The following is a 44,171-nucleotide window of genomic DNA, read 5'->3' as shown; positions in this document are numbered from 1 at the left end:
CGTCCGTGTGGGCTCGGCTCGCGCATCCCTGCGCTCGACGGTCCGCTCAGCCAACGGTCCCCGCCTGGCCTCGGGCTTCGTCGTCGCTGTTAAAAACGTTCCCATGCCGAATTTTGGGCCCCATAAATATCTTCAACTAATCCTGTACCGACCAAAGGGGGAGCCATATTGCACACTGTAACCCGATGCGAGCTCTGAGCTGACGGCCCATTACATAAGCATGCCACTGAAGCAGCTTCTGAGATCGCTCAGTGCCAGAATACTAACAGGCCACTCAGCGGCCAGAAGGCGGTGTTGCGGAGCAGATAAGCCGGGTCTCTGCCGCAGGGATGCGGCAGTGAAGCCCCCAGGGATGGGTTTACGGCGCCCCGGCGTTCTGACCCGCAACATAGCCCTGTCACCGGAGCAGGTTTTGATCTGGCCGCCATCTGTAACGTTTATTGTCGTGACGGTGATGATGTGCAAAGCCCTGCGGGGGCCCTTGTTACGCACACACGCCGCAGGCATGCCCGTGTGGGCTCAGACGGATTTTAGCGTGCAGTTTCCACAGCGCTGAACGTCCGGAAGCCGGTAGCGCTGACAGCAGGTGCGGCGCTGCATCTCACCCTCGCGCGGCAGCATCGTCCGGTAGAAAGGATTATCGGAACCGTCGAGCAGACTCTTGCTGAAAAACATGGCGTGCTCCAGTTCAGTACGCAGTTTTTCGCCCAGCATCGGCGTTAACTCATCTAAACAGCGGTAAAGCGAAAAGCCGGTGTTACTCCAGATAAGCTTGCCATTAATATCACCGTGCCGCTCAATCCCTTCAACCACCGGCAGCAGGTGGCGCTGCACCAGCCTGTCCAGGCGACGGCGCGGGCTGAGGTGACGCGCATCCCGGTCTTCGTGCACGTCAAACCAAAATGTGGCCGGGCGACCGGTTTCATGGAAGGCAACGTGGCAATAGGCGGGCGAACAATCGAGGGCGCGGTCTTCAAGCAGCAGCGCCATCACCATCGGCGGCAGGATCAGCCCGAAATACCACTGCGCCCAAAGAGATTGCAGCGGCTTGTTTTCGCGCACCAGGTCGGGATGTTCGCGGTAAATAAATTCGCTGTAAATGTGATTCAGGTGGGCAAAATTGTCAGGCTCAGACCAGTGCGCAAGCGTCATGCTGGCGGCGGGCGGCGTCTCTCCCAGCTTAACCGTTTCGAGAACATAATCGCGATGCTCGCTAAACAGCGCGCGCAGCGACACCGCCAGCGGCTGGTTGCTCTGTAAAAAGATAGGCGGTAAGGAAACCCGCTCAGCTGCCTGACGAATACCAGGGGCCATGACCTGTCCTTTGAGATTTCTTGACTACGAATGATAATCGTTCTTGATTGTATCTGAGCGAAAACGCACAAACAAGCATCATTTTAATGTTGCTATGTTGCCAGCGTCGCTGGAGCAGAGAATGAGGGCTTTTTACGTGAAAAAAGGCAAATAACCGTTCCTTTAACCTTAGCAATACAAGGGTGATAAAAGACGTTAAATGAGAACTCTCCGCATATTGATGCAGAATAATGCATCGGTTTTTCTTAACTGCGTAAAGGCCATTTCACTTAAGGAGAATAACGCCGCAATTTTCGGCTGAAAAAAAGGTAGCCTGCATCCAGAATGTTTAACGAAAAAATAGAATTTTTAGGCGCGGCTTTCTTCACCCGCAGGGTTATATTTTTGTTTATTATCACAGGTGAGATAATGCAGAGAGTTGATTGAAACCTGAGGGGCGAATTAATGCTACGTTCAGGATTTAATAATGTATTGGCCCGAACGTCGGGCCATTTGCGTTATTGCAGAGCATCGGCAGGCTGCGAAAGGGTGCTTCGGCCAATATCCTCATAGGAGAGGATCGTATTGCGTCCGCTATTTTTTGCCAGATAGAGCGCGCGGTCAGCATTCGCCAGCGCGCCGTCAAAATCATTTTCAAAAAGCGGGGCGAAACCGGCGCTGAGGGTGACGTGGGTGGCGACCTGCTCGTTAAATCTATGGGGGATCTCCAGATCCAGCACGTACTGGCGGATGCGATCGGAGAGCTTCATCGCAATGGATTCGTTCACGTTAGTCAGTAACACCAGGAACTCTTCGCCACCGAAGCGGGTCACGATATCGCGTGACCGTACCGCATCACGGATTGCCACGGAAACTCGCGCCAGCGCCTGATCGCCCATGGCGTGGCCGTAGTTATCGTTGTAGGCCTTGAAATGGTCAATATCCAGCAGCAGCACGTAGTGGCTGCCCGCATGGTTCTCAAGGATCCCCTCCAGCCGGTTTTTCAGGCCCCGGCGATTATACAGGCCGGTTAGTGGGTCAAGCATACTCAGATCGCTGTAGGTCTCTTTCTCTACGTACAGCTGATGCATCAGACGACGCGTAAAACGGTCACCCCGGCGCTGCATCAGGTGGTGTAGAGTAAAACCAAGAAGCGGCAGGGCAATGGTAAACAGGATCAGCAGCGTATGCTGGCCGTGATCCAGCACCAGAATCGCCAGCGAGGCGGGGCCGGTGTGCAGACAAAATGCCAGGAGGTGATCGCCGAGCGTAATTGTGCTGATAAAAAACACCCCCACCAGGCTTATTACTAAGAAACTGCCGTCAAAATAAAACACTAATGAATACTTAAGGACAATTTGCCACGTCCAGAGCAACCCCGTAATTAATGCCGCAATATTTAATATCGGAAATTTGCCTGACGGCTTTAATATCATCCAGAGCAATATAACTGGACCGATCGCCGCGATGATAACGGTGGGTAGCGTCAGTGCCATGGGCATACTTTTCTCATTGCTGCATAAAAAAAAGAGAGAGGTTGCTGTGTTTAGAAAAAGAAATAGCATCAGCGACAGTCGATGCCTGCTGTGAAGCAATTCATCATAGCTTTGTAATTTCATTATTTTTCTACTCATGACTGCTTTGAAATAACAAACGTCGTTAACCGAAATTGACGGATTATTTCGATGCTGGAATGGTTTGTGGGCGTTACTATTTTAATTATCTTAATATTAATATCGCGTTAATTTAACATGCTGTGTGATGACTGTCACCCGTGGCGGTGAAGTTTAGCTCGCGACAGGCGTAATTCTTGCTGCAAAGTGATAAGAGTTCTTATATGATATTGGTTATCATTATCATTTATAACGGTGCGGGTTACGACCATGGTAATAGCGATGATTGCGGCATGCGGGCTTTGGGGGATGAGTTTACTGCTGGGGAAACGGCTGGATAGTGCGTGGGGCGTATTGCTTCCCTGTGCGTTGATGCCGCTGATTGCCCTGATGAATCTGACATTTTCCGGGTGGCGGGTAGTGGTGGTCATCGCGCTGCTGTCGACCGTTGTGATGCTTTTTCATGAACGCCTGCGTCACTACCTGCTGCTGCCTTCATGTCTGGCGCTGGCGGGTGGAATGGCCGCAATTTCGCTTAATTTCGGGCTGATGTAATGCAATGGGGAAGAATAAAAGGAGGGGAAAACAGATTCAACGTGGTGCGAAGAGAGGGACTTGAACCCTCACGTCCGTTAAGACACTAACACCTGAAGCTAGCGCGTCTACCAATTCCGCCACCTTCGCATNTGGTGCGAAGAGAGGGACTTGAACCCTCACGTCCGTTAAGACACTAACACCTGAAGCTAGCGCGTCTACCAATTCCGCCACCTTCGCATCTTTGTTGAACTTGTTTCTATTCATATCACCACACTGGTGCGAAGAGAGGGACTTGAACCCTCACGTCCGTTAAGACACTAACACCTGAAGCTAGCGCGTCTACCAATTCCGCCACCTTCGCGCATTGTGTGTTCAATGAATATTGTGGTTGTTGGTGCGAAGAGAGGGACTTGAACCCTCACGTCCGTTAAGACACTAACACCTGAAGCTAGCGCGTCTACCAATTCCGCCACCTTCGCATNGGTGCGAAGAGAGGGACTTGAACCCTCACGTCCGTTAAGACACTAACACCTGAAGCTAGCGCGTCTACCAATTCCGCCACCTTCGCATACTCGCAATACAACAATGCTGTATTGCAACCACGGAGGCGCATTCTAGAGATTTTCCAGGGGACGTCAACAGTTATTTGAGTCCCCTGCGGCATTTACCTGAAAAATCCCCTGCCTGCGGGCCTGTTGCGTATCAGCAACTTGCCGCTTTGCGGGCAGGGTGGGGCGCCAGTCTTCAGGCTATTAGCGTTTGGCCTTGCTGGGACGCGACAGCACGGCACGGTAGACCTTAAAGCGACCGTTCTGTACCAGCACCTCATGGCTGCCGAAAATCTCATCCAGCACTGCCGGGTAAGGCAGAAACGCATTAGCGACAATACGCAGCTCGCCGCCCATGTTGAGATGCTTTGCCGCACCGCGGATCAGCGTCTGGGCTGCATCCAGACTGGTTTGCATGCCATCATGAAACGGTGGGTTGGAGATGATCATGTCAAAACGGCCTGCGACGTCGGAGTAGACGTTACTGGCAAAGACCTCGCCTTCCAGACCGTTAGCCGCCAGCGTTGCCCGGCTGGCCTCCACGGCGGCGGCATTCACGTCGGTCAGCGTCAGGCGGACTTTCGGTGAGAAGCTGGCCAGCATGGCGGACAGTACGCCTGCCCCACAGCCAACATCCAGTACCTTACCTTTGGTGTGCGGTTTTAGCGTGGAAAGCAGCAGATTGCTTCCCGCATCCAGACCGTCGCGGCTGAACACGCCCGGCAGCGTTTTCACCGTCAGATGCCCAAGGGGATACTCTTCCCACCACGCATCGGCATCAAACGCAGGCACGGCGTCAATCCGTCCGTGATAGAGACCGCAGCGGCGGGCGCTGTCAATCTTGTTAAGCGTGACCCACTCTTCGACCATTTGCTCCGCGCTGCGCACGCCGCTGCGGTTCTCACCAACCACAAACAGCTCGCTGCCGACGGGCATCAGCGACAGTAAATTGGTCAGCTGGAACAGCGCCTCGGGCTTACTTTTTGGCCAGAAGTACACCAGCGTATCGCACTCTGCTGCCGACTCGGGCGTTGCCACCAGGCCGTAGCGGGCCTCTTCCCCCAGCACACGGCTAAGGATCTGCCAGTGATGATACTGTTGGGTATGTACCCGGCTCAGCGCGGTATCCAGTTGGGCGGGCAGGTCATCCTGCAGATCGCCAGCAAAGAGTACGCGGCGTTGAGAAAATTCATCACTGTGGCGCAGTATCACTTCACTGGCCGGGGTAAATGCAGACATCGGTGGCTCCTTACGAATCAGAGTGGCGATTATACGCAAATTTCAGGCAAGAAGGGGAGAGAGGTTTATTGGCGCAGCCCGGAGGGTTTGTTAGCATAGCGACGCAATCGGGCGACCAGACGGGAAAAATGATGTCTTCCAGACGTGACTGGTTATTACAGCAAATGGGCATAACGCAGTATACGCTGCGGCGTCCGCGCGCCCTGCATGGTGAGGTAGCCGTCTCTGTCAGACAGGAAACGCGCCTGCTGATCGTGGCCGCCGTCCCTCCGCCGCTGACCGACCCGCTGATTAGCGACGTACTCAGGGCGATGATGATGCATGAACATGAAGTGGTTGTGCTTACGCCCGACCAGAGTGCCATGCTGCCCGATGATACCCGCTGCGTTAGCTGGTCTCTTGGGCTGGATGCGCCAGCAGCCTGGGAAGGTTCACATATTGCTTCGCCCGCGCTTGCGGAGCTTTACGATAACGCCGGTGCAAAACGCGCCCTGTGGCAGCAGATCTCACACTATGAATCAGATTTCTTTACTGACCCCGACCGATCTTGAGCGGGCTTTTATTATTGAGCAGCGCGCCCATGCTTTTCCCTGGAGCGAAAAAACCTTTATCACCAATCAGGGCGAACGCTATCTGAATTTCCGGCTGGATGTGGCAGGGCAGATGGCCGCCTTTGCCATTATCCAGGTGGTGCTGGACGAGGCGACGCTGTTCAACCTGGCGGTCGATCCCGATTTTCAGCGTCGGGGCCTGGGGCGCGAATTGCTTCAGCACGCGGTCGCTGAACTGGAGTCGCGGGGAATTCAGACCCTGTGGCTGGAAGTTCGCGCATCCAATCGCCCGGCCCTTGCCCTCTATGCTTCACTGGACTTCAATGAAGTCTCGGTGCGCCGCAACTATTACCCCACCGCCGACGGCAAAGAAGATGCGATTATTATGGCGCTGACAATTTAGCGCCACTGCGTACCTGCCACATATTATCTCTTAAGGATTTATCACGATGTTGAAAGACTGGGACTGGATCTTATTTGACGCTGACGACACGCTGTTTCACTTTGATGCCCGGGCAGGATTAACGCATCTTTTTCAGCAGTATGGCGTTGCCTTTAGCGCCGACGACTACAGCGAATACCAGGCCGTCAATCAGCCGCTGTGGGTGGATTACCAGAATGGCGCCATCAGCGCGATCCAGCTTCAGCATCGGCGATTCCAGAGCTGGGCCGACAGGCTTAAGGTGCCCCCGCACGATTTAAACAGCGGGTTTCTGCGTGCGATGGCCGAAATCTGCGTACCGCTGGAGGGCGCAGTCAGCCTGCTTAACAGCCTGCGCGGCAGGGTGAAACTGGGTATTATCACCAACGGTTTTACTGCGCTACAGGAGATCAGGCTTACGCATAACGGCATGCTGAACACCTTCGATCTGCTGGTGGTATCGGAGCAGGTGGGCTATGCCAAACCCCATCCGGCCATCTTTGATTATGCGCTCAGCCAGATGGGGGACCCGGCCCGTGAGCGGGTGATGATGGTGGGAGACAATCCTGACTCCGATATTCTGGGAGGAATTAACTCGGGCCTGGCAACCTGCTGGCTGAACGCCCACCAGCGCCCCTTGCCAGCAGAAATCGTGCCGACCCTGGAGGTGAAAACGCTACGTGAGCTGGAAGTGTTTCTAAATGCTTAAGTTTACTTTTTTACCTTTTTCATACATAAAATAGGGCTTCATGCGGGATTAAGCTCTACTTAATCCGCATTTAAAGTGATATTTCGATATTTTATTCTGTAGACGCCAGTCTCATTTTTTCACCCCATCTCATTCCTCTTCTCTCATACTCCTTTTGGGGTATCCATATATACTTATTGGTAATTAAAAATAGCGAAAATTTAGATAATTCAATCTAAAAAAATTTTTCCAGACGATTTTTATTAAGAATTATCTGCCTTTTTAGGTCCAGTCTTAGGAAATTTCACTTATTTTTAACACTTAAGCATTTCTTAACTCTCCTGCCGTGAGACTTCAATGTTGAATAAATGCAAAGACGCTGTAAACTTGCCGAAAATTCCTAAATCAAATAATCCTTTAGTTAAGAGTCGCGACTGAACGCGCAGGCTCGTGCGGTAGCTATGCCAGAATTAAGTAGTAAACTTATTGATTTAACTACAATTAAGCGATTAGGTTATTTGTACGCCTGGCTGGGAATATAAGATTTTTGAAATGTGATAAGTTTCATTAAGGTTATTATCACTTAATTTTATTACGCGTTTCAGTAAGTGGATTGGGTACAACGTACGCGTTATTGTCGTTTTCTCTGGTTTTTACCCAAAAAAAGGGTAAGGAGCTGGAATGAAAGCTGTAATGCCTCCTCCGTTTTCCCGGCCGTCTGCCCCTTTATCTGTAGTTTACATTGGTAAGTATTTTTTATCGGGCTGTGAAACGTGCTTTCTCAGCTCGCCAGCGACGTGCTTCTGCGTCGCTGCCGCGTACATACCCCCTTAATTCTGTTGATGGCGAAGCGCCAGACTGGACTCCGCCTTTTATTATCTAAACTTCATGAGGATCATGGTGAAAATTCGAATCGCGTTAAGTCTGCTGTTTATTTTGACCGTTGCAGGATGTAAGGCTCCACCGCCACCCCTGACGGACGACACCCTCGTTTCAAGCACCGTTGACGGCGTAAAGCTGACCTACCGGCACGCTGTGCAGCCGCCAGCCACCTTTACCCCGGTTAACGAAGAGTACCGCGCGCTGTACAACGCCTCGGTGATGACGCGTCCGGACTTTGGCGGCAAGCTGGTGAGCTATCTCGATAACGGCAAGCCTTACACCGTGCTGGGTACGGTGGAAAACAACTGGTTTGCCCTTGCCGAACAGGGTCAGGAGCAGCTGATTGGCTATGTGCCGTTACGCGCCGTGGTAAAAAGCGATCTCTACGATAAAACCGTAAAGGCCGATTCCCGTCGCAAACGCGCTCGCGCCCCCGCTAAAAAGACCTGTGTGGCCGTCGCTGGCGACAGCAAGGCCTGCCAGAACAGCAATGGCGGAACCTGGATCATCGACTGATAACGCGCTAATGGCCGCATCATTATGAACAGAATGGTATTTTTTCGCCTGGTCCTCCAGGCGTTTTTCCTGATGGCGCTGAGCGCCATAACGGGCTGCTCCTCCTCTTCACACAGCGAACCTTCTCAATACAGCCTGCTTTTTCGGGCTAATCCGCAGATCAATGACCGCGCGCCGCTTAAAGTCCGCGTCATGCTGCTGAAATCGGACGCCGATTTTATGTCTGCCGATTTCTATTCGCTGCAAAACAATGCGCCCGCCCTGCTGGGTAATAACCTGCTTAACAGCGAGCAGTTCTTCCTGATGCCGGGACAACTCAATAAAAAAATCAGCGGGCAGAGCACGTCAGACGCGCGCTATATCGGCATTCTGGGCGAGTACCAGTCGCTGGACGGTAAAAAGTGGCGGATCTCACTACCGTTACCTACGCCCGGCAGCGGCAGCGCGTACAAATTCTGGCAGTCCTCGTCAGACGAACTGAAGGCCGACATCATTGCAGACGTAAGTGGGCTGCGCGCCGTCAGCGAATAAGCATTGACTGATAACGGAAGCCATTATGAATAAAATCGAAAAAGTGGTCTGGACCGAGGGCATGTTTCTGCGCCCGCATCATTTCCAGCAGTCAGAAAGCTATCAGCAAAGCACCCTGCGCAACTGGTCACTGACCCAGCGGCCTTATCTGTGGGGATTTCTTGATTTTGAGATCGATGAAGCCATGCTGCGTCAGGGCAAAATTGCGCTGGGCTCCGCCAGCGGGCTGCTGCCGGACGGCACCTTCTTCTCTTTTCGCGACGGACGCAACGGCCCGCCGCCGCTGGCAATCAGTGATAATCAGGGCGCAGAAAAGGTGGTGCTGGCACTGCCTGCCCGGCGCAACGGCCGTGAAGAGGTGATCTTCAGCGAAGCGGCAGACTCGCTGGCCCGCTACGTCAGCTTCGAGCAGGAGGTGGATGATTTTAACGCCCTGTCGGTAGGGTCGGCCACGGTACAGTTTGGTCAGCTTCGCCTGCGGCTGATGCTCGAAAGCGAGCTGACCGCCGAATGGACCGCCATGGCGGTGTTTCGCGTACTGGAAAAGCGCAGTGACAACCAGGTGCGGCTCGACAGCAGCTACATCCCGCCGATGCTCAACTGCATTGCCCATCAGCAGCTGTTCGACTACCTGAGCGATATGCTGGGTCTGTTAGAGCAGCGCAGCCAGCAGATAGGTCAGCGGCTGCAACAGCCTGGCCGTTTTAACACGGCTGAGATGGTCGACTTTATGCTGCTGGCGCTGGTGAATCATCATGTCGGCCACGTTAGCCACCTGAAAAACCTGCCGCTGCTGCACCCGGAACAGCTCTTTTCCACCTGGCTGGCCTTTGCCAGTGAGCTAACCACCTACACGCCGCAGCGCTCCCCGGACGCCGCCCTGCCGGTCTACAACCATGACGATCTGGCCTGGTCCTTCAGCAAGCTGATGCTGATGCTGCGCCAGGGGCTGTCGCTGGTAATGGAAGAGAACGCCATCCAGCTGCCGCTTACCGAACGTTCCCACGGCCTGAACGTGGCGACCGTACCGGATGCCGCCATGGTGCGCGATTTTGGTTTTGTGCTCGCCGTGCGCGCCAACGTGCCGGGCGAAGCGTTGCAGACCCATTTTCCGGCGCAGATGAAGGTAGCACCGGTGACCAAAATTCGCGATCTGGTGCAGCTTCAGCTGCCGGGTATGGTGCTGCGCGCTATGCCCGTCGCGCCGCCGCAAATTCCCTGGCATGCAGGCTACAGCTACTTTGAATTAGAGAAAGGCAGCGAGCTGTGGCAGGAGATGGAAAAGTCCGGCACCTTTGCGCTTCATCTGGCCGGTGATTTTCCCGGACTGGCGATGGAGTTCTGGGCCATTCGTAGTCAGTCAGCCTGACGCAGGGAGCAACAATCATGCACGAACGACAGGCTACCGCGCAGAACGATCTCTTTTCAGGCGCGAGCAGTAATAATCCGCTGGTGGCGGCGGCTAACGGGCTGCTTAACGCTATCCCACAAATACGGCACTCGGTCACGCATGCTGACCCCGCCGGGCTGCGCCAGCGGCTGATCGATGAGATGCGCCAGTTTGAAATGAACTGCCAGCGCGCCAGCTTACCCTATGAAGTGATTATCGGCGCGCGCTACTGCCTGTGCACCGCGCTGGATGAGGCCGCCGCGCTTACCCCGTGGGGAAGCCGCGGCGTGTGGCCGGGGCAGGGATTACTGGTCACGTTCCACAATGAAACCTGGGGCGGCGAGAAGTTCTTCCAGCTGCTGGCCAAGCTCTCACAAAATCCGCGCGAGCAGATTGCGCTGCTGGAGCTGATCAACTACTGCCTGCAGCTGGGCTTCGAGGGGCGCTACCGGGTGCTGGATAATGGCCGCTCGCAGCTGGAAACCATCAAGCAGCGCCTGCTCCAGATGATCCGCTCGGTACGCGGCGGCTATGCACCGCCGCTCTCACCGCACCCCGAAGACCATCCGGTTACCCGGAAGCTCTGGCGTCCGGTGGTGCCGCTCTGGGCCTGCTGTGCGCTGGTCGGCTTTCTGGCCTGCCTGTTCTACATCCTGCTGAACTGGCGGCTGGGCGATGCCACCAGCCCGGTGCTGGCGGCGGTCTATCAGACGCCGCTGCCGGAAGTCACCATTCAAAATCCGGCCCCGCCGCCGCCTGCCTCCCTGAATCTGAAGGCGTTTCTGCGTCCGGAGGTGGAGCAGGGACTGGTTGCGGTGAAGGATGAAGCCGATCGCAGTGTGGTTACCCTCAAGGGCGACGGGCTGTTCACCTCGGGCTCCACCGCCGTGCGCGGGCGCTATGAAGCGGTGCTGGATCGCATTGCTCAGGCGATGAATAACGTCAATGGCCGGATCCTGGTGGTGGGGTACAGCGATAACGTGCCTATCCGCAGCGCGCGCTTCGCCTCTAACTATGAGCTTTCTCTGACGCGGGCGCAGTCGGTGCAGACGCGACTGCAACAGCATCTGACCAAGCCGCAGCGCGTGAAGGCGGAAGGGCGTGGCGAAAGCAACCCGCTGGTGCCGAACACCAGCGCGGAGAACCGCGCGCGCAATCGCCGGGTGGACATCACGCTGTTGGTTTCACCCGATAACACCCGGGCAGAAATGAACGGTTTGCAGCAAGGAAATTAACGGATGCTGAATATTCTTTTTGCCATCATGACCAACCGGCTGATGTGGGGATTTATCGGTATCACCGCGCTCTCCTTCATCATCTGGGTGATTGGTCCGGTGTTTTCCATCGTCGACTCCAGGCCGCTGGAGCCGGAAGTTAACCGACAGATCAGTATTGCACTGCTGTATATCGCCTGGGGCCTGAGCAATCTGGTGCCGCGCCTGTACAACGCCTGGCTGAACCGCAAGCTGATGGGCAGCCTGAAAACCACCCCCGGCGACGAGAATGACCCCAACCGTCAGCGTCTGACCAGTGAGGATCGGGTGCTGGCCGAGCGCTTCTCTGAAGCCTCGGAGATGCTGAAAAAGGCGCATTTCAGCCGCAGCAGCAACCGCCGCTGGACCCAGCGCTTTAGCCGCCAGTATCTCTATCAGCTCCCCTGGTATGTGATCATTGGCGCACCCGGCGCGGGGAAAACCACCGCGCTGGTCAATTCAGGGCTGCAATTCCCGCTGGCGGATCGCTTTGGTAAAGCGGCGCTGCGCGGCATTGGCGGCACGCGTAACTGCGACTGGTGGTTTACCAACGATGCCGTGCTGCTGGATACGGCAGGCCGCTACACCACCCAGGAGAGCGAGCAGCAGCAGGACGCGGGCGAATGGAACAACTTCATCGGGCTGCTGCGTAAATACCGCGGACGTCAGCCGATCAACGGGGTGATTGTCACCGTCAGCGTTGCCGATCTGCTGACGCAGTCGGCAGAGGCGACCCGGCAGCAGGCGCTCTCTCTGCGCCAGCGGCTGACGGAGCTGCATGAACAGCTGGGGATTCGTTTCCCGGTCTATGTGATGGTCACCAAAACCGACCTGCTGAAGGGCTTTCGCGCCTATTTTGGCAACTTCGATAAGGCGCAGCGTGACCAGGTCTGGGGCTTTACCTTCCCGTGGGAGCGTTCAAAACACGCCGACTTTGACCTGGCCGGCGCCTGTACCCAGGAGTATGCCCTGCTGCAACAGCGTCTGGATGCCGGACTGCCGGACAGGCTGCTACAGGAGAGCGATGGTAAAGCCCGCGCCGAAAGCTATCTGTTCCCGCAGGAGTTTGCCGCCCTGCGCCCGCTGCTGTTTGAGTATCTGGAAACGGTATTTGCCCGCTCCAATTTTGAAACGCAGTTTTCACCGCGCGGCATCTACTTTGCCAGCGGCACCCAGGAAGGGCTGCCGTTTGACCGGGTAATGGGTGAGCTTAACCGCGCGCTCCAGCTACCGCAGGAGGACGCGGGCACCAGCGGTGCCTGGGATAACGTCAACAAAGAGTCCCCTATCCCGGCGAACAAAGGGCAGAGCTTCTTCCTGAAAGACCTGCTGCAAAACGTCATTTTCCAGGAAGCCGGGCTGGCGGGCAGCAACCGCTGGTGGGAGCTGCGTAACCGGGCAGTACTCTGGTCGGGCTATCTGCTGCTGGTGGCCGCGCTGGTGATTGCCGGTATGCTGTGGGCAACCAGCTTTAGCAACAATAAAGCCTATCTGAAAGAGGTGAACGCGAAGGTGCCGCAGGTGGTGGCGCAGAGCAAAAACCTCCAGGCCGGCGATTTGACTGACCTCTACGCGCTGCTGCCGTTCCTGAACGGCGTGCTGCACCTGCCGGACAGCGAATCCTTCGATCTGAATCATCCGCCGATCACCCGGCGAATGGGGCTGTATCGCGGCGTTGAGGTCAGCGATGCGACCCAGGCGCTCTATCAGAAATCGCTCCAGCAGCTGCTGCTACCTCAGGTCGCGCAGATGATCACCACCTGGCTGCGTAACGACAACGGCAGCGATGCCGACTACAGCTACGAGGCGCTGAAAGCCTACCAGATGCTCTACCAGCCGAAGCACTACGATGGCAAATTCCTGCATGCCTGGGTGATGCTGAATATCCAGCGTAACCAGCCGCAGAACGTCACGCGCGAGCAGATCAAACAGCTTGGCTGGCATCTGTCGCAGCTGCTGGAGACGCAGATACAGGCCTCGCCCTATGCGCGGGACGATGCGCTGGTAAAGCGCGAGCAGGCGCTGATTAATCAGATGCCGCTGTCGCAGCGCGTCTATGGACGACTCCGGCGCCTGCTGGAAAAAAGCGACGGTCTGCCATCGGTATCGCTGGCCTCGCTGGGCGGTCCGCAAAGCGAGCTGGTACTGTCGCGGAAAAGCGGTAAGGCGGTCAGCGAGGGCATACCCGGTCTGTATACGCCGGAGGGCTACTGGAACAGCTTCGATAAAAATATCGACAGCGTGACGGCGGCACTGCACGACGACGACCAGTGGGTGCTGGGTGGTCAGGTGCAGGGAGAAACCAAAGCGCAGACCGACCTCGCGGTCCGTCAGCTCTATATGGCCGACTATATGCGGCAGTGGGATGGGCTGCTACAGGATATCCAGCTGAACAACAGCGCTGACCTCTCGCAGCGCATCAACGCCGCGCGGGTGCTCTCCGGCAACAATTCGCCGCTGCGTAAGCTGGTGATCAACCTCAGCCACTACCTGATGCTGGAGAAAGCCGCCCCAGCCGATGACAAAGCCCAGGCGGGCGAGGACAAGGGCAGCACCGCCCGCAACACGCTGGATGCGCTGTTCCGTTCGCGCGAGCAATCCACAGCCGCAAGCCAGCAGCAGCAAACGCCTGAGCAGTCAGTAACTGCTCACTTCGCACCAGTTATTGAGTTGGCGCAGCCGCTGGAGAAAGGCGGTAAAACCATCGCCTTTGACGACTTCCTAAAGCAGATCGACGACCTCTATCGCTACCTGACGGCGGTGCAGGATGCGGCAAACAGCGGCATGCCGCCACCCTCTGGTGATGCCATCAGCCATCTGCAGGCCAGCGCCGGTCGCCTGCCGGGATCGCTGCAAAATATGTTCACCAGCATGGCCGTCGGCGCCAGCAGCGACACCCAGCGCCGCGACCTCGACAACGTGCGCAAGCGCATTAACGTTGAGGTGGGCAGCTTCTGCCGCCAGGCGATTGCCGGGCGCTATCCCCTGTCGCGGTCGGGGCGTTCAGAAGTGACGCCGGACGATCTGGCACGGATGTTTGCACCGGGCACCGGGCTGATGGACAGCTTCTTCCGCGATAACCTGGCGAACAAGGTCGATACCACCCAGGCGGCCTGGCGCTTCACCCCGGGCATTGATGGTAAAACGCTGCCGGGGGGCGAAGGGGTGCTGCGGCCTTTCCAGCAGGCGCAGAGCATTCGCGACGCCTTCTTTGCTAACGGCGCGACCACGCCGTCATTCCGCGTGACGGTGCGCACGGTGCGGATGGACAACGATATCCTGACCATGACGCTGGATGTCGACGGCCAGCAGCTGCGCTACAGCCACGGGCCGCAGGCGGTTCAGCTGATGAGCTGGCCGGGGCCGGGCGGCACCAGCCAGGTGAGAATGCAGCTCGGCCTGGCCGACGGCACCACCGCCACGCTGGTCACCAACGGTGCCTGGGCGCTAAACCGCTTCTTTGATCGCGCCGAGCGGTCAGGCGGCAGCAGCAGCCTCAGCAAACAGGCCGCCTTCAACGTCAATGGTCACCATATTACGCTGGAATTCACCCCCAACAGTATTCGCAACCCGTTTCAGCTACCCGGGTTCTCATGCCCCTAACCGTCAGGAAATGATGATGAGCCAGACACCTGCGATTGGCTGGTACGGGAAATTGCCCAGTGCCGGAGACTTCTTAAAACGCCGCTTCCCCGATGCCATCTGGCAACAGTGGACCAACTGGTTCCAGGTGGGACTGCTTAACTGGCAGAAAAACGAAGAGCAGCGGCCCGAGGGCGAACGTAAGTTCAGTAGCGCGCCGGTGTGGAACTTTGTCGTGCCGCCGATGCTGGGTAGCCAGCTGGTGCAGATGGGCTGCCTGCTTCCAGCCTGCGACAGCGTGGGCCGCCAGTATCCGGTCTGCGCGCTGCTAACCTTTTCGCCGCAGAGCTGGTCACCGTCACAGCTGGCGATGGCCGGCGAATGGTATCAGCAGCTGGGTCGCGCGCTGCTTCATGCGGTGCGCAATGGCTATTCGGCTGAACAGCTCGACCGCTCGCTGCTGGCCATCCCCGCGCCGCCGCTGCCGACGGAAGAGGAACAGTCCGACATTCTGGACGTGATTGGCTACGCCGAACGGCCCACCACCCTGAGCTGGCGGCAGGTATCGGATTGCTTTGATCCGCAGCAGTACACCAGCTTCTGGTGGACCAACCAGACCGATGGCTACCCGCTCTACACCCAGGTGCACAGCGGCAACTTTACCGGCCAGCTATTTTCGATGCTGTTTGACCCGGCGGCAGGTGCCCGACCGGGACGCCACGGCCTTTATCCGCCGATGTTTGAGTAATGAGCAAGGGAGCACTATGAATATCGACGCGCTACTTACCCCGGTCAGCAGCGACCAGCCCTGCGGTGAGAACCTGGAATATGACGCCGACTTTATGGCGATGGACCAGGCCAGTGCGGGCAAAGCGGAACAGCAGTTTGGCGACACCATTATTCCTGCCGAACCGGCAGACTGGAATCGGGTTGAGCGGCTGGCCAGCGACCTGCTGACCCGCAGCAAGGATCTGCGCATTATGCTGGCGCTGACCCGCGCCTGGACCCAGCTAAAAGGCCTGACCGGCTACGCCAGTGGCCTGGCGCTGATCGAAAGATCGCTGGTGGCCTGGTGGGAGCCGCTGTGGCCGGTGCTGGAGGAGGACGGCGAACGCGATCCTTTCTACCGCATCAACGCGCTGGCGGCGTTAGGAGATAAGTCAGCACTTACTAGCGCTCTGCGTCAGGCACCGCTTCTGCGCAGCGCCTCCGATGAAATCTCCCTGCGCGACGCCTGTGCGCTGCTTGACGGCAGCAAAACCGAATGTCCCGACTATCCCGGCGGTCGCGCGCGGCTGATCGACGAGCTGGCGCGGGGTGGACAACCCGGCGTGGACGCCATTATTAAGATAAGTGAGCGTTTACAATCCATTCGCGAAACCCTGGTGCAGCACCTGGGTGAAACCGGCGTTCCCGAGATGGAGCAGCTAATAAAAACGGTCTCAACCGTGGCGCAGGCCTGCGAGGTGACCGACCTCTCAACGCTTATCCCTGCCGCATCCGCGCCAGGCGAGACCCCGCCCGTATCTGGAGCACCGGAAGTGAAAGCGGTCAGCGGCCACACCGACTGGCGCAGCGCACAGCCGGGTTCACGGGCCGATGCGCAGATGATGCTGGAAAAAGTGAAGCAGTACTTTGTTCAGCACGAGCCCAGTCATCCGGCTCCGCTGATGATCGACCGCGTACAGCGGATGATCGAGATGGACTTTATGGACATCATTCGCGATCTGGCGCCCGACGGCGTCCATCAGCTGGAAAATATTTTCGGACGCCGCGACGGCTAAGTCGCCCGTTCATTTCTCTCTTTACCGCGCATACCAATGGAGAACACCATGGCAATCAGTAAATCCAGTGGGCAGAAATTCATCGCCCGTAACCGCGCGCCGCGCGTACAAATTGAGTACGACGTGGAGATCTATGGTGCGGAACGTAAAATCCAGCTGCCGTTTGTAATGGGCGTGATGGCTGACCTGGTCGGCAAGCCGGTTGAGGGCCTGCCGTCCGTGGACGAACGTAAGTTCCTTGAAATTGATATCGACAACTTCGACGAGCGGATGAAATCGCTCAAGCCGCGCGTCGCTTTCCAGGCTGATAACACCCTGACCGGTGATGGCCGCCTGAATATCGATCTCACCTTCAATAGCATGGAAGACTTTTCGCCGGATGCGGTTGCCCGCAACGTTGAGCCGCTAAACCAGCTGCTGGATGCGCGGACACAGCTCTCCAACCTGCTGACCTATATGGACGGCAAAAACGGTGCGGAAGAGCTGATCTCGAAAATTTTGCAGGATCCAACGCTGCTGAAATCGCTGAGCCACCTGCCGAAGCAGGATGAATCAGCGGATAAAGGTCAGGAGGAGTAACCGATGAGCAATCCATCCCAACAGCAGCAGTCGCAGGAGCAGCAGGCCTGGAGCCAGGACGAGTTCAGCGCGCTGCTGAATAAAGAGTTCCGGCCAAAAACCGACTCGGCCCGCTCGGCGGTAGAGAGCGCGGTAAAAACCCTGGCGCAGCAGGCGCTGGAAAACACCGTCACCGTCTCCAGCGACGCCTACCGTACCATCCAGGCGCTGATTGCCGAAATCGACGAAAAGCTGTCGCAGCAGGTCAACCAGATTATTCACCATGAAGACTTCCAGAAGCTGGAAGGCGCGTGGCGCGGTCTGAGCTACCTGGTGAACAACACCGAAACCGACGAGATGCTGAAAATCCGCTTTATGAGCATCTCCAAACAGGAGCTGGGCCGCACCCTGAAGCGCTATAAAGGCGTGGGCTGGGACCAGAGTCCGATCTTTAAGAAGATCTATGAAGAAGAGTACGGCCAGTTCGGTGGCGAGCCGTTCGGCTGCCTGGTGGGCGATTACTATTTCGACCACAGCCCGCAGGACGTTGAACTGCTGAGCGAAATGGCGCGCATCGGCGCGGCCTCCCACTGCCCGTTTATCACCGGCACCGCGCCGGGCGTGATGCAGATGGAGTCCTGGCAGGAGCTGGCGAACCCGCGCGATCTGACCAAGATTTTCCAGAACAGCGAATACGCCGCCTGGCGCAGCCTGCGCGAGTCAGAAGATGCGCGCTACCTCGGCCTGGTGATGCCACGCTTCCTGGCGCGCCTGCCTTATGGCATTCGCAGCAACCCGGTCGACGCCTTTGATTTTGAGGAAGAGACCGAAGGGGCGAACCACGCCAACTACACCTGGACCAACGCCGCCTACGCGATGGCAGCCAACATCAACCGCTCATTTAAAGAGTACGGCTGGTGTACCTCTATTCGCGGCGTGGAGTCCGGCGGTGCGGTAGAAAACCTGCCGTGCCACACCTTCCCGAGCGATGACGGCGGCGTGGACATGAAGTGTCCAACCGAAATTGCCATCAGCGACCGTCGCGAAGCCGAACTGGCGAAAAACGGCTTTATGCCGCTGGTTCACCGCAAAAACTCCGACTTTGCCGCCTTTATTGGCGCGCAGTCGCTACAGAAGCCTGCCGAATACCACGACGCTGACGCTACCGCCAATGCCCGTCTGGCCTCGCGCCTGCCGTACCTGTTCGCCTGCTGTCGCTTCGCGCACTACCTGAAATGCATCGTACGCGACAAAATCGGTTCATTCCGCGAGCGCGACGAAATGGAACGCTGGCTGAACGACTGGGTAATGAACTACGTCGACGGCGACCCGGCTAACTCCTCGCAGGAAACCAAATCCCGCAAGCCGCTGGCCTCTGCCGAGGTGCTGGTGGAAGAGATCGAGGACAACCCCGGCTACTACGCGGCTAAGTTCTTCCTGCGTCCGCACTACCAGCTGGAAGGCCTGACCGTTTCCCTGCGCCTGGTCTCCAAGCTGCCGTCGCTGAAATCTAACGACGCCTGAGGCAATTCGCGGCGGTGAAGAGGGTTGTACGGGGCGGAGATGGCCCCGTGCACCAGACTCAATCAGTAGAGGAAGCCGAGTCATGCTGAAAAAAACAGGCTTAATCTTCCTGCGACTGGCCCTGACCTGGCTTGCAATGTTTATCTTTATTTGCTGCGTAGGTTATTACGGTCTGATCTTTAACTGGCATATCTCAGGCGCAGGCATTGCTGTTAACGCCGTAATAATTATTGTCGCTATTTCTGCGTCTGTTGTCATTTATGGCGTTGCAGAAAAAATGAAGAAAGTCATCAGTCCATTTACTTAAAGTGAATGGCATTATTTCTCTGAAAATCTCATGTAGCGATATTCAGAATAGAGGCAGAGGTAAAATATGGACTGTTTTATTCAGCCCCATGCTTTCCTGTTTGCCATATCAGTGCTTTATCTAAAGCAAATTTTTAACTAAACAAGAGTAGATAATCATGGCTATTGATATGTTTATGAAGGTTGATGGTGTCACCGGCGAGTCTAAAGACTCTAACCATACCGGCTGGACCGATATTACATCTTTCTCATGGGGCGCTTCCCAGCCGGGCAATATGTCTGTTGGCGGCGGTGGCGGTGCGGGTAAGGTTAATTTTAATGACCTGCATGTTAATGCACTAATTGACAAATCAGTGACTGCATTGCTAAAAAATTGCGCCAGCGGCAAGCACCTGTCTAAAGTTGAAGTATCTATCTGTAAAGCAGGCGGTACTCAGGTTGAGTATGCACGTATTACTCTTGAAGATGTACTGGTGACTACCGTTAATTACAATGGTTCTGATAACGGTGATACCCTTGGCATGACCTATTCTTTCCAGGCTTCTAAAGTCAAACAGCAGTACTGGGAACAAAGCTCTTCCGGCGGTAAAGGCGCAGAAAGCAGCGCTGGCTGGAACGTTAAAGAAAACAAAGAAGCGTAAGTAGTTATAAAACCTCCCCTTATGGGGAGGTATATTCAAGGAGCCTCATTATGTCAGTTAACAAGCCGATGTTTTCTGCAGCATGGAATAGATTCAGTGAAGTTAATATTTCTGTCGAAAGTGTAGGAAAGCTGCTTGGGGGAAAAGTAGAAACTAATATTTCCTCTGGCATATTTGAAAATGCCTGTCCAATAAGAATGAGCTATGTGCTTAACTATACAGGTGTGCCTATTCCATCTAATAATCGATATGCTACGGTTTCAGGTAAAGACCAAAAGCGCTACATGTATCGCGTCAATGATATGATGGATTTTTTAGTAGATACGTTTGGTAAGCCTGACCTGACTACACCTTCTCCTCAACCCACCGCATTTAACGGCAAACAAGGTATCATCGTTTTTCAGGGGAATGGTTGGAGCAATGCGCGTGGGCACGTCACATTATGGAACGGGAACATCTGTTCGGATGCCTGTCACTTTCTTGGAAGTGCAGAAAATGGTAACTTCGTTCCAACGATGGCTTCACTTTGGACTTTGAAATGAAAAAATTCCTTCTGATTGCTGGCATCTTCATAACTCCCATGGTTCAGGCGGTTACTCCACCAGCACTGGACAAGCTTCCACAACCCCACATTTTTCAAAACTGGATTCTCGACCGTTGTATTGGAAAAATCACCATTGATAAAGGTTTCAGGGATGATGCGTTCAAAAGTGCTTCTGCCTGGTTGGAATATAGCAAGCTCCCTGTTGACGCTTTCAATGATGCTGACAAACTTATCGATGAGTCTTTAAAAACAAAATTAACGGGTTCTGTTGNGGAATATAGCAAGCTCCCTGTTGACGCTTTCAATGATGCTGACAAACTTATCGATGAGTCTTTAAAAACAAAATTAACGGGTTCTGTTGACGGTGATTTTAAAGTGCTTAAATGTAATTTAATCTCTCATAGTAATGAGCAGATGGATATTTTTAATAAGTACCAAAATTAATCGCTGTCTGATATTTAAGGGAGCGAAACTGATTTATAAAATTAACTAATCGTTAACCAGTATGATGAGTTTATTATGAATCTAATTTAACTCATTCTTGGTATAGGAAGGTATCATGCGTTGGAAACTTACAGCTGCGGTAGGTGTTGGGCAGCCAAATCACTCTGAAGATGTGCGCAAGGTTCAGGCGCTGTTAAATCGTGCTGCCCACGAAAGCCATGGAGCAATTTTGCATGAAGATGGAAAGTTTGGTCCGAAAACTCAGGCGAGAATCGAAGAGTTTCAGCGCACTCAGGTACACATGTCACAACCTGATGGTGTGCTTAACCGGAATGGCCCAACTGAGCGTAAGTTAAGCCACTCATCCAACCCTACTCCTCAGCGAGCAACTGCAGCGCATTCTTCCGCCGCACCCGCGACAGCACGAATAGAGCCAGACAGTGCTGCTGCTGAGCTACTACAAAAAAGGGCAGCTCAGCGTCCACCAAATCGTAAAGTCGCCTGGTTCAATCGTGCTTTGCCAGCAGCCATAAATGTCAAATCACGTTGGGGAGTTCCTGTCGCTGTAACCCTGGCTCAGGGGGCGCTGGAGTCCAGTTGGGGTACACATGCTCCCGGTAATATCTTCTTTGGCGTTAAGGGTAAGTCACCAGATGGAAAGTCGATTAACGTAACTACTCATGAAGTTTACGGTGGCTCCTCTACCGTAATTCAGGATGGTTTTCGTTCATATGATTCACTGGAACAGTCTGCCGATGATTATGGCCGCTTTCTTGCCTCAAACAATCGTTACCGCGCGGCTTTTGCTTATCGTAACGATCCAGAAAAATTTATTCATGAGGTAGCCAAGGCAGGGTATGCTACAGATCCTAATTACGAGAAGAAGATTCTGATAATTATTCGCGTCAACGGTTTGAAAGATTATGACCTGCCACAGGTTTCTACATCGGCAAGCTTCCAGAATGCTTTACATCAGTAAAGATACTATGAGGGGTAATGGATAAAAGATGAATATAATAGTAAATTCCAAATTAAAAAGCTGTCTGATTACTTTACTACTGATAATAACAGGTTGTGCTGGCGCAACAGCGGCAACGACCATGAATCCAGTGGTCAAACAAGTTAAAACAACGGTTGAGAAAGAGAAGCTGGTTAGCGACCCATCTTGCACCGACTATCTGTTCACTAAAGATGCAGAGAAGGGAATGGATCTGGTGGATGTCATGGAGAAACATGGAGGCAAATGCATCGGTGATCCGCAGGTGCAACACCGTTTATTTAGCGTATACGTCGATCAAAAGACTAAGCAGATGCTCAGTGACAGGGATGATCCCGAAGACGGTAACCTGTCGCTGCTGCAACCCGCAGGATAATCTAGCTACACGGTGCACAACTATCTTCTTTCAATCTGAATTGAATACCCACCTGATAATTTATAAAATCCCGGTGGGGCGAATATTTGATGGGGTTTGAATTTAACCTGGTGCAGGAACTATATAATAGCTTGATTTTAGGATTTTTTTATTTTCTGCGGTCCATAGGATGCATTTTATAAATATAAATATCCTGAATCTAAATATTTTTTAATGAAAATGATCGCTTATCTGTTTTGATTGTTTTCATTAATCAGTTAATCAGAGCAGGTTGAGATGATATAAAGCGCAAAAGTATTGATAGGGACAATAGCCAATGATTTTTATAGAACATCAAAATGAATGCGGTGTAATTACACGATAAGCACAAGCTAGATTATTTGAATTGTTATAACCGGTATATGAAAAAAAAAGGGCTGAAAAAGCCTATGCATCATTTATTAATAAATTCCCAGATCACACACCATGGTATGACTTAGAAATTTATTAAATATATATAGCTATTGATTTTATATATTAAGGAATTGCAGAAGAGAAACTCATGAAAACATGTGTGTATAATGATGTCGATCATCTGCTTAGTTATATCATTACCCCCTCTGAAATAAATTCGTTTAAAGGTGGGCGTGATAGAACAAGGTATTTAAGGGAAAATAAATAATGGCTCATATTAAAGAAATTAAAAATAGTGTTCTTTTAGCTGTGGTTCTTCAATTCAGTGCAGGTGCTCATGCATTACAAGATTGTTCAAAGGGAACAAGTGATGGTGAAGTAGAAGCCTGTTCGGAAAATAACAAAAACCTGGCTGAGGCTGCACTTAATAAAGAGTATTCTGAGGCGAAAAAGCGGATTTCAGACGTTTTCTCTCAAGATGAAAATGTCAGGAAAAACTATATGGAAATATTTACTGAAGCACAACGAAGTTGGTTGAAGTTCAGAGGATTTCAATGTGAAATGGAAGCTCATCCAGCGGTTAAGGGAACTAATCAATATCTGGATTACGTCAATACATGTTTAGCAAATTTAGATGTTGAAAGAAATAATACTTTGAAGAAGATCCCTTATGATTAAACTTGAAGACTATGGTTTATTTAGGATGTCATATTTATAATTCCACAGGCCGAATTGCCCGGGGAAAATCGCTAAGTTAAGGTAAATGTCGAAATGAAAATTATATTACCTGCAGCGGCAGCCTATTTATTTTTCTCTACGTTCACAGCACAAGCAGCTGAAGATTGCTCTAAGAAAATAAGTGATTCTGAAGTTTTTACCTGCGCTGAACATAATAGAAACGTAGCTGAGAAACAGCTGAACACAGAGTACTCTGCTGCAAAGAAAGAATAGATGAGACATTTTCTGGTCAGGAAAGGGAAAGGAAAGACTATCTTGGGGTATTTCTTGACTCACAACGTGGCTGGTTAAAATATCGTGATGGTCAGTGCAAATTGTTTGCACATGTAGCAGATAAAAATAGTAATCCTTATAAGGTTTTTACCAACGATTGTATCGCAAAGCTTGATGAGGCAAGGTCAAAGGAGTTAAGGGAAATTCCATACGACTAATTCATTAGAAAAGGTAACAGGCGCAGACTCAGGAGCTGTTGCTGAAAAAGGAACTGATTACCTTATGGATTTAATTTTATGAGTACAGAACATTTGTTTTTCTTCATAGTGCTGTTTCTTTTCTTAATTTCTATTTCTGCCACAATTGTTTCCTATTTTTCTTATAAAAAAAACTTAAGTAGATATGAGTTGTTTTTAGAGAATTATCAGCAGGCTGGCCTGTTTGTTGATACTGTAACCACTCTGGCGTCGAATCTTGGTTTTGTTTTCTTTTATTTTAAGATCGTCTTTTTTATTCGTCTGCTGCGCAGGAAAAAAATGTATTCTAAAAAAGGAGTGTTAGTAGATGAAAGGTGCTATCACTATATGCAGTCACTACCTAAGAATGAAATTGCATGGATGTGGGAATGGCGACGTAATTACTTCATACAAAGTTCATTTTTCATAATGGCAATGCTTATGGCTTATATTCATAGTGTTATATACCATTATTAATGATATGCAAAAATTGGAATGGAAAATTTAAGCAGGTGTGGGCTTTAATATTTACAATATCAAAATTTAAATCTCTCTTATAAATCTAATCATATTTTTAAAATTATTTATCGATTAACTCATAATAAAAATTTAGATTTAATATTTAACCTCTGGTTTTAGAGGTGTAATGCAAAAAGGTTCATTATGATAAAGTTTGTGCTGCTATTTTTTGCGTTGACTTCCTCTTTTATATGCTATCCAGCATCATCAGTTTCTACCATTATTTTTAAGAGTAGCTGGGTTGTAAGCAAAGTGGATATCAACAACCTTACGGAAAGGACCTTAAGTTATCAATCCAATGATGATCGCTTAGTTGGTCGGTATATAAGTTTTGATACGAACTCCATCACATCAAATTTACCTGAAACAATTAATTGTCAACAGCCTCAGTATAAATCAACAATAAGTTCGATTGATAGTTTAATTCATGAAGCGATGGGGGGCGCTGACTCAGCCAGTGCCAAAGCTTATGACCTGGAGGTCGATGGCAAGAAAAATATTCCGGTCTTGAATCTCAGCTGTCATGTTGGTAGCTTTGGTGGAGGCGATACCGGAAAAATTCATGGATTGGTTTCCCAGATAATAAAAAATGCTGGTTAACTGGTTCGATGGGACCATTCTGACGCTTGTGCCGGTGAGTAGTAATGCAAAACCTGAACCATCATTCTCTTGCGTAAAAGCTTATACACCAACTGAAAAAAAAATCTGTTCAGATTATAACCTTTCTTCCTTCGATAAAAGTGTCAATAAAGCATGGAAGTCTGCTCAGCATGGCGCCATTTCTGTTGGCGACCAGGCACTGGAGGAGAAAATCAAAAATTCTCAAAAAGCCTGGATAAAGACACGTAATTCTTGTGAGACAGATAAAGAATGTCTTAATAAAAGCATGGTTGAAAGGCTCAATGTTCTATCTTCAATAACAGACGGGCAGTAAAGTTAATATCATTGTGTTCTTTATTGCGTTTAAAAATTATAACCGTACTCATGGTGTTTTTAATGAAAACGATCGCCTATCTGGTTTTATCCTTTTCGTTAATCAGTTCATCAGCTCTGGCAGATACAGTTCTAAAGATTTCAGGTGCCCCGGCTGTCAGTAATGCTATAACAGTGAAAGCAGAGAGCAATGGACTTTCAAATGTTGAACTTGATTCAAAGCAGACTTTTGATGTCGTTAGTGATGGGTCTAAACTAGGGACTCTGGTGCAGGGAAGAGGCTGGATGAGAGATATTCATCCAGTTTGTTTTGTAGCCTGGTCAACCAATAATAAGGATGTTGATTTCTTTAAAACAACCATTGGAGTAGATGATTGGGAGACGGCTGACTGTGATAAGATTGACGCGGTTGGTTTAATATCTAAACCTGAAGAAAGTGATACGAAAATCGCAGTTGTCTATTCTGTTGATACCAGAGGGCAGGCATCGCATAACTATGTTATTTTCGGTTTAAGAAATAAAAATGAACTGTTTTATGACTTAAGAACAACAGCTCGCTTTGAAAACTCATACGTAAATACTATCTCTGAATTAAGGAAAAAATACCAGGTAGAATAAAGTTTCTTTCTTGGGCTTAAAGTACGGTAGCCTGCTTTTGATAGTCATCTGGGTAGGCTGCTATAGTATTTTTGAAATCGAGACGGGCTTTTTTAAAGCTCTTAAAGTAATTATGGCTAATGTGGAAATAAATCTCAGGGTACTGGTGTTACATTGAGAAGTAGGCTTTGAATAAACTGTATTAGTAATCATTCTGCATAATGAATAAAAGAACATATACTTTGCTTTAGCCAGGGTTTATTTGTATAAGGATGATTTTTATAGTGAGATTAGGGTAATGAAAAAAAAGATTATAATTACTACAGCGCTTTTAGCTTTTATATTGGGCTGGTCATCACTGTCTAGTGCTGAGAGTGCGTCAGTCTTTAATGGAAAAAAATACACTGCAAAAATCACTCAGCATTGTGCTGAAGGAAATGTTTCTTGCGAAGATGTAACATTCGATTCCAGGAGCAAAGCGACGGGTAAAGGGATCGTTCTTAAAGGTAAGACAGTAGGCGTAAATTGTCCTGATGTATGTGATTTTGCAGGTTATGAATTTCATAATGGTGCATATAAATATTATTTTGTATCTGGAAATAATAATCTTTGGGATCTTAACATTTTCAAGAATGGTAAGGTTATTTCCACTGATATTGGTACGATGGAATAATTGTCATAGAAGAATGAAAGCTTAGTAAGTGAAATTAGTTCCAAGTCCGAAGTGGTTATAGTGATTATCTATGCTTTAGAAATGGAGTTATTTTAATGACTTTATATTATAAAAGTTCAATTTGATAATTTGAAGCCTACCAATTTCCTGTAAGTTCAGAAAATGGTAGCTTCATTCCAACGATGGCTTCACATTGGACTTCGAAATGAAAAAATTCCTTCTGATTACTTGCATCTTTATCAATCCAATGGTTAAGGCGGTTACTCCACCAGCACTGGACAGGCTTCCACAACCCCAAATTTTTCAAAACTGGATTCTCGATCGCTGTGCTGGAAAAATTACCCTTGATAAAGACTTCAGGGATGATGCGTTCAAAAGTGCTTCTGTCTGGTTGGAATATAGCAAGCTCCCTGTTGACGCTTTCAATGATGCTGACAAACTTATCGATGAGTCTTTAAAAACAAAATTAACGGGTTCTGTTGNGGAATATAGCAAGCTCCCTGTTGACGCTTTCAATGATGCTGACAAACTTATCGATGAGTCTTTAAAAACAAAATTAACGGGTTCTGTTGATGGTGATTTTAAGGTGTTTAAATGTAATATAATCTCCCAGGGTAACGAACAGCGAATTATCTTTAATAAGTATAATAGTAAGTTACGCGCTCATGATTAGCGTATATTTTTTATATATAAAGTGAAAGTTAATCACTGGTAATTAGTATAATCGAGGCATTCTGGTAATTAATTTTGTTGCCTCTGCAATAAGATGGCCTCTGAAGAATAATAACAATAAAGAATTACATACTGATAGTTTTTTATTTGTAAGGTGATGAAATCTGATATTTTATTGATAATGAGTCCACTAAATTTAAACACTAAAAAAGCCAGTCTAAAAAGTGGTGGAGTTAAAAGTTTCTCTGGTGCTATTAAATTGGGACTATAATAGGGATCTTGAGAGGGTCGTATGAATAAAATTATTTACTATGTGAATGTATTTTTTGCTTTGATTTCGGTTTTTTTTATGGTTGATGCTTCAGCTAAGGACGTGATTAAAGCTACTGGAATACTTCAGGCTTACTGGATGCCCCAGTCAGATGAAAATGGCCAACCTAAAAGTCCGTACATCATGATGCGTTTTTTTGAAACAAATGAAAAACATAATAAAACTTTTTACCTCTATGAAAGTAAAAACAGCAAAGGTGTGAAAGACTATTTTGAAGAAAATAAAGCTGAAAACTTTATCAAAGAAAAGTTTAAAAATATCCCTGAGGAGTTTTTTAAATTCAAGGAAGGTCATGTTGAGCAATATGGCATTATTACGTACTCAGGTGTAGTTATTCTATCTGAATGTGATAATAAACAAAATTTTGTAAAGCTTAACTCTTTTATTTCCGGCTCGACGACAAGATATAATCTTCAAAAGATTGAGTCTCGATCTGGATGTGACTCACAGCCTTATTCAGTAATGTATACAATTAAAAGTAATCGTAAAGACGTGTTTCTTAAGTCCAGGCCTTCAGAACAAAGTGAAAACATTGAATCAAAACCAATTGATAAGCCTCTGGTCAAAGTCAAAACTGTCAATGACGAATGGGTATATGTCGCATTATATGATGCAACTATGCCTGCCGATATGTTTAAAATAAAGGGATATATTAGAACCCAGGATCTTGAAGTTGCTAATTGATCTGATTTTTACAGCCAATATAGAAAGTGATGCATTGATTTAGTTGAATCTATGATTCTTGCTGTGAACTGCCCACTCTCGTTAATATTAATATTTGCGATGAGTGAGGCAGACTAAAAATCACCATCACGCTTATCCTTAATAAGAAGAGTAATGAAATATACAATGCGTCTTTTACTGGGATTTACGGTGTTATCGCTAAGTACTTCGGTCTTCGCTGCTGATGCTTGCCTGAACCCACAGGCAGAAGGTGAGATTCTACAATGTTCTGCTCAGAAGAAGGTTAACGCAGAAAACTTATTAAATAAAGAGTATTCATCTGCAAAACAGAGAATAATGACTACTTATAAAGCGGATAAATCGTTAGGTGATGAATATATAAAAACATTGCTTGATGCGCAGAGAGGTTGGTTAAAATACAGAGATGCCCAGTGCAAGCTAGAGGCTTTTGTTGCAGAGGAAGGAACACTTGCTAATACGGTTTCGATTAATGAATGTATTGCCAGAGTTGATGGTGTAAGAATTAAAGACTTAAAATCAATGCCATATTGATTAATTTAAAAGCGAATGTCGTTGGGTATTCGCTTAGGATATCTTTTAAATATACGAATGCATGATTGTTAGAGTGGTTAAATTAATTATTTGATGTTACTTTTAACCTCCTGGCGAGTTATCTTTTTCTTCAACTCTTCTTCAGCGCTCTTCATTTTTGTAGCGTTGGGAAATGCATGTGGGCCATAGCTTAAAGAAAACCCATGATGCTGAACTACCAACCTGCGCTCAAAAGAGTCGTGTGGCTGCTGAGTTGGTAATCAATGCGAAATACTCAGCAGGTAATAAGAAAATGATGATGTATTCGCTAATAAGTCAACGTTAAAAAATTATATTACTATCTAACTTCATCCTCAAAAATCAGGCTTAAATATCGTAAAGGGCAGTCCAGAGAGAGTGCGTGAAGTATGATTTTTCAACTTTAGCCAGAACGTATTAGGAAGATTTTTTATAAGGAATAATGTATAATGAAAAAAATAATAATGACTATGCTGTTTTCAATTTTAATATTTTGGTGGTCATCTTTTTCTCGTGCAGAAAGCTCGGTAGTTGATTATTCATCCACTCTTCAGGGCGTATGGCAGATCCAGGAAGTACATATTAATAGCCTTCAGACGTACAGACCAGATATCATTACTAACGATCCTACATTGGTTGGAAGAACAATCGGCTTCACTAAGAATGATATATCTGGAGATATTTTAGTTTCCAGGGGGTGCGGAAAACCTGAATACGCCTATTCGAATGCGATGAACTTTGACGAGCTGATTAAGAAAACATCTGGCTCTGACGGCAGCAGCATAGATAAAATCAGTGCCAAAAGTTATGGTTTCTCGTTCGCCGGAGATACAGTCGTTCAACCTGTCACTGTGTCATGCAGTCAGGGAATATTAGGCCCCAGAGGTCACGCAGTTGATAACTGGCTTGTGGAAACTGATAACAATACGATGATTACTAACTGGGATAGCGACTCTTATCTCACATTGAAAAAACTATCAAATAATCCTCAACCTGACCCGGGTTTTACGTGTGCGAGTAACAACAACGATGCAGAAAGAGCAATATGTGCCTCATATGAACTTTCTTCGTGGGATCGCAGTGTCAGCGATGCGTATAAAACAGTCCTTAAGCAGATAATAAATATCGGCGATAATGTTGAGACAAAGGTCAGTAAGTTAAAAGCCGCGCAATTATCCTGGCTCCATGAGCGGAACAGATGTGCTTCAGATAGTCAATGTCTCAAAAGCACCATGCGCAAACGTACCGAGTCACTGGTTGATCAGGCCAAATAATCTCTGGCGAAGTAACGCGCCACCCACACATCAACTAAATATCAATCATAAAACCCCAGGCGTAGTAAATGAATAAATGGCTGCTGATAATCCTGATGGCGCTTTCCTTAAATGCCAGCGCACTCACTCTGCTAACGCCGGAAAACAGTAAACCTTACGCCAATGCCGTCCGTGAGGAAGCCGCTAAATATTCTGTTAGCAATGGCGTGCCGCTGGATAAACAAAGCTTTTCGATTACCTCAGATGGAAAAAAGTTAGGCGTGTTTATTTCAGGCCATGGCCAAAGCGAACAGGGTGCAGGGATCTGTTTTGCAGCCTGGCGTGCTCAGCAAGGCCGGTTAACCACGGTTATCCCCACTATAGGTAAAGAAAACTGGCAGGGTCAGACCTGTAAGCGAACCCTGGCGGTTGGCGTTCTTTCTGAGGAGAACCCTGCGGAGATTAAGATCGGCGTAATTTATGAGGTGATTGCCTCTGGCGCTAACGCCTTTGCATCAGCGATCTTTTCCGTTGATAAAGCGAAGAGAACATTAAGCCTTGATCGGGATCTAACGTCCGGGATCGGATCGCAACCTATCGCCAACCTTGCAGGCCTTAAACAATGGTACCAGGGTCATAAGCCACCAGAAGCGACTGCGCGTTTTAACGTGGTGCAACAGGTACAAAAAGCAGTTGAAGAGCAGAAGCTGGTTAAGGACCCTGCCTGCGTTGAGTACCAGCAGGCCAAAGATGGCGAGCCCGGTTTGACGCTTGTCGATGTGATGGAAAAGCACGGCGGCCACTGCCCCGGTGACATTCAGATTAAGCACCGCCTCTTCAGCATTTATGTCGATAACGTAACCCATCAAATGCTCACAGATAAAGATGACCCGGAAGAAGGGACCTTCAGCCTGCTGCCCGATATAAAGTAGAACACCGAGTGAATAAATTAGTGTGACTTCTGCTGGCAAATACGACCTTTACCTCTCCCCAACGCTAATCAAGGGAGAGTCTGTTAATCCGCTTTTAGCGTTCAAACTCCACCCGTTTTCTGCTGACTGTTAAAACGGGCGCGGCTTGAACGCCGAACGTCCTTCATCCCTCTGGATGCTATTGGGACTCCCTCTAACGCAGGAATCCGTTATGCGATTTACGATAATAGCGACCAAATCTGGTCAGCAGCCGCCGCAGAGCAGCTGTGACTTTCTGCCGCCCGGCGGCACTATTGGCCGGGGTGCCGATAATAATCTGGTACTGCCGGACGACGACCGCACGATTTCCCGCCTGCAGGCGATTGTGCATATCACCGCCGATGGCGAATGCCGCATTACCAATCGCGGCACCGTGACGCTGGTACACCTTAATGATATTCCGCTGGAGCGCGGGCGTCAGGTCGAGCTACAGGACGGCGATATCCTGACCATTGATGATTATCGCCTGCAGGTAAGTGACCTCAACAGCGGGGCGCAGCCGGTTGCCGCTGCGGCTGTTGCGCGTCCTGCCGCGTTGATGGCTCGTCCTGCTGACACGTCGTCGGCTCGCCCTGCTGCATCGTCGGATCGCCCTGCTGCGCCAGTGGCTCACCCTGCGCCGCCCACAGAGGCGAAAGAAAATTCCCCAGCCGCGATCCCCAGCGAGATTTGGGAGAGCCTGGCGCAGGAGTTTTCCATTACCGACAGCCTGTCTAATCGCAGCAAACCCGCGCGCAGCAGCGCTAACCCGCTGACGGAAGGGCCGGCGCCCGATCGTAACCCTGTCGATCCGCTTGCGCAGTTTGCCAGCGGATCGGATGCGCTGAACTTTGATCGTCGTAACCCGACGCCGGATTCGCTGTTTAACAACGATGAGCTGTTTAAGCAGGAGAGCATTTTCAACGACAGCACGCCCAGCTCTTTGCTTCAGCAGCAGGCGACAAAGCCGACCCCGTCAGGAAAGGATAAGGATGAAGTGGATCCGCTGGCGCTGTTCGGGGGGGGAAGCGCTGCCGCGAAGGTCAACAGCGACGATCCGCTGGGGCTGATGATGGGCAATGCCGTGCCGCTTACGCCGCTGGACGAGCAGCCTGGCGATGCTGCTTACGCTGATTCGCCGCTGTCTGATGATTCTCCGCGTCCTGTTGCTTACGCTGATTCGCCGCTGTTTGATGATTCGCCGCGTCCTGCTGCTTACGCTGATTCGCCGCTGTCTGATGATTCGCCGCGTTCTGCTGCTTACGCTGATTCGTCGCTGTTTGATGAGTCACCGCGTCCTGTTGCTTACGCTGATTCGCCGCTGTTTGATGAGTCACCGCGTCCTGCTGCTTCGCCGTCCGGGCAGCCCAGTCTGGCGTCGGAACCAGCGGCTTCTCAGGCTGAACGCTCGTCCGCCGATCGACCGGCTGAGCCGACTGATGAATCGCCGGAGAGCAATCCTTTATCCTCTTTCAATGCGCGGGAAGATGATCTCTCGCGACTCGCCAGCTCGCCGCTGTTTGACGACGAGCCTGCGCAGGCCCCGACGCAGCCCGACTACGGCGGCATTACGCTGCCGACGCCGCAGGCCGTGGCGCGCAACACTACGCCGCCGCCGAAGGGACGACTGCGTATCGATCCGGTGTCGAATACGGCCTCATCCTCCAGCGCGGCGGGAACCGGCAGCGGCGAGCTGCTGGACGGTGAACTGATGGATGCGCTTATCAGCGGCATGGGGCTGAACGATCTGCAACCGACCCCGCGCTTCGATCGTGACGCCATGGAGGAGCTGGGGCAGATGCTCGGCATGTTCTCGCAGGGCACGGTGGCGCTGCTCTCTTCGCGCTCGATCCTCAAGCGCGGGGTGAAGGCCGAAATGACGGTGATCCTCGACGAGGCCAACAACCCGTTCAAGCTGCTGCCGTCGGGCAAGTCAGTATTGATGCAGATGTTTGGCAGCCGGATGCCGGGCTTTATGCCGCCAAAGCAGTCGGTGCGCGATGCGCTGGTTGATCTGCAGGCGCACCAGCTGGGGATGATCGCCGGGATCCGCGCGATCATCGCCTCGATGCTGCAATCCTTTAACCCGCAGCAGCTGGAGGAGGAGGCGCGCCGGGAGGGTGCCACTTCGCGCCTGTCGCTCCCCAGCAGTCGTAAAGCCGCGCTGTGGGAACACTTCACTAAGCGCTACGGCGAAACCGCCGGAGAAATCGAAGATGACTTCCATACCCTGTTCGGCGAAGCCTTTTTACACGCCTACGATATGGAAGTGAACCAGTACAAAGACTCTCAAATCAGATCGGAAGAATGATGAATATCACCCTTGCCTCCATGTCGAATCAGGGCGACCGCGAAAGCAATCAGGACCAGACCGGGGAGAGCATCGGCGAGCGTTCGGCCTGCTTTGTGGTCTGCGACGGCGTGGCCGGTCTGCCCGGCGGTGACGTCGCGGCTGAGCTGGCCCGCAACACCATTCTCGAACGCTTTAACGGCGATGACCACCTCGACGCGCAGTGCATACGCCGCTACGTCAACGACGCTAACCGCGCCATCCGTGAACAGCAGCAGGCGCACAGCGAATATAAGCGCATGGGCACCACCATGGTCAGTCTGTTTATCGATCGCGACTTTGAACTGGCCTACTGGGCGCATGCGGGCGACAGCCGCCTGTACCTCTTTCGTCGGGGCTATCTCTACCACGTCACCACCGATCACAGCCTGGTGCAGCAGATGAAAGATGCCGGGCACCAGACCGAAGGTATTAACGGCAATCTGCTCTATTTTGCCCTTGGCATGGGCGACAAAGAGCGTGATGCCAGCTACAGCGATGTGGTGCCGATTGAAGACGGCGACGCGTTTTTGCTCTGCACCGACGGTTTCTGGCACGGGCTGTCGCAGCAGCATATGCAGCAGTCGCTGCATATGGTTAACACGCCCGATGAGTGGCTGACGCTGATGCAGGAGGTTATCCGTAAGAATGACCAGGCATCAGGGGCCAGTCAGGATAACTACAGCGCCGTCGCCGTCTGGGTTGGCGACCCGCAGGATACGACGCTGCTGCATTCGCTTTCGGAAGCAGCCCAGTTTCTTCCCCTTCGTGATTAAAATAAGGCCTTCAAGGACTCCTATGAAATATTGGCTATCAGGTGCGCTCTCCCTGCTTATCGCGTCCAGCGCCTGGGCGCAGGATTATCGCGTGGTCTCTTCCCCCTCGCTTAAGCTGGATATCTGGATCGACAACATCAAAAGCAACGCGCCCTCCAGCTGGTGCGCCAGCGAACTGCCGCTGCGCATTGTGGCAAACGGCGAGAAAAACCCCAGCGTTATGAATACGTTTCTGCCGCGCGTCGGCAGCCTGCTGGCCAATCAGTGCGCTAAGCTGAGCGTTATCCACTGGCAGATGAACGACAGCACCGGCAAATCGCTGGCGAAAGGCAGCGCCCTGAAAGCGCACCGCTGGGCAGTACAGGTTGATCCTGCCGCCACGGCCAGCGCTACCTCCGGCGGAACGGCAGCCAGCGCCACTCAGGCCGCGACGGCCGGCGGGGCGGCGGGCAACGCCAGTCAGGCAGTGACCACCGGCGGCGCAGCAACCGCGCCGACCAACACCCACCCCGGCAGCACGACGCCAGCGACGCAGACGCCTGAAGCACCTGCCGCGCCCCCGGTGGTGGTCGCTGAGGATCTCTCCCCGCCTGCCGACACGACGCCCTGGGTGCAGTTCAGCCTGATGGATGGCTGCCACTTCCGTACCTGGTGGCGCAGCGGCCAGACCAGCGCGCTGTTTGTCCCGGCGAAAGGGGGCGTAACCTGCGGCAGCGACGGCTGGCTGAGCGGCGCGAGCGAGATTTCGCAAAGCGGCAGGGGCGGCCCCCGCACGCTGCATATGACTTTTCTACAGGGATTCCCGGTCGCCGGGCTGAACGCGAAAGCGCTGGGCCGCGACCTGCAAATCACCACCGTGAATAACGAGCGAATGGTGCTGAGCGATGAGAAATCTCCCCAGAGCTGGATGCTGGTGCCCTGGGCGCCGGAGCTGAACGGCTGGAAAGTGAACGGCACGGTGGCGGTGCAGATTACCCGGAGCGAAGCCGACGACGACAGCGCCCTGAAGGCGCGCCTTAACGAAGTGCGTAAGGTCTGGTCGCCCTACCTGAGTAACGGCGGCTCGCTGACTATCCGCCTGGTCACGGCGCTACACCCGCAGCTGAAGGATCCGGCCGCCGGTGCATTCCGCACGCTCAACTAGTTCACGCCCGTCTGAGGAAAGAACATGAATTCTCTGCATCAACTGATGGCCGGACGCACGCTGGCCGAGACCCTGGCGCGCGTGGAAGCCGATATCAAAAGCCGCCCGGCCGACGCCGATCTGCGCGCCGCCTTTGTTCAGCTGCTTTGCCTGGCGGGTAACTGGTCACGCGCGCAGATCCAGCTGAAATCCTGGCGGGCGCTTAAGCCGCAGGCGCTGCCTACCGTCACCCTGCTGGAGCAGGCGGTAGCGGGCGAAATAACGCGTGCGGCGGTGTTTGCCGGGCAGGCAACGCCGCGTATGCCGGGGGAGGCGTTTGGCTGGGCCGCCCAGCTGCTGGCCGCTCTCCGGGCGGACGCCACCGGGGAGACAGAGCAGGCGGCAACCCTGCGCACCGGAGCCTTTGACGCCGCACAGGTAAATCCATGCAGCGTTCAGAAGGAGGGAGATGAGCAGGCGCAGGCGGTGGAGTGGCTGATCGACGGCGATGGCCGTCTGGGGCCGATCTGCGAGCTGATCGTCAAGGGGCACTACACCTGGCTGCCGTTCAGCGCCATCAGCGAACTGCGCTTCCAGGCACCGACCAGCGTTACCGATCTGGTCTGGCGGCACGTGCTGGTGCGCCTGAGTGACGGCAGCGAAGAGGTGTGTCAGATCCCGGTACGCTATCCCTTTGACAGCGCCGCCGCCGATGCCGTGCGGCTGGCCAGCGTCACCGAATGGCAGCCGCTGGACGCTGACGGCGAGCAGTTTATCGGCCACGGACAGAAAACCTGGCTGAGCGCCGACGCTGACTTTGCCCTGCTGGGCCTGGAGCTGATCGCCTTTAGCGCCGCTGACGAGGCGCTATGAGTAACGACTTCGACCTGAACGGACAGCAGGGTAGCGATGCGCTGCGCGGCGGCTACCGCTTTCGCAACCGGCAGGATGCGCTAAACGCCCGCGATAAAATGCAGCCTTCGCTGCTGGATCGGCTGACCGATGACGCGCCGGATAAGCAGCAGGAGGCGGCCAGCAGCACGGTTATCTCCCACAGCGCGCTGCGGCGCAACGTCCTGCGGGATCTGCAGTGGCTGTTTAACTGCATCAACAATGAGGCCCAGCAGGATCTGACCCCGTTCCCTCAGGTTCAGCGCTCCACCTGGAACTTCGGTGTTTCACCCCTGGCCGGGCAGCGCATGTCAGATATTGAGTGGGGCGACATTCAGCGCAAGCTGACCCGTTCCATCCTCGACTTCGAGCCGCGCATCCTGCCCGCCGGGCTCCAGGTACGCTGCGTTTCGGACACCCGTTCGCTGAATCTGCATAACGTGCTGTCGATTGAGATTAAAGGGCGGCTGTGGTGCGTGCCTTATCCGCTGGAGTTCCTGTTCCGCACCGATGTCGATCTGGAAAACGGTCATTTTGAGCTTAAAGACGTAGGGTAATTATGGACAGCAAACTGCTCGACTATTACAACCGTGAACTGGCTTATCTGCGCGAAATGGGCGCGGAGTTCGCCGAGCGCTACCCCAAGGTGGCTGGCCGCCTGGGAATGCGCGGCATTGAGGTGGCCGACCCCTATGTGGAGCGGCTGATGGAGGGCTTTGCCTTTCTCACCTCACGCGTGCAGCTCAAAATGGACGCCGAGTTCCCGCGCTTCTCGCAGCGTATGCTGGAGATGATTGCCCCTAACTTTCTTGCGCCCACGCCGTCCATGGCCATCGCCGAACTGCATCCCGACGGCAAAAAAGGCGACATCAGCGGCGGCTTCCGGGTGCCGCGCGGCACCATGATGGAGAGCCAGACGCTGAAAAAGAGCGGCGTGACCTGTAGCTACTCGACGGCCCATGAGGTGATGCTCCAGCCGCTGCGCATTGAGAGCGTCGAGCTGGGCGGCGTGCCGGCCGATATCCCGCTGGCGGCGATGGGCCTCAGCCAGCGCGGGGCGGTGAGTGCGCTGCGGATCCGTCTCTCCTGCTATAACCAGGTGGTGCTGAATCAGCTGAGCTTTGACGATCTGATGTTTTTTCTCAGCGGCCCGGATATTCAGGCCCAGCAGCTGCTGGAGCTGATTATGCAGCATACCGTGGGCAGCTTCTGCCAGACCGTAGAGGCGAAGCCAAAGCGCGTGGTGCTGGGGGATGATGCGCTAAAGCAGGAGGGCTTTGCGCCCGAGCAGGCGCTGCTGCCTGACGACCTGCGCAACTTCGACGGCTACCGGCTGCTCCAGGAGTACTTTGCCTTCCCCGCGCGCTTTCAGTTTATCAGCATCAGCCAGCTTAAACCGCTGCTGGCCGCCTGCGGCACGGGCGTCGGGGCGTTTGAAATCGTCCTGCTGCTGGATAAGGCCGACGCCTCGCTGGAGCGGGTGATTGATAAAAGCCATCTGGCGCTGCACTGCACCCCGGTCGTCAATCTGTTTCCCAAAACGGCCGAGCGGCAAAAAATCAGCGACAGCGTGCATGAGTATCATCTGGTGGTCGATAACATCCGCCCGCTGGACTATGAGATTTTCTCGGTGCAGAAGCTCTACGCCACCGGCGAGAAGCAGCGCGACGAACAGGTCTTTCGCCCGTTCTGGAGCACCTTTAGCCGCGATGAAGGCGACTATGGCGCCTACTTCTCGCTGCGGCGTGAACAGCGCACCCTGTCCGAGCACGCCCAGCGCTTCGGGACGCGCACCGGCTACGTCGGTTCCGAGGTGTTCTTGTCGCTGGTCGATGAGCGACATGCCCCCTGGCGTGATGCGCTGCGGCACCTGACCGCCGAGGTGATGTGCACCAGCCGCGATATCCCGCTGATGCTGCTGCAACAGGATCAGGGCAACTTTATGATGCCGGACTCGATCCCGGTGGGCCAGCTGACGCTGCGCAAGGGACCGACGCCGCCGCGCGCCGCGCTGGCGGAAGGCATGGCCACGTGGCGACTGATCAGCCACCTGCAAATGAACTACCTCAGCCTGATGGACGGCGATGATGGCCAGGGCGCGTCGGCGCTGCGTCAGCTGCTGAGCCTCTATGCCAACCTGGCGGATGCGCCCGTGGCCCGCCAGATCGAGGGTATCCGCCACTGTCAGCTTAAACCCGCCTATCGGCGGGTGCCGGAGCCAGGCCCGATTGTCTTTATGCGCGGCATTGGCATTGAGCTGAGCGTTGACGAGCAGGCCTTCTCCGGCGCAAGCGCATGGCTGCTGGGTAGCGTGCTGGAGCGCGTCTTTTCGCGGCTGGTGGCGATGAACAGCTTTACCGAACTGACGCTGACCAGCCAGCAGCGTGGCGAAGTGGGCTACTGGGCGCCGCGCAGCGGCAAAAGGGCGCTGATATGATCCATTCACTCCAGCGCCTGCCGGATAACTTCTGGCAGAGGGTGACGCGCACCCCCTGGCGCTACGATCTGTTTCAGCTCCTGCGCCGGATGGATGCGCAGGGCGGGGAGCGCTATCCGCTGGGCCGCGCGCCGCTGCCGCGCCATGAGCCGCTGCGCATCGGTCAGGAGCCGTCGCTGGCCTTTGCCCCTGCGACGCTGGCCAGCGCCGCGCCGCGCGAGAACAGCCCGCTGCACGACGTCTCCATCTTCAGCTTTGGCCTGTTTGGCCCGAACGGTCCGCTGCCGCTGCATCTGACCGAATATGCCCGCGAGCGCATCTATCACCATCAGGACCACAGCCTGTCGGCCTTTGCCGACCTGTTTCACCATCGCCTGACGCTGCTGTTTTATCGCGCCTGGGCGGATGCACAGCCCACCGTTTCGCTGGACCGCGCCGACGGCCGACACTTTGAGCGCTACCTGGCCAGCCTGATTGGCATGGGCCAGCCGGGGCAGTTAAGCAAAGGCAGCCTGAGCGAACATGCGCGCTATGCGGTGGCGGGCCACCTGACGCGCAACGGTCGCGATGCCGAGGGGTTGGTAAAAATTCTCCGTCACTACTTTAAGGTGCCGGTCACCCTGACTGAAAACGTGCCCCACTGGCTGCCCATCGGTCAGCGCGAACGCGCCAGGCTCAGCGCCGGACGCCATATGCCGCGACTCGGCGAGTCGGCCTTTCTCGGCGTGGCGGTACGCGACGTGCAGCATAAGTTCCGCCTGGCGCTGGGACCGATGTCGCTGGCGGTTTACAACCGCTTTCTGCCCGGTGAGCCCTGGGCAGAGCAGCTGCGCGACTGGGTCAGGCAGTACCTGGGCATTGAGTTTGTCTGGGACGTCCGTTTAATTTTGCAGGCTGAGGACGTCAAGGGGGTCACGCTGGGCGGCCCGTCCCGGCTGGGGCTGAGCTGCTGGCTGGGAAAAGCCGCGGTTCCCCAGCCGCGCAGCGAACTGCTTTTCAGCCCGGAACCCGCAGAAAGCGCGGGCGTTTGATCGCGAATAACGCGCACTAAAGCCATTTATTCTGTCAGTCATCTAACTCACTGAGAAAAATCATGTCAGAAATCAGCCGCGCCGTACTGTTCGGCAAACTGGACACGCTGTTATTTACCTCCCTGGAAAGCGCCACCGCCTTTTGTAAACTGCGCGGTAACCCCTATGTTGAGCTGGTGCACTGGCTGCATCAGCTGATGCAGCATCAGGAGGGCGATATACAGCAGCTCATCCGTTACTTTTCACTGGACGAAGACGCGCTGACGCGTGACGTTGTGGCCGCTCTCGACCGCCTGCCGCGCGGGGCCAGCGCGGTCTCGGACCTGTCAGAACATATCGACAGCGCCGTTGAGCGCGCCTGGGTTTACGGTTCGCTGAAGTTTGGCGTACAGCAAATTCGCGGCGGCCACCTGATTATCGGCCTGTTGAAAACCTTCAACCTGGCAAACCTGCTGAAAGGCATCTCCCCGCAGTTTGGCCGCATCAGCGCCGATACGCTGCTGGAGCAGTTCGATACTATCTTCGCCAACAGCAAAGAGGCCCAGCTGGCGGCGGCAGCCCCGGCGGAGAGTGCCGGAGCGGTGCCGACGCAGAAGGGCACCCTGGCGCAGTATGCGCAGGATCTCACCGCCCGGGCGCGCGAGGGCAAAATCGATCCGGTGGCCGGGCGAGACGAAGAGATCCGCCAGATGGTCGATATTCTGATGCGCCGTCGCCAGAACAATCCGCTGCTGACCGGCGAGGCGGGCGTGGGTAAAACGGCGGTAGTGGAAGGCCTGGCGCTGCGCATTGCCGCCGGCGACGTGCCCGCGCCGCTGCAGGAGGTGCAGCTGTGGCTGCTGGACATCGGTATGCTGCAGGCGGGCGCGGGCATGAAGGGCGAGTTTGAGGCGCGGCTACAGGCGCTGATTAATGAAGTGCAGTCCAGCCCGACGCCGATTGTGCTGTTTATTGACGAGATCCACACGCTGGTTGGCGCGGGCGGACAGCAGGGGACCGGCGATGCGGCTAACCTGCTGAAGCCCGCTCTGGCGCGCGGTCAGCTGCGCACCATCGGCGCGACCACCTGGGCCGAGTACAAAAAATATATCGAAAAGGACCCGGCCCTGACGCGCCGCTTCCAGACCGTGCAGGTGCATGAGCCGGACGAGCAGAAAGCGCTGCTGATGCTGCGCAGCACCGTCAGCGCGCTGGAGAAACACCATCGCGTCCTGCTGTTGGATGAGGCGGTGGCGGCAGCGGTCACGCTCTCCCATCGCTATATTCCCGCGCGGCAGCTGCCGGATAAGGCGGTCGCCCTGCTGGATACCGCCTGCGCCCGCGTCGCGGTCAGCCAGAGCGCGCAGCCGCCGCAGCTGGAAGACTGCGTGCACCGCATTCACGCGCTGGAAATTGAAAAAGAGATTGCCGGGCGCGAAGCCAGAGTGGCAATCGGCGATGCCACGCGCGTGGCATCGCTGGATGCGCAGCTGGCGGAACTGGCGACGCAGCGCGACCAGCTGACCGCCCGCTGGCAGCAGGAGCAGGGGCTGGTGGATGAGATTATCGCGCTGCGCGCGCAGCTGCACGCAGACGAAGCGGAAGAGGTAGAGACGCTTCATCAGACGCTGGCCGAACGACAGCAGGCATTGAAGGCCCTACAGGGAGAAGCGCCGCTGCTGTTTGCCGCCGTGGATGCCAACGTGGTTGCCGCGGTGGTGTCGGACTGGACCGGCATTCCGCTGGGACGCATGGTGAAAAACGAAATTGAGGCCGTGCTCAACCTGGCTGATACCCTCAACGAGCGGGTCATCGGCCAGCGTCACGGTCTGGATCTGATTGCTAAACGCGTTCGCACCTCGCGCGCGCGGCTTGACGACCCGAACAAGCCCGTGGGGGTCTTTATGCTGTGCGGCCCGTCCGGCGTGGGTAAAACCGAAACTGCGCTGGCGCTGGCCGAGACGCTGTACGGCGGTGAACAGAACATTATCACCATCAATATGAGTGAGTTTCAGGAAGCTCATACCGTATCAACCCTGAAAGGCGCGCCTCCGGGCTACGTCGGCTACGGCGAAGGAGGGGTACTGACCGAGGCCGTGCGCCGCCGTCCCTACAGCGTGGTACTGCTCGATGAGATCGAAAAGGCGCACCCGGACGTGCATGAGATCTTTTTCCAGGTGTTCGACAAAGGCTGGATGGAGGATGGCGAAGGCCGCCATATCGACTTCCGCAATACCCTGATCATCCTGACCTCCAACGTCGGCACCCAGCTGATTAGCGCGATGTGTGCCGATCCGGAACTGATGCCCGAGCCGGATGCGCTGGCCGCCGCCCTGCGTCCGCCGCTGCTGGAGGTCTTCCCGCCCGCGCTGCTCGGTCGCCTGCTGGTGGTGCCTTACTATCCGCTAAGCGACGAGATGCTGGCCAGCATTGTACGCCTGCAGCTGAAGCGCATTCAGCGCCGCCTGGAGCAGAATCACGGCATTGTCTCGGAGGTCGACGACAGCGTTATCGCGCAGATCGTCCAGCGCTGCACCGAGGTGGAGTCCGGCGGCCGCATGGTCGATGCCATCCTGACCAATACTCTCCTGCCGCAGATGAGCCAGATATTGCTCACCGCCAGCGCGCAGGACCAACAGTATCGCCATCTGCGCGTCACGCTGCAGCAGGGCGAATTCAAGTGCCAGTTTGAGGCTTAAGGCCCATCACACTCAGAGAGTTGTCCAATATGTCAGAACACGATAATCCGCACGCGGTACCCAACGCTTTGCCGGTGGGCTACCGCTTTAACGAGTTTGAAATCAAGGAAGTGATTGGCGGTGGCGGCTTTGGCATTGTCTACCGCGCCTGGGATCATCAGCTTGAACGCACCATCGCCATCAAGGAGTTTATGCCCGCCTCGCTGGCGGTGCGTAACGATGACCTGACGCTGGTTCTGCGCAGCGATCGCTTCAGCAAAACCTTCCACGCCGGCCTGAACAGTTTTATTCAGGAAGCCCGGCTGCTGGCCCGCTTCAACCATCCGAACCTGCTGCACGTCCTGCGCTTCTGGGTGCAGAACGACACCGCCTATATGGGCACCGCGTTCTATACCGGCACCACGCTCTCTCAGCTGCATAGCCGGCGGCCGGAGATGATCAGCGAAGCCTGGATCCGCAGCCTGCTGCCGCCGCTGTTCGGGGCGATCAATACCATTCATCAGGAGGGGTATCTGCACCGCGATATCTCGCTGGATAACATCCAGATCCAGGAGAATGGCGTACCGGTGCTGCTGGATTTCGGCTCGGCGCGTAAGGCGATCGGTAACCTGTCCGATGAAACGGAAACCATGCTCAAACCCGGCTTCGCGCCGATTGAGCAGTACAGCGACGATAACGAAAGCGAGCAGGGTACCTGGACCGATATCTACGCGCTGGGCGCGGTGCTGCATACGCTGATCGTCGGCTCACCGCCGCCGGTGAGCGTGGTGCGCAGCATTGAGGACAGCTACCAGCCGCTGGTGAAGCTGCGTCCGGCGGGCTACTCCCTGCCGCTGCTGAACGCGATTGACCGTGCGCTGGCGCTACAGCCGGAAGATCGTCCGCAGACTGTGGATGCGCTGGCGGCGCTGATGGAGCTGTCACCTACCGATATCAATGAGATCCACGAGGTCAAAGTAAACGGCCCGGGCACCATGCTGGTGCCGGTCGAGGCAGCGGCGGAGGCCTCGCCGCAGGCGACCACGCTAAAACGCTTTATCGTACCGGGACTGATTGCTGCCGGGGTGCTGGTAGGGATCGGCGTGGGGGCGATGATGGCCGGGGGCGGGGGAAGCGATCGGCCGTCTCAGGCTGAGACCACTCAGGCGCAAACCACTCAGGCGCAGACCGCGTCTTCTTCCGCCCAGGCGCCCGCTGCGACGCAGCAGCCGACGGAACTGGCAGGCAGTGCGGCGTCTGCTGAGCAGGCCAGCCAGCCTGCTGAAGCGCCGGTGGCACCACCGCCGCCGGAGCCCGTTGCCCAGGTTTACATTAAGCTGCTGCCGGGCGACAAGGTCGCGATGAACGGTAACCCGCAGGCGCTGGTCCCCTCGCCGAATGGCTTCGCCATGCTGCAACTGCCGCCGGGTGACTACCGTTTCAGCATCAGCAACGAGGGTAAAACCCGCGATCAGCGCATCAGCGTCGATCGTGCAGGCGTATGGCTGCTGGATCCGCAAAGTTAATCACTACCGCGCCCGCGCACCACTGGCGGGCGCGGCCAGTCAGGGAAATCACTATGTTTGATCGTATCACCGTCCAGCTGCCCGTCGCGGGCCTGCTGTTCTGGAAACTGAGCGGCAGNGGGCGCGGCCAGTCAGGGAAATCACTATGTTTGATCGTATCACCGTCCAGCTGCCCGTCGCGGGCCTGCTGTTCTGGAAACTGAGCGGCAGAGAGGCCCTCTCGCACGCCTTTGAGATAACCGTGGAGCTGCTGAGCACCGATGCGCGCATTGAGCGCAAGGTGCTGCTCGGCCAGCCGCTTACCGTCTCCATCCCCACCCGGGGGCTGACGGGCGGCACCCGCTATCTGAATGGCAAAATCACCCGCATGGCGGTCAGCAGCACCGAGCTGAGCGGCACCCGCTACGCGGTCTACCGCCTG

45 protein-coding genes and 5 tRNA genes are annotated in these 44,171 nt (G+C 53.7%); 42 read left to right on the top strand and 8 right to left on the bottom strand.

The window, feature by feature from the left end; translation table 11 throughout:
• Positions 1-519: 519 nt before the first annotated feature.
• Both fhuF and A1830_RS07230 read right to left on the bottom strand, forming a co-directional pair.
• The gene (gene fhuF, locus A1830_RS07235; protein WP_067703848.1) at positions 520-1,314 is read right to left on the bottom strand and encodes a siderophore-iron reductase FhuF; all 795 of its coding nucleotides are present in this window, start codon (positions 1,312-1,314) and stop codon (positions 520-522) included.
• A 497-nt stretch (positions 1,315-1,811) separates the two neighbouring features.
• Positions 1,812-2,912: a GGDEF domain-containing protein gene (locus tag A1830_RS07230; protein WP_067703846.1), complete on the bottom strand. Its 1,101-nt coding sequence runs from the start codon at positions 2,910-2,912 to the stop codon at positions 1,812-1,814.
• Positions 2,913-3,176: 264 nt separating this feature from the next.
• On the opposite strand from A1830_RS07230, the gene A1830_RS07225 reads away from it, so the two are divergent.
• On the top strand, positions 3,177-3,461 hold the full coding sequence (locus A1830_RS07225; protein ID WP_067703843.1) for a DUF1435 domain-containing protein: 285 nt from the start codon (positions 3,177-3,179) through the stop codon (positions 3,459-3,461).
• 42 nt (positions 3,462-3,503) lie between these two features.
• Here A1830_RS07225 and A1830_RS07220 read toward each other — a convergent pair.
• From A1830_RS07220 to rsmC, 6 genes are all read right to left on the bottom strand, one after another.
• A tRNA-Leu gene (locus tag A1830_RS07220) sits at positions 3,504-3,590 on the bottom strand.
• 3 nt (positions 3,591-3,593) lie between these two features.
• Positions 3,594-3,680: transfer RNA gene (locus A1830_RS07215), tRNA-Leu, on the bottom strand.
• A gap of 37 nt (positions 3,681-3,717) precedes the next feature.
• A tRNA-Leu gene (locus tag A1830_RS07210) sits at positions 3,718-3,804 on the bottom strand.
• A gap of 31 nt (positions 3,805-3,835) precedes the next feature.
• A tRNA-Leu gene (locus tag A1830_RS07205) sits at positions 3,836-3,922 on the bottom strand.
• A 5-nt stretch (positions 3,923-3,927) separates the two neighbouring features.
• Positions 3,928-4,011 (bottom strand) — tRNA-Leu (locus A1830_RS07200).
• Between the two features lie 184 nt (positions 4,012-4,195).
• Complete coding sequence (gene rsmC / locus A1830_RS07195; protein WP_067703839.1) at positions 4,196-5,230, bottom strand: 16S rRNA (guanine(1207)-N(2))-methyltransferase RsmC; 1,035 nt, start codon at positions 5,228-5,230, stop codon at positions 4,196-4,198.
• Between the two features lie 131 nt (positions 5,231-5,361).
• Here rsmC and A1830_RS07190 point away from each other — a divergent pair, with 131 nt between their 5' ends.
• The 41 genes from A1830_RS07190 to A1830_RS07010 form a co-directional block, all read left to right on the top strand.
• The gene (locus tag A1830_RS07190) at positions 5,362-5,781 is read left to right on the top strand and encodes a DNA polymerase III subunit psi (protein ID WP_067704614.1); all 420 of its coding nucleotides are present in this window, start codon (positions 5,362-5,364) and stop codon (positions 5,779-5,781) included.
• A complete protein-coding gene (gene rimI / locus A1830_RS07185; RefSeq protein ID WP_067703836.1) occupies positions 5,744-6,184 on the top strand; it encodes a ribosomal protein S18-alanine N-acetyltransferase in 441 nt (146 codons plus the stop codon). Before A1830_RS07190 ends, rimI begins: the two co-directional genes overlap by 38 nt.
• Before the next feature lie 46 nt (positions 6,185-6,230).
• Complete coding sequence (yjjG, locus tag A1830_RS07180; RefSeq protein ID WP_067703833.1) at positions 6,231-6,911, top strand: pyrimidine 5'-nucleotidase; 681 nt, start codon at positions 6,231-6,233, stop codon at positions 6,909-6,911.
• 879 nt (positions 6,912-7,790) lie between these two features.
• Entirely contained in the window at positions 7,791-8,288 is a 498-nt protein-coding gene (locus A1830_RS07175) for a hypothetical protein (RefSeq protein ID WP_067704611.1), read from the top strand.
• 24 nt (positions 8,289-8,312) lie between these two features.
• Entirely contained in the window at positions 8,313-8,819 is a 507-nt protein-coding gene (gene tssJ / locus A1830_RS07170; RefSeq protein WP_067703830.1) for a type VI secretion system lipoprotein TssJ, read from the top strand.
• 25 nt (positions 8,820-8,844) lie between these two features.
• Positions 8,845-10,188 (top strand): type VI secretion system baseplate subunit TssK, encoded by a 1,344-nt coding sequence (gene tssK, locus A1830_RS07165; RefSeq protein WP_067703827.1) that lies wholly within the window; start codon positions 8,845-8,847, stop codon positions 10,186-10,188.
• A 17-nt stretch (positions 10,189-10,205) separates the two neighbouring features.
• The gene (locus A1830_RS07160) at positions 10,206-11,444 is read left to right on the top strand and encodes a DotU family type VI secretion system protein (RefSeq protein ID WP_067703824.1); all 1,239 of its coding nucleotides are present in this window, start codon (positions 10,206-10,208) and stop codon (positions 11,442-11,444) included.
• Positions 11,445-11,447: 3 nt separating this feature from the next.
• Positions 11,448-15,065, top strand: coding sequence for a type VI secretion system membrane subunit TssM (gene tssM, locus A1830_RS07155; RefSeq protein WP_067703821.1), 3,618 nt, complete (start codon positions 11,448-11,450; stop codon positions 15,063-15,065).
• 16 nt (positions 15,066-15,081) lie between these two features.
• Positions 15,082-15,792: a type VI secretion system-associated protein TagF gene (gene tagF, locus A1830_RS07150; RefSeq protein WP_067703818.1), complete on the top strand. Its 711-nt coding sequence runs from the start codon at positions 15,082-15,084 to the stop codon at positions 15,790-15,792.
• A gap of 16 nt (positions 15,793-15,808) precedes the next feature.
• A complete protein-coding gene (gene tssA, locus A1830_RS07145) occupies positions 15,809-16,828 on the top strand; it encodes a type VI secretion system protein TssA (RefSeq protein ID WP_067703815.1) in 1,020 nt (339 codons plus the stop codon).
• Positions 16,829-16,876: 48 nt separating this feature from the next.
• Entirely contained in the window at positions 16,877-17,407 is a 531-nt protein-coding gene (gene tssB / locus A1830_RS07140) for a type VI secretion system contractile sheath small subunit (RefSeq protein WP_067703812.1), read from the top strand.
• 3 nt (positions 17,408-17,410) lie between these two features.
• Complete coding sequence (tssC, locus tag A1830_RS07135; protein ID WP_067703809.1) at positions 17,411-18,910, top strand: type VI secretion system contractile sheath large subunit; 1,500 nt, start codon at positions 17,411-17,413, stop codon at positions 18,908-18,910.
• An 82-nt stretch (positions 18,911-18,992) separates the two neighbouring features.
• Positions 18,993-19,217 (top strand): hypothetical protein, encoded by a 225-nt coding sequence (locus tag A1830_RS07130; RefSeq protein WP_067703806.1) that lies wholly within the window; start codon positions 18,993-18,995, stop codon positions 19,215-19,217.
• A gap of 157 nt (positions 19,218-19,374) precedes the next feature.
• Positions 19,375-19,857 carry an Hcp family type VI secretion system effector gene (locus A1830_RS07125; protein WP_067703803.1) on the top strand — a complete coding sequence of 161 codons (483 nt, stop codon included), beginning with the start codon at positions 19,375-19,377 and terminating at the stop codon, positions 19,855-19,857.
• 50 nt (positions 19,858-19,907) lie between these two features.
• Entirely contained in the window at positions 19,908-20,399 is a 492-nt protein-coding gene (locus A1830_RS07120; protein WP_067703800.1) for a type VI secretion system amidase effector protein Tae4, read from the top strand.
• Complete coding sequence (locus tag A1830_RS07115; RefSeq protein ID WP_067703796.1) at positions 20,396-20,845, top strand: T6SS amidase immunity protein Tai4 family protein; 450 nt, start codon at positions 20,396-20,398, stop codon at positions 20,843-20,845. Before A1830_RS07120 ends, A1830_RS07115 begins: the two co-directional genes overlap by 4 nt.
• Positions 20,846-20,960: 115 nt before the next feature.
• Positions 20,961-21,824 (top strand): glycoside hydrolase family 73 protein, encoded by an 864-nt coding sequence (locus A1830_RS07110; protein WP_067703793.1) that lies wholly within the window; start codon positions 20,961-20,963, stop codon positions 21,822-21,824.
• A gap of 28 nt (positions 21,825-21,852) precedes the next feature.
• The gene (locus A1830_RS07105) at positions 21,853-22,218 is read left to right on the top strand and encodes a hypothetical protein (protein WP_082804113.1); all 366 of its coding nucleotides are present in this window, start codon (positions 21,853-21,855) and stop codon (positions 22,216-22,218) included.
• Between the two features lie 660 nt (positions 22,219-22,878).
• Positions 22,879-23,289 (top strand): lysozyme inhibitor LprI family protein, encoded by a 411-nt coding sequence (locus A1830_RS07100; RefSeq protein ID WP_067703789.1) that lies wholly within the window; start codon positions 22,879-22,881, stop codon positions 23,287-23,289.
• 93 nt (positions 23,290-23,382) lie between these two features.
• The gene (locus tag A1830_RS23240) at positions 23,383-23,562 is read left to right on the top strand and encodes a lysozyme inhibitor LprI family protein (protein WP_231877585.1); all 180 of its coding nucleotides are present in this window, start codon (positions 23,383-23,385) and stop codon (positions 23,560-23,562) included.
• Positions 23,559-23,780, top strand: a complete 222-nt coding sequence (locus A1830_RS23235; protein WP_231877592.1) for a lysozyme inhibitor LprI family protein — start codon at positions 23,559-23,561, stop codon at positions 23,778-23,780. The genes A1830_RS23240 and A1830_RS23235 overlap by 4 nt, the downstream gene beginning before the upstream one ends.
• Positions 23,781-23,858: 78 nt before the next feature.
• The gene (locus tag A1830_RS07095; RefSeq protein WP_067703786.1) at positions 23,859-24,275 is read left to right on the top strand and encodes a hypothetical protein; all 417 of its coding nucleotides are present in this window, start codon (positions 23,859-23,861) and stop codon (positions 24,273-24,275) included.
• 186 nt (positions 24,276-24,461) lie between these two features.
• The gene (locus A1830_RS22545) at positions 24,462-24,917 is read left to right on the top strand and encodes a hypothetical protein (RefSeq protein WP_156484955.1); all 456 of its coding nucleotides are present in this window, start codon (positions 24,462-24,464) and stop codon (positions 24,915-24,917) included.
• Entirely contained in the window at positions 24,907-25,251 is a 345-nt protein-coding gene (locus tag A1830_RS21235; RefSeq protein WP_073980970.1) for a lysozyme inhibitor LprI family protein, read from the top strand. The genes A1830_RS22545 and A1830_RS21235 overlap by 11 nt, the downstream gene beginning before the upstream one ends.
• A gap of 62 nt (positions 25,252-25,313) precedes the next feature.
• Positions 25,314-25,868 (top strand): hypothetical protein, encoded by a 555-nt coding sequence (locus A1830_RS07090; protein ID WP_067703783.1) that lies wholly within the window; start codon positions 25,314-25,316, stop codon positions 25,866-25,868.
• 277 nt (positions 25,869-26,145) lie between these two features.
• The gene (locus tag A1830_RS07085; RefSeq protein ID WP_067703780.1) at positions 26,146-26,520 is read left to right on the top strand and encodes a hypothetical protein; all 375 of its coding nucleotides are present in this window, start codon (positions 26,146-26,148) and stop codon (positions 26,518-26,520) included.
• A gap of 205 nt (positions 26,521-26,725) precedes the next feature.
• On the top strand, positions 26,726-27,193 hold the full coding sequence (locus A1830_RS07080) for a T6SS amidase immunity protein Tai4 family protein (protein WP_082804125.1): 468 nt from the start codon (positions 26,726-26,728) through the stop codon (positions 27,191-27,193).
• Between the two features lie 291 nt (positions 27,194-27,484).
• Complete coding sequence (locus A1830_RS07075) at positions 27,485-28,207, top strand: hypothetical protein (protein ID WP_067703774.1); 723 nt, start codon at positions 27,485-27,487, stop codon at positions 28,205-28,207.
• A gap of 153 nt (positions 28,208-28,360) precedes the next feature.
• On the top strand, positions 28,361-28,759 hold the full coding sequence (locus A1830_RS07070; protein ID WP_067703771.1) for a lysozyme inhibitor LprI family protein: 399 nt from the start codon (positions 28,361-28,363) through the stop codon (positions 28,757-28,759).
• Between the two features lie 467 nt (positions 28,760-29,226).
• Positions 29,227-30,051: a lysozyme inhibitor LprI family protein gene (locus tag A1830_RS07065; protein WP_067703769.1), complete on the top strand. Its 825-nt coding sequence runs from the start codon at positions 29,227-29,229 to the stop codon at positions 30,049-30,051.
• A gap of 68 nt (positions 30,052-30,119) precedes the next feature.
• Positions 30,120-30,962 carry a hypothetical protein gene (locus A1830_RS22105; RefSeq protein WP_082804112.1) on the top strand — a complete coding sequence of 281 codons (843 nt, stop codon included), beginning with the start codon at positions 30,120-30,122 and terminating at the stop codon, positions 30,960-30,962.
• Between the two features lie 211 nt (positions 30,963-31,173).
• Positions 31,174-33,291 carry a type VI secretion system-associated FHA domain protein TagH gene (gene tagH / locus A1830_RS07055; protein ID WP_067703767.1) on the top strand — a complete coding sequence of 706 codons (2,118 nt, stop codon included), beginning with the start codon at positions 31,174-31,176 and terminating at the stop codon, positions 33,289-33,291.
• The gene (locus A1830_RS07050) at positions 33,291-34,085 is read left to right on the top strand and encodes a PP2C family protein-serine/threonine phosphatase (protein ID WP_067704601.1); all 795 of its coding nucleotides are present in this window, start codon (positions 33,291-33,293) and stop codon (positions 34,083-34,085) included. Before tagH ends, A1830_RS07050 begins: the two co-directional genes overlap by 1 nt.
• Before the next feature lie 22 nt (positions 34,086-34,107).
• Complete coding sequence (locus A1830_RS07045) at positions 34,108-35,229, top strand: hypothetical protein (protein ID WP_067703765.1); 1,122 nt, start codon at positions 34,108-34,110, stop codon at positions 35,227-35,229.
• Between the two features lie 24 nt (positions 35,230-35,253).
• Positions 35,254-36,081, top strand: a complete 828-nt coding sequence (locus tag A1830_RS07040) for a type VI secretion system accessory protein TagJ (protein ID WP_067703762.1) — start codon at positions 35,254-35,256, stop codon at positions 36,079-36,081.
• Complete coding sequence (gene tssE / locus A1830_RS07035; protein WP_067703759.1) at positions 36,078-36,656, top strand: type VI secretion system baseplate subunit TssE; 579 nt, start codon at positions 36,078-36,080, stop codon at positions 36,654-36,656. The genes A1830_RS07040 and tssE overlap by 4 nt, the downstream gene beginning before the upstream one ends.
• Positions 36,657-36,658: 2 nt before the next feature.
• Positions 36,659-38,536, top strand: a complete 1,878-nt coding sequence (gene tssF / locus A1830_RS07030) for a type VI secretion system baseplate subunit TssF (protein ID WP_067703757.1) — start codon at positions 36,659-36,661, stop codon at positions 38,534-38,536.
• A complete protein-coding gene (gene tssG / locus A1830_RS07025; protein ID WP_067703754.1) occupies positions 38,533-39,567 on the top strand; it encodes a type VI secretion system baseplate subunit TssG in 1,035 nt (344 codons plus the stop codon). The genes tssF and tssG overlap by 4 nt, the downstream gene beginning before the upstream one ends.
• Before the next feature lie 62 nt (positions 39,568-39,629).
• Positions 39,630-42,245 carry a type VI secretion system ATPase TssH gene (gene tssH / locus A1830_RS07020; protein WP_067703752.1) on the top strand — a complete coding sequence of 872 codons (2,616 nt, stop codon included), beginning with the start codon at positions 39,630-39,632 and terminating at the stop codon, positions 42,243-42,245.
• Between the two features lie 29 nt (positions 42,246-42,274).
• Positions 42,275-43,750, top strand: a complete 1,476-nt coding sequence (locus tag A1830_RS07015) for a serine/threonine protein kinase (RefSeq protein WP_067703750.1) — start codon at positions 42,275-42,277, stop codon at positions 43,748-43,750.
• A 145-nt stretch (positions 43,751-43,895) separates the two neighbouring features.
• The coding region (locus A1830_RS07010) for a contractile injection system protein, VgrG/Pvc8 family (RefSeq protein ID WP_231877584.1) at positions 43,896-44,171 on the top strand (276 nt) is incomplete at its 3' end.

Source organism: Erwinia sp. ErVv1, from assembly GCF_900068895.1.
Lineage (GTDB): Bacteria > Pseudomonadota > Gammaproteobacteria > Enterobacterales > Enterobacteriaceae > Erwinia.
Note: the sequence above shows the minus strand (reverse complement) of the source record. Positions and strands in the feature narration are given on the sequence as shown.

What these genes read in the sequence shown, in the direction of transcription:
- fhuF (WP_067703848.1), bottom strand. Translation starts at nt 1,314, where the DNA reads ATGGCCCCTGGTATTCGTCAGGCAGCTGAGCGGGTTTCCTTACCGCCT.
- A1830_RS07230 (WP_067703846.1), bottom strand. Translation starts at nt 2,912, where the DNA reads ATGAAATTACAAAGCTATGATGAATTGCTTCACAGCAGGCATCGACTG.
- A1830_RS07225 (WP_067703843.1), top strand. Translation starts at nt 3,177, where the DNA reads ATGGTAATAGCGATGATTGCGGCATGCGGGCTTTGGGGGATGAGTTTA.
- rsmC (WP_067703839.1), bottom strand. Translation starts at nt 5,230, where the DNA reads ATGTCTGCATTTACCCCGGCCAGTGAAGTGATACTGCGCCACAGTGAT.
- A1830_RS07190 (WP_067704614.1), top strand. Translation starts at nt 5,362, where the DNA reads ATGTCTTCCAGACGTGACTGGTTATTACAGCAAATGGGCATAACGCAG.
- rimI (WP_067703836.1), top strand. Translation starts at nt 5,744, where the DNA reads ATGAATCAGATTTCTTTACTGACCCCGACCGATCTTGAGCGGGCTTTT.
- yjjG (WP_067703833.1), top strand. Translation starts at nt 6,231, where the DNA reads ATGTTGAAAGACTGGGACTGGATCTTATTTGACGCTGACGACACGCTG.
- tssJ (WP_067703830.1), top strand. Translation starts at nt 8,313, where the DNA reads ATGAACAGAATGGTATTTTTTCGCCTGGTCCTCCAGGCGTTTTTCCTG.
- tssK (WP_067703827.1), top strand. Translation starts at nt 8,845, where the DNA reads ATGAATAAAATCGAAAAAGTGGTCTGGACCGAGGGCATGTTTCTGCGC.
- A1830_RS07160 (WP_067703824.1), top strand. Translation starts at nt 10,206, where the DNA reads ATGCACGAACGACAGGCTACCGCGCAGAACGATCTCTTTTCAGGCGCG.
- tssM (WP_067703821.1), top strand. Translation starts at nt 11,448, where the DNA reads ATGCTGAATATTCTTTTTGCCATCATGACCAACCGGCTGATGTGGGGA.
- tagF (WP_067703818.1), top strand. Translation starts at nt 15,082, where the DNA reads ATGAGCCAGACACCTGCGATTGGCTGGTACGGGAAATTGCCCAGTGCC.
- tssA (WP_067703815.1), top strand. Translation starts at nt 15,809, where the DNA reads ATGAATATCGACGCGCTACTTACCCCGGTCAGCAGCGACCAGCCCTGC.
- tssB (WP_067703812.1), top strand. Translation starts at nt 16,877, where the DNA reads ATGGCAATCAGTAAATCCAGTGGGCAGAAATTCATCGCCCGTAACCGC.
- tssC (WP_067703809.1), top strand. Translation starts at nt 17,411, where the DNA reads ATGAGCAATCCATCCCAACAGCAGCAGTCGCAGGAGCAGCAGGCCTGG.
- A1830_RS07130 (WP_067703806.1), top strand. Translation starts at nt 18,993, where the DNA reads ATGCTGAAAAAAACAGGCTTAATCTTCCTGCGACTGGCCCTGACCTGG.
- A1830_RS07125 (WP_067703803.1), top strand. Translation starts at nt 19,375, where the DNA reads ATGGCTATTGATATGTTTATGAAGGTTGATGGTGTCACCGGCGAGTCT.
- A1830_RS07120 (WP_067703800.1), top strand. Translation starts at nt 19,908, where the DNA reads ATGTCAGTTAACAAGCCGATGTTTTCTGCAGCATGGAATAGATTCAGT.
- A1830_RS07110 (WP_067703793.1), top strand. Translation starts at nt 20,961, where the DNA reads ATGCGTTGGAAACTTACAGCTGCGGTAGGTGTTGGGCAGCCAAATCAC.
- A1830_RS07105 (WP_082804113.1), top strand. Translation starts at nt 21,853, where the DNA reads ATGAATATAATAGTAAATTCCAAATTAAAAAGCTGTCTGATTACTTTA.
- A1830_RS07100 (WP_067703789.1), top strand. Translation starts at nt 22,879, where the DNA reads ATGGCTCATATTAAAGAAATTAAAAATAGTGTTCTTTTAGCTGTGGTT.
- A1830_RS23240 (WP_231877585.1), top strand. Translation starts at nt 23,383, where the DNA reads ATGAAAATTATATTACCTGCAGCGGCAGCCTATTTATTTTTCTCTACG.
- A1830_RS07095 (WP_067703786.1), top strand. Translation starts at nt 23,859, where the DNA reads ATGAGTACAGAACATTTGTTTTTCTTCATAGTGCTGTTTCTTTTCTTA.
- A1830_RS22545 (WP_156484955.1), top strand. Translation starts at nt 24,462, where the DNA reads ATGATAAAGTTTGTGCTGCTATTTTTTGCGTTGACTTCCTCTTTTATA.
- A1830_RS21235 (WP_073980970.1), top strand. Translation starts at nt 24,907, where the DNA reads ATGCTGGTTAACTGGTTCGATGGGACCATTCTGACGCTTGTGCCGGTG.
- A1830_RS07090 (WP_067703783.1), top strand. Translation starts at nt 25,314, where the DNA reads ATGAAAACGATCGCCTATCTGGTTTTATCCTTTTCGTTAATCAGTTCA.
- A1830_RS07085 (WP_067703780.1), top strand. Translation starts at nt 26,146, where the DNA reads ATGAAAAAAAAGATTATAATTACTACAGCGCTTTTAGCTTTTATATTG.
- A1830_RS07075 (WP_067703774.1), top strand. Translation starts at nt 27,485, where the DNA reads ATGAATAAAATTATTTACTATGTGAATGTATTTTTTGCTTTGATTTCG.
- A1830_RS07070 (WP_067703771.1), top strand. Translation starts at nt 28,361, where the DNA reads ATGAAATATACAATGCGTCTTTTACTGGGATTTACGGTGTTATCGCTA.
- A1830_RS07065 (WP_067703769.1), top strand. Translation starts at nt 29,227, where the DNA reads ATGAAAAAAATAATAATGACTATGCTGTTTTCAATTTTAATATTTTGG.
- A1830_RS22105 (WP_082804112.1), top strand. Translation starts at nt 30,120, where the DNA reads ATGAATAAATGGCTGCTGATAATCCTGATGGCGCTTTCCTTAAATGCC.
- tagH (WP_067703767.1), top strand. Translation starts at nt 31,174, where the DNA reads ATGCGATTTACGATAATAGCGACCAAATCTGGTCAGCAGCCGCCGCAG.
- A1830_RS07050 (WP_067704601.1), top strand. Translation starts at nt 33,291, where the DNA reads ATGAATATCACCCTTGCCTCCATGTCGAATCAGGGCGACCGCGAAAGC.
- A1830_RS07045 (WP_067703765.1), top strand. Translation starts at nt 34,108, where the DNA reads ATGAAATATTGGCTATCAGGTGCGCTCTCCCTGCTTATCGCGTCCAGC.
- A1830_RS07040 (WP_067703762.1), top strand. Translation starts at nt 35,254, where the DNA reads ATGAATTCTCTGCATCAACTGATGGCCGGACGCACGCTGGCCGAGACC.
- tssE (WP_067703759.1), top strand. Translation starts at nt 36,078, where the DNA reads ATGAGTAACGACTTCGACCTGAACGGACAGCAGGGTAGCGATGCGCTG.
- tssF (WP_067703757.1), top strand. Translation starts at nt 36,659, where the DNA reads ATGGACAGCAAACTGCTCGACTATTACAACCGTGAACTGGCTTATCTG.
- tssG (WP_067703754.1), top strand. Translation starts at nt 38,533, where the DNA reads ATGATCCATTCACTCCAGCGCCTGCCGGATAACTTCTGGCAGAGGGTG.
- tssH (WP_067703752.1), top strand. Translation starts at nt 39,630, where the DNA reads ATGTCAGAAATCAGCCGCGCCGTACTGTTCGGCAAACTGGACACGCTG.
- A1830_RS07015 (WP_067703750.1), top strand. Translation starts at nt 42,275, where the DNA reads ATGTCAGAACACGATAATCCGCACGCGGTACCCAACGCTTTGCCGGTG.